The 54,366-nt window shown below is 73.3% G+C and carries 56 protein-coding genes, 1 pseudogene and 1 riboswitch (1 of these 58 only partly in view); of the genes and pseudogenes, 31 read left to right on the top strand and 26 right to left on the bottom strand.

Annotated elements, in window-relative coordinates; translation table 11 throughout:
* Positions 1 to 141, top strand: the 3' portion of a protein-coding gene (locus tag AB0M29_RS30385) for a toxin-antitoxin system HicB family antitoxin (protein ID WP_365388402.1). The gene continues 87 nt to the left of window position 1, outside the view; 141 of the gene's 228 nt are visible here — the last part of the coding sequence; its start codon lies off the left edge, out of view; its stop codon occupies positions 139 to 141.
* Positions 138 to 527: a fic family toxin-antitoxin system, toxin component gene (locus AB0M29_RS30380; protein ID WP_365388399.1), complete on the top strand. Its 390-nt coding sequence runs from the start codon at positions 138 to 140 to the stop codon at positions 525 to 527. Before AB0M29_RS30385 ends, AB0M29_RS30380 begins: the two co-directional genes overlap by 4 nt.
* 51 nt (positions 528 to 578) lie before the next feature.
* Here AB0M29_RS30380 and bioD read toward each other — a convergent pair whose 3' ends face one another.
* From bioD to bioB, 3 genes are read right to left on the bottom strand one after another with little or no spacing between them, the layout of a single operon-like run.
* Positions 579 to 1,439, bottom strand: coding sequence for a dethiobiotin synthase (gene bioD, locus AB0M29_RS30375; protein WP_365388488.1), 861 nt, complete (start codon positions 1,437 to 1,439; stop codon positions 579 to 581).
* Positions 1,440 to 1,481: 42 nt separating this feature from the next.
* Positions 1,482 to 2,798, bottom strand: coding sequence for an adenosylmethionine--8-amino-7-oxononanoate transaminase (locus AB0M29_RS30370; protein ID WP_365388397.1), 1,317 nt, complete (start codon positions 2,796 to 2,798; stop codon positions 1,482 to 1,484).
* Positions 2,791 to 4,029: a biotin synthase BioB gene (gene bioB / locus AB0M29_RS30365; protein ID WP_365388395.1), complete on the bottom strand. Its 1,239-nt coding sequence runs from the start codon at positions 4,027 to 4,029 to the stop codon at positions 2,791 to 2,793. The genes AB0M29_RS30370 and bioB overlap by 8 nt, the downstream gene beginning before the upstream one ends.
* A 236-nt stretch (positions 4,030 to 4,265) precedes the next feature.
* Between bioB and AB0M29_RS30360 the strand changes: the two genes are divergently transcribed.
* Positions 4,266 to 5,393 carry an 8-amino-7-oxononanoate synthase gene (locus AB0M29_RS30360; protein ID WP_365388487.1) on the top strand — a complete coding sequence of 376 codons (1,128 nt, stop codon included), beginning with the start codon at positions 4,266 to 4,268 and terminating at the stop codon, positions 5,391 to 5,393.
* A 46-nt stretch (positions 5,394 to 5,439) separates the two neighbouring features.
* On the opposite strand, the gene AB0M29_RS30355 is transcribed toward AB0M29_RS30360, so the two are convergent.
* Together AB0M29_RS30355 and AB0M29_RS30350 are read right to left on the bottom strand one after the other, a co-directional pair.
* On the bottom strand, positions 5,440 to 5,676 hold the full coding sequence (locus AB0M29_RS30355; RefSeq protein ID WP_365388393.1) for a DUF397 domain-containing protein: 237 nt from the start codon (positions 5,674 to 5,676) through the stop codon (positions 5,440 to 5,442).
* Positions 5,677 to 5,704: 28 nt separating this feature from the next.
* Positions 5,705 to 6,571 carry a helix-turn-helix transcriptional regulator gene (locus tag AB0M29_RS30350; protein ID WP_365388391.1) on the bottom strand — a complete coding sequence of 289 codons (867 nt, stop codon included), beginning with the start codon at positions 6,569 to 6,571 and terminating at the stop codon, positions 5,705 to 5,707.
* Positions 6,572 to 6,812: 241 nt separating this feature from the next.
* Here AB0M29_RS30350 and AB0M29_RS30345 point away from each other — a divergent pair, with 241 nt between their 5' ends.
* Positions 6,813 to 7,241 carry an ATP-binding protein gene (locus AB0M29_RS30345; RefSeq protein ID WP_365388389.1) on the top strand — a complete coding sequence of 143 codons (429 nt, stop codon included), beginning with the start codon at positions 6,813 to 6,815 and terminating at the stop codon, positions 7,239 to 7,241.
* Here AB0M29_RS30345 and AB0M29_RS30340 read toward each other — a convergent pair.
* A complete protein-coding gene (locus AB0M29_RS30340) occupies positions 7,210 to 8,157 on the bottom strand; it encodes a LysR family transcriptional regulator (protein ID WP_365388387.1) in 948 nt (315 codons plus the stop codon). The genes AB0M29_RS30345 and AB0M29_RS30340 overlap by 32 nt on opposite strands.
* A gap of 128 nt (positions 8,158 to 8,285) precedes the next feature.
* Here AB0M29_RS30340 and AB0M29_RS30335 point away from each other — a divergent pair, with 128 nt between their 5' ends.
* Complete coding sequence (locus AB0M29_RS30335; protein WP_365388385.1) at positions 8,286 to 8,933, top strand: LysE family translocator; 648 nt, start codon at positions 8,286 to 8,288, stop codon at positions 8,931 to 8,933.
* A gap of 69 nt (positions 8,934 to 9,002) precedes the next feature.
* On the opposite strand, the gene AB0M29_RS30330 is transcribed toward AB0M29_RS30335, so the two are convergent.
* From AB0M29_RS30330 to AB0M29_RS30315, 4 genes and pseudogenes are all read right to left on the bottom strand, one after another.
* A complete protein-coding gene (locus AB0M29_RS30330; protein WP_365388485.1) occupies positions 9,003 to 9,800 on the bottom strand; it encodes an NAD(P)-dependent oxidoreductase in 798 nt (265 codons plus the stop codon).
* Positions 9,801 to 10,017: 217 nt separating this feature from the next.
* The gene (locus AB0M29_RS30325; protein ID WP_365388383.1) at positions 10,018 to 10,491 is read right to left on the bottom strand and encodes a C40 family peptidase; all 474 of its coding nucleotides are present in this window, start codon (positions 10,489 to 10,491) and stop codon (positions 10,018 to 10,020) included.
* A gap of 3 nt (positions 10,492 to 10,494) precedes the next feature.
* Positions 10,495 to 10,657, bottom strand: a riboswitch (cyclic di-AMP (ydaO/yuaA leader).
* Between the two features lie 418 nt (positions 10,658 to 11,075).
* A pseudogene (locus AB0M29_RS30320) lies at positions 11,076 to 11,391 on the bottom strand (hypothetical protein).
* Positions 11,392 to 11,397: 6 nt separating this feature from the next.
* The gene (locus AB0M29_RS30315; protein ID WP_365388381.1) at positions 11,398 to 12,033 is read right to left on the bottom strand and encodes an ATP-dependent Clp protease proteolytic subunit; all 636 of its coding nucleotides are present in this window, start codon (positions 12,031 to 12,033) and stop codon (positions 11,398 to 11,400) included.
* Between the two features lie 60 nt (positions 12,034 to 12,093).
* On the opposite strand from AB0M29_RS30315, the gene AB0M29_RS30310 reads away from it, so the two are divergent.
* The 7 genes from AB0M29_RS30310 to AB0M29_RS30280 all read left to right on the top strand — a co-directional run bounded on the left by AB0M29_RS30310 (position 12,094) and on the right by AB0M29_RS30280 (position 17,473).
* A complete protein-coding gene (locus AB0M29_RS30310) occupies positions 12,094 to 12,384 on the top strand; it encodes a type II toxin-antitoxin system Phd/YefM family antitoxin (RefSeq protein ID WP_365388379.1) in 291 nt (96 codons plus the stop codon).
* Between the two features lie 99 nt (positions 12,385 to 12,483).
* Positions 12,484 to 12,786, top strand: coding sequence for an urease subunit gamma (locus tag AB0M29_RS30305; protein ID WP_365388377.1), 303 nt, complete (start codon positions 12,484 to 12,486; stop codon positions 12,784 to 12,786).
* 16 nt (positions 12,787 to 12,802) lie between these two features.
* Positions 12,803 to 13,153: an urease subunit beta gene (locus AB0M29_RS30300; protein ID WP_365388376.1), complete on the top strand. Its 351-nt coding sequence runs from the start codon at positions 12,803 to 12,805 to the stop codon at positions 13,151 to 13,153.
* The gene (locus AB0M29_RS30295) at positions 13,146 to 14,867 is read left to right on the top strand and encodes an urease subunit alpha (RefSeq protein ID WP_365388374.1); all 1,722 of its coding nucleotides are present in this window, start codon (positions 13,146 to 13,148) and stop codon (positions 14,865 to 14,867) included. Before AB0M29_RS30300 ends, AB0M29_RS30295 begins: the two co-directional genes overlap by 8 nt.
* Before the next feature lie 7 nt (positions 14,868 to 14,874).
* The gene (locus tag AB0M29_RS30290) at positions 14,875 to 15,537 is read left to right on the top strand and encodes an urease accessory UreF family protein (RefSeq protein ID WP_365388372.1); all 663 of its coding nucleotides are present in this window, start codon (positions 14,875 to 14,877) and stop codon (positions 15,535 to 15,537) included.
* A 404-nt stretch (positions 15,538 to 15,941) separates the two neighbouring features.
* Positions 15,942 to 16,634 carry an urease accessory protein UreG gene (gene ureG / locus AB0M29_RS30285; protein ID WP_365388370.1) on the top strand — a complete coding sequence of 231 codons (693 nt, stop codon included), beginning with the start codon at positions 15,942 to 15,944 and terminating at the stop codon, positions 16,632 to 16,634.
* Complete coding sequence (locus AB0M29_RS30280) at positions 16,631 to 17,473, top strand: urease accessory protein UreD (protein ID WP_365388368.1); 843 nt, start codon at positions 16,631 to 16,633, stop codon at positions 17,471 to 17,473. The genes ureG and AB0M29_RS30280 overlap by 4 nt, the downstream gene beginning before the upstream one ends.
* Positions 17,474 to 17,592: 119 nt before the next feature.
* On the opposite strand, the gene AB0M29_RS30275 is transcribed toward AB0M29_RS30280, so the two are convergent.
* On the bottom strand, positions 17,593 to 18,459 hold the full coding sequence (locus tag AB0M29_RS30275; protein ID WP_365388366.1) for a LysR family transcriptional regulator: 867 nt from the start codon (positions 18,457 to 18,459) through the stop codon (positions 17,593 to 17,595).
* Positions 18,460 to 18,535: 76 nt separating this feature from the next.
* On the opposite strand from AB0M29_RS30275, the gene AB0M29_RS30270 reads away from it, so the two are divergent.
* Positions 18,536 to 19,336: a hypothetical protein gene (locus tag AB0M29_RS30270; RefSeq protein ID WP_365388364.1), complete on the top strand. Its 801-nt coding sequence runs from the start codon at positions 18,536 to 18,538 to the stop codon at positions 19,334 to 19,336.
* Positions 19,337 to 19,415: 79 nt separating this feature from the next.
* Positions 19,416 to 21,026: an alpha/beta hydrolase gene (locus AB0M29_RS30265; RefSeq protein WP_365388362.1), complete on the top strand. Its 1,611-nt coding sequence runs from the start codon at positions 19,416 to 19,418 to the stop codon at positions 21,024 to 21,026.
* Positions 21,027 to 21,123: 97 nt separating this feature from the next.
* Here the strand turns inward: AB0M29_RS30265 and AB0M29_RS30260 are convergent, their stop codons facing one another.
* Entirely contained in the window at positions 21,124 to 21,621 is a 498-nt protein-coding gene (locus AB0M29_RS30260; RefSeq protein WP_365388360.1) for a YbaK/EbsC family protein, read from the bottom strand.
* A 142-nt stretch (positions 21,622 to 21,763) separates the two neighbouring features.
* On the opposite strand from AB0M29_RS30260, the gene AB0M29_RS30255 reads away from it, so the two are divergent.
* The gene (locus AB0M29_RS30255; RefSeq protein WP_365388358.1) at positions 21,764 to 22,372 is read left to right on the top strand and encodes a DUF1707 domain-containing protein; all 609 of its coding nucleotides are present in this window, start codon (positions 21,764 to 21,766) and stop codon (positions 22,370 to 22,372) included.
* 21 nt (positions 22,373 to 22,393) lie between these two features.
* Here AB0M29_RS30255 and AB0M29_RS30250 read toward each other — a convergent pair whose 3' ends face one another.
* Positions 22,394 to 23,443 (bottom strand): NAD-dependent epimerase/dehydratase family protein, encoded by a 1,050-nt coding sequence (locus AB0M29_RS30250; protein WP_365388356.1) that lies wholly within the window; start codon positions 23,441 to 23,443, stop codon positions 22,394 to 22,396.
* Positions 23,444 to 23,618: 175 nt separating this feature from the next.
* On the bottom strand, positions 23,619 to 24,356 hold the full coding sequence (locus tag AB0M29_RS30245; RefSeq protein WP_365388354.1) for a lysophospholipid acyltransferase family protein: 738 nt from the start codon (positions 24,354 to 24,356) through the stop codon (positions 23,619 to 23,621).
* 670 nt (positions 24,357 to 25,026) lie between these two features.
* Here AB0M29_RS30245 and AB0M29_RS30240 point away from each other — a divergent pair.
* Positions 25,027 to 26,619 carry a TROVE domain-containing protein gene (locus AB0M29_RS30240; RefSeq protein ID WP_365388352.1) on the top strand — a complete coding sequence of 531 codons (1,593 nt, stop codon included), beginning with the start codon at positions 25,027 to 25,029 and terminating at the stop codon, positions 26,617 to 26,619.
* A 70-nt stretch (positions 26,620 to 26,689) separates the two neighbouring features.
* On the opposite strand, the gene AB0M29_RS30235 is transcribed toward AB0M29_RS30240, so the two are convergent.
* Positions 26,690 to 28,138 (bottom strand): MFS transporter, encoded by a 1,449-nt coding sequence (locus AB0M29_RS30235; protein WP_365388349.1) that lies wholly within the window; start codon positions 28,136 to 28,138, stop codon positions 26,690 to 26,692.
* Between the two features lie 169 nt (positions 28,139 to 28,307).
* Here AB0M29_RS30235 and AB0M29_RS30230 point away from each other — a divergent pair, with 169 nt between their 5' ends.
* Positions 28,308 to 29,021, top strand: coding sequence for a TetR/AcrR family transcriptional regulator (locus AB0M29_RS30230; RefSeq protein WP_365388483.1), 714 nt, complete (start codon positions 28,308 to 28,310; stop codon positions 29,019 to 29,021).
* Positions 29,022 to 29,032: 11 nt separating this feature from the next.
* Here AB0M29_RS30230 and AB0M29_RS30225 read toward each other — a convergent pair whose 3' ends face one another.
* The 6 genes from AB0M29_RS30225 to AB0M29_RS30200 form a co-directional block, all read right to left on the bottom strand.
* A complete protein-coding gene (locus tag AB0M29_RS30225) occupies positions 29,033 to 29,194 on the bottom strand; it encodes a hypothetical protein (RefSeq protein WP_365388347.1) in 162 nt (53 codons plus the stop codon).
* Positions 29,195 to 29,300: 106 nt separating this feature from the next.
* Positions 29,301 to 30,335 (bottom strand): hypothetical protein, encoded by a 1,035-nt coding sequence (locus tag AB0M29_RS30220; protein ID WP_365388346.1) that lies wholly within the window; start codon positions 30,333 to 30,335, stop codon positions 29,301 to 29,303.
* Between the two features lie 17 nt (positions 30,336 to 30,352).
* Positions 30,353 to 31,309: a cytochrome c oxidase assembly protein gene (locus tag AB0M29_RS30215; protein ID WP_365388344.1), complete on the bottom strand. Its 957-nt coding sequence runs from the start codon at positions 31,307 to 31,309 to the stop codon at positions 30,353 to 30,355.
* A gap of 137 nt (positions 31,310 to 31,446) precedes the next feature.
* Positions 31,447 to 32,472: a 6-phosphofructokinase gene (locus AB0M29_RS30210; protein WP_365388342.1), complete on the bottom strand. Its 1,026-nt coding sequence runs from the start codon at positions 32,470 to 32,472 to the stop codon at positions 31,447 to 31,449.
* Positions 32,473 to 32,672: 200 nt separating this feature from the next.
* Complete coding sequence (locus AB0M29_RS30205) at positions 32,673 to 33,401, bottom strand: glutamine amidotransferase (protein WP_365388340.1); 729 nt, start codon at positions 33,399 to 33,401, stop codon at positions 32,673 to 32,675.
* Positions 33,402 to 33,443: 42 nt separating this feature from the next.
* Positions 33,444 to 34,682, bottom strand: a complete 1,239-nt coding sequence (locus tag AB0M29_RS30200; protein ID WP_365388338.1) for a MurT ligase domain-containing protein — start codon at positions 34,680 to 34,682, stop codon at positions 33,444 to 33,446.
* Between the two features lie 171 nt (positions 34,683 to 34,853).
* Here AB0M29_RS30200 and def point away from each other — a divergent pair, with 171 nt between their 5' ends.
* Positions 34,854 to 35,393, top strand: a complete 540-nt coding sequence (gene def, locus AB0M29_RS30195) for a peptide deformylase (RefSeq protein ID WP_365388335.1) — start codon at positions 34,854 to 34,856, stop codon at positions 35,391 to 35,393.
* Between the two features lie 71 nt (positions 35,394 to 35,464).
* On the opposite strand, the gene AB0M29_RS30190 is transcribed toward def, so the two are convergent.
* Entirely contained in the window at positions 35,465 to 36,109 is a 645-nt protein-coding gene (locus AB0M29_RS30190; protein WP_365388333.1) for a TetR family transcriptional regulator, read from the bottom strand.
* Between the two features lie 148 nt (positions 36,110 to 36,257).
* Between AB0M29_RS30190 and AB0M29_RS30185 the strand changes: the two genes are divergently transcribed.
* Together AB0M29_RS30185 and AB0M29_RS30180 are read left to right on the top strand one after the other, a co-directional pair.
* Positions 36,258 to 37,487 (top strand): acyl-CoA dehydrogenase family protein, encoded by a 1,230-nt coding sequence (locus AB0M29_RS30185; protein WP_365388331.1) that lies wholly within the window; start codon positions 36,258 to 36,260, stop codon positions 37,485 to 37,487.
* A 147-nt stretch (positions 37,488 to 37,634) separates the two neighbouring features.
* The gene (locus AB0M29_RS30180) at positions 37,635 to 38,459 is read left to right on the top strand and encodes a hypothetical protein (RefSeq protein ID WP_365388329.1); all 825 of its coding nucleotides are present in this window, start codon (positions 37,635 to 37,637) and stop codon (positions 38,457 to 38,459) included.
* A 38-nt stretch (positions 38,460 to 38,497) separates the two neighbouring features.
* Here the strand turns inward: AB0M29_RS30180 and AB0M29_RS30175 are convergent, their stop codons facing one another.
* Complete coding sequence (locus AB0M29_RS30175) at positions 38,498 to 38,650, bottom strand: hypothetical protein (protein WP_365388327.1); 153 nt, start codon at positions 38,648 to 38,650, stop codon at positions 38,498 to 38,500.
* A gap of 77 nt (positions 38,651 to 38,727) precedes the next feature.
* Positions 38,728 to 40,827: an FUSC family protein gene (locus tag AB0M29_RS30170; RefSeq protein ID WP_365388325.1), complete on the bottom strand. Its 2,100-nt coding sequence runs from the start codon at positions 40,825 to 40,827 to the stop codon at positions 38,728 to 38,730.
* Between the two features lie 337 nt (positions 40,828 to 41,164).
* Between AB0M29_RS30170 and AB0M29_RS30165 the strand changes: the two genes are divergently transcribed.
* Complete coding sequence (locus tag AB0M29_RS30165) at positions 41,165 to 41,815, top strand: winged helix-turn-helix domain-containing protein (protein WP_365388323.1); 651 nt, start codon at positions 41,165 to 41,167, stop codon at positions 41,813 to 41,815.
* Here the strand turns inward: AB0M29_RS30165 and AB0M29_RS30160 are convergent.
* Positions 41,799 to 42,263, bottom strand: a complete 465-nt coding sequence (locus AB0M29_RS30160) for a universal stress protein (RefSeq protein WP_365388320.1) — start codon at positions 42,261 to 42,263, stop codon at positions 41,799 to 41,801. The two genes, AB0M29_RS30165 and AB0M29_RS30160, sit on opposite strands and share 17 nt — an antisense overlap.
* Positions 42,264 to 42,494: 231 nt before the next feature.
* Between AB0M29_RS30160 and AB0M29_RS30155 the strand changes: the two genes are divergently transcribed.
* The 5 genes from AB0M29_RS30155 to AB0M29_RS30135 all read left to right on the top strand — a co-directional run bounded on the left by AB0M29_RS30155 (position 42,495) and on the right by AB0M29_RS30135 (position 46,187).
* Positions 42,495 to 43,076 (top strand): SRPBCC family protein, encoded by a 582-nt coding sequence (locus tag AB0M29_RS30155; protein ID WP_365388318.1) that lies wholly within the window; start codon positions 42,495 to 42,497, stop codon positions 43,074 to 43,076.
* Positions 43,077 to 43,241: 165 nt separating this feature from the next.
* A complete protein-coding gene (locus tag AB0M29_RS30150; protein ID WP_365388316.1) occupies positions 43,242 to 43,766 on the top strand; it encodes a GNAT family protein in 525 nt (174 codons plus the stop codon).
* A 90-nt stretch (positions 43,767 to 43,856) separates the two neighbouring features.
* Positions 43,857 to 44,588 (top strand): L,D-transpeptidase family protein, encoded by a 732-nt coding sequence (locus tag AB0M29_RS30145; protein WP_365388315.1) that lies wholly within the window; start codon positions 43,857 to 43,859, stop codon positions 44,586 to 44,588.
* A 370-nt stretch (positions 44,589 to 44,958) separates the two neighbouring features.
* The gene (locus tag AB0M29_RS30140; protein ID WP_365388312.1) at positions 44,959 to 45,594 is read left to right on the top strand and encodes a flavin reductase family protein; all 636 of its coding nucleotides are present in this window, start codon (positions 44,959 to 44,961) and stop codon (positions 45,592 to 45,594) included.
* Positions 45,595 to 45,692: 98 nt separating this feature from the next.
* The gene (locus AB0M29_RS30135) at positions 45,693 to 46,187 is read left to right on the top strand and encodes a cupin domain-containing protein (RefSeq protein WP_365388310.1); all 495 of its coding nucleotides are present in this window, start codon (positions 45,693 to 45,695) and stop codon (positions 46,185 to 46,187) included.
* Between the two features lie 121 nt (positions 46,188 to 46,308).
* On the opposite strand, the gene sigJ is transcribed toward AB0M29_RS30135, so the two are convergent.
* Positions 46,309 to 47,286, bottom strand: a complete 978-nt coding sequence (gene sigJ, locus AB0M29_RS30130) for an RNA polymerase sigma factor SigJ (protein WP_365388307.1) — start codon at positions 47,284 to 47,286, stop codon at positions 46,309 to 46,311.
* Positions 47,287 to 47,620: 334 nt separating this feature from the next.
* Between sigJ and AB0M29_RS30125 the strand changes: the two genes are divergently transcribed.
* The 5 genes from AB0M29_RS30125 (at position 47,621) to AB0M29_RS30105 (ending at position 54,288) form a co-directional block, all read left to right on the top strand.
* Complete coding sequence (locus AB0M29_RS30125) at positions 47,621 to 48,244, top strand: hemerythrin domain-containing protein (protein WP_365388306.1); 624 nt, start codon at positions 47,621 to 47,623, stop codon at positions 48,242 to 48,244.
* Between the two features lie 186 nt (positions 48,245 to 48,430).
* The gene (locus AB0M29_RS30120) at positions 48,431 to 49,591 is read left to right on the top strand and encodes a beta-ketoacyl synthase N-terminal-like domain-containing protein (RefSeq protein WP_365388304.1); all 1,161 of its coding nucleotides are present in this window, start codon (positions 48,431 to 48,433) and stop codon (positions 49,589 to 49,591) included.
* Between the two features lie 135 nt (positions 49,592 to 49,726).
* Positions 49,727 to 51,352 (top strand): tryptophan 7-halogenase, encoded by a 1,626-nt coding sequence (locus AB0M29_RS30115; RefSeq protein WP_365388301.1) that lies wholly within the window; start codon positions 49,727 to 49,729, stop codon positions 51,350 to 51,352.
* Positions 51,353 to 51,457: 105 nt separating this feature from the next.
* Positions 51,458 to 52,978, top strand: a complete 1,521-nt coding sequence (locus AB0M29_RS30110) for an FAD-dependent monooxygenase (RefSeq protein WP_365388480.1) — start codon at positions 51,458 to 51,460, stop codon at positions 52,976 to 52,978.
* On the top strand, positions 52,975 to 54,288 hold the full coding sequence (locus AB0M29_RS30105) for an MFS transporter (RefSeq protein ID WP_365388299.1): 1,314 nt from the start codon (positions 52,975 to 52,977) through the stop codon (positions 54,286 to 54,288). Before AB0M29_RS30110 ends, AB0M29_RS30105 begins: the two co-directional genes overlap by 4 nt.
* The last annotated feature ends 78 nt before the right edge of the window (positions 54,289 to 54,366 follow it).

The following is a 54,366-nucleotide window of genomic DNA, read 5'->3' as shown; positions in this document are numbered from 1 at the left end:
AACCGGTACATCGAGGAACTCGTCAAGCAGGACGAGGGCGAGAACGGCCGCGCTTTCGTGGAGGCCGCGGCCGACTTCATGAAGCGGTACGAGGAAGTCTTCACGCAGGAGTTCGGCGCCCGAGGTGAAGGCTCCCGTTGACCCTCCGTATCGACCTGCCCTGGCTGCTGATGGTCGCCGAGCACTACACGCCCGGCGATCCACCGGTCACCGACTGGGGCGCGCTGGTCGCCGCGGTCGCCAGGCACGACGCCGAGATCTTCGGCAGGCCCATCTACCTCGACGAGCACACCCGTGCCGCCGCCATGCTCCAGTTGCTGGTCCACGTCCCCGCGCTGGAGCGCTCCAACGCGCTCTTCGCCACCGCCGTCGCCTACGCCTACCTGGTGGCGGGCGGCCTGAAGGTCACCACCACCGCCGAGCAGGTCCGCGACCTGGCCCGGCTGGTGAAGGACGGCACCGCCAGCGTCGACCGGATCGCCGACGAGCTGCGCACCTGGACGCCGACGGGCACCGGCGAGCTGTAGGACGAGCGGGAGGAGCCGCCCGGCAACCGGACGGCTCCCACCGCACGCTCACTAGGGTGAGTCCTCCGCTGCCGCCGACGCCCGCGGTCCGGCGGCCTCGTACGTGGGCGGCGCGTAGACGCGGGCGAACGCCTCGCCGTCCCACACGCCGCCGAGCTGCGGCGCCAGCCACTCGGGCGCGGCGGTACGGAACGCGGCGGGGGACAGCGCTGCCGCCGCCTGCGGGAGCGCGCCGAGCAGCGGGGCCTGCGCGGCCTCCGGCAGCTCCGCGATGTTGCAGCGCTCCGCGAGGTCCGGATCCGCGGGCCAGCTCCCGATGATCACACCCAGGCAGTGCAGCTTCCTGGCCTGCAGCGCCTCGGCGGTCAGCGAGGTCATGTTGAGGGTGCCGAGCCCCGGGGGAGAGACCAGCAGCACGCCGGCGTGCAGCAGCCGCGCCGCGTCGGCCAGCGTCGAGCCCTGCTCGTCGTAGCGCACCAGCAGCCCGCCCGCGCCCTCGACCAGCACCACGTCGTGGACGGCGGCCAGTTTGGCGGCGGCCTCGGCGATCTCCTCGGGGCCCACCGGCGGCCGTCCCGAGCGGCGGGCGGCCGTCGCGGGCGCCAACGGCTCGGGGTAGCGGGCCAGTTCGACCGCGGTCACCGGACCGGCCAGCCGCGCCACCTCGGCGGCGTCGCCCGGCTCGCCCTCCGCCACACCGGTCTGCCCCGGCTTGAGCACCGCCACGCTCAGCCCCTGGGCGAGCGACGCGGCGGCGACGGCGGCGGTGGTGACCGTCTTGCCGACCTCGGTACCGGTTCCGGTGATGACCACGATGGCCATGGTGCAGCTCCGTTTCTCGTCGTAGTGGCGGCCCGCCCGTGTGCCTGTCCGGCGCGCGCGCTCGGGCCGCTCGTACCCCCGTCCCGGCAGGTCATCCCCCCGGCCCGGCGGATCACGCCGGGCCGCGCCCGGTCAGCCCGCGGCCGCCGCGTCCCGTACCGCGGCGCAGATCCGCGCCACGTCGTCGTCGCCGGTCACATAGGGCGGCATGGTGTAGACGAGGTCGCGGAACGGGCGCAGCCACACGCCCGCGCGCACGGCCGCGCGGGTCGCCGCCGTCATGTCCACCGGGTGGTCGAGCTGCACGACGCCGATCGCGCCGAGCACCCGCACATCCCGGACCCCGGGGAGGTCGGCCACCTCGGCGAGACCGCCGCGCAGCCCGGACTCGATCCGCTTGACCTCCAGCGCCCAGTCCTGGTCGAGCAGCAGGTCGAGGGAGGCGCAGGCGACGGCGGCGGCCAGCGGGTTGCCCATGAAGGTCGGGCCGTGCGCCAGCACCGGCACCTCGCCGCGGGAGATGCCGTCGGCCACCTCGCCGGTGCACAGCGCGGCGGCCATCGTCAGATAGCCGCCGGTCATCGCCTTGCCCAGGCACATCACATCGGGCGAGACACCCGCGTGCCCCGCGGCGAAGAGCGAGCCGGTACGGCCGAAGCCGGTGGCGATCTCGTCGAAGACCAGCAGCACGCCGTGCTCGTCGCACGCCTCCCGCAGCACCCGCAGATACTCCGGCGAGTGGAAGGCCATCCCGCCCGCGCCCTGCACCACCGGCTCGACGATCACCGCCGCCAGCTCGTCGGCGTGACGCCCGATCAGCTCCCGCAGATGAGCGGCGTAGTCGGGGTCCACGGCGGCGTCGAAGCCGCGCGGCGGCGCGTCGGCGAAGATCTGCCGGGGCAGGACGCCCGACCACAACTCGTGCATCCCGCCGTCCGGGTCGCACACGGCCATCGGCTGCCAGGTGTCGCCGTGGTAGCCGCCGCGCCAGGTCAGCAGCCGCTGCTTGCCCGGTCTGCCCAGCGAACGCCAGTACTGCAGGCACATCTTGATCGCGACCTCGACCGACACCGACCCCGAGTCGCACAGGAAAACATGCCGCAGCGGCTCGGGGGTGATCTCCACCAGCCGGGCCGCCAGCCGCACGGCGGGCTCGTGGGTGAGCCCGCCGAACATCACATGGCTCATCCGGCCGAGCTGGCCGCGCACGGCCTCGTCCAGCACCGGGTGCCGGTAGCCGTGGATCGCCGACCACCACGACGACATGCCGTCGACCAGCTCGTCGCGGCCCTCGGCGGGCGTGGCGAGCCGCAGCCGTACGCCCGACGCGGACTCGACGACCAGGGGTTCCTGGCGGCCGGGCATCGGGCCGTACGGGTGCCACACGTGCTGCCGGTCGAGGTCGAGCAGCGCGTCCGGGGACAGCGCCGCCGGGAGGGGCTCAGGCATTGGGCGGCAGGTCCGTCCCCGCGCCGCGCCGCCGTACCGCGACCAGACCGGCGCGGGCCGCGGGGACCGCGTCGGCGGTCACCGCCGGGGCGCTGTCCGTGTGCGAGCCGCACACGCCGCCCTCGTGCCCGCCGCAGCCCGACTCGCCCGAGCCGCAGCCCGCGTCGCCGGAACCGCAGGCCGACGCGTGGGAGCCGCAGCCGCCCGCGGCCCGCTCGGCCACGTCCGCGCGGTGGGCGGGCAGCGTGGTCGTACCGGCGCCCTCCACCTCGAAGCCCGCGTCGGCGATCATGTCGAGGTCGGCCTGACCCGCCTGGCCCTCACTGGTCAGGTAGTCGCCCAGGAAGATCGAGTTGACCAGGTTCAGGGCGAGCGGCTGCATGGTGCGCAGGTGCACCTCGCGGCCGCCCGCGAGCCGGACCTCCACGTCGGGGCAGACGAAGCGGACCATGGCCAGGATGCGCAGGCAGCGCTGCGGGGTGAGGTTCCACTCCTTGGCCAGCGGGGTGCCCTCGAACGGGATCAGGAAGTTGACCGGCACCGAGTCCGGGTCCAGCACGCGCAGCCCGAACACCACGTCGACCAGGTCGGCGTCGGTCTCGCCCATGCCCGCGATCAGCCCGGAGCACGCCGACAGCCCGGCGGCCTGCGCCTGCTGCACGGTGTCCACCCGGTCGGCGTACGTGTGGGTGGTGGTGATGTCCCCGTAGGTGCTCTCGGAGGTGTTGAGGTTGTGGTTGTACGCGTCGGCGCCCGCGGTGCGCAGCCGCTCCGCCTGGCCGCCGGAGAGCAGCCCGAGGCAGGCGCACACCTCGACGTCGGCGTTGTCCTCTTTGATGGCGGCGATGGTCGCCGACACCCGGTCCACGTCACGGTCGGTCGGCCCGCGCCCGCTCGCCACCAGGCAGACGCGCTTGGCGCCGCCCGCGACCCCGGCCCGCGCCGCCGCGGCGGCCTCGTCCGGCTTCAGCCAGGTGTACTTGAGGATCTCGGCCTTCGAGCCGAGCCGCTGCGAGCAGTAGGAGCAGTCCTCAGGACACAGCCCCGACTTGAGGTTCACCAGGTAGTTCAGCTTGACCCGGCGCCCGAACCACTGGCGGCGCACCCGCCCCGCGGCGGCCACCACATCGAGCAGTTCGTCGTCGGACGTCGCCAGTACGGCGAGCGCCTCGTCCCGGGTGGGCAGCTCGCGCCGCAGCCCCTTGTCCACCAGTGTCGTCAGCAGATCCATAGGGGCGATCCTCGCCTACGAGGGCGGCCGTGGCCAATGGCGGACCGCACAACTCCGGTGGCGGCAGGTGTGTGCATCACCACACCCTGTGCAGGTGTGCGGCCCAGTACGTTGCTCATTACCTGCCGACGACCCCGGGGACCGCCGTGACGAGCACGCACCAGCCAGCCGCTTCCGCCGACGGCGACCAGCCGCGGCGGCCGGGGCCCTTCGCCGGGCTCGCCGAGCAGGACCGCCTGCGCCGCGCCGCCGGGCTGCGCCGGGAGCTGCGGCCGCGCCCGGCCGACTCGCCGCTGGTCGATCTGGCGGGCAACGACTACCTCGGGCTGACCCGGCACCCCGAGGTGACCCGGGCCGGCGCCGACGCCTGTCTGCGCTGGGGCGCCGGTGCGACCGGCTCCCGGCTGGTCACCGGCTCCACCGAGCTGCACGCCGAACTGGAGGCGGAGCTGGCCGACTTCACCGGTTTCGAGGCCGCGCTGGTGCTCGCCTCCGGCTACGCCGCCAACCTCGCCGCGGTCACGGCCCTCACCGGCCCCGGCACCCTGCTGGTCTCCGACGCCGCCAACCACGCCTCCCTCATCGACGGCTGCCGGCTGTCGCGCGCGACGACCGAGGTGGTGCCGCACGCGGACCCCGACGCCGTCGCCAAGGCGCTGGCCGGGCACGACGGCCAGGCCGTGGTGGTCAGCGACTCGGTCTTCTCGGTCGACGGGGACGCGGCGCCGCTGCCCGCGCTCGCCGCGGTCTGCCGGACGTACGGCGCCGGGCTGCTGGTCGACGACGCGCACGGCCTCGGCGTGCTGGGCGAGGGCGGCCGGGGCGCGGTCGCCGCGGCGGGACTGGCCGGGGCGCCGGACGTGGTGTGCACCGCCACGCTCTCGAAGTCGCTGGGTACGCAGGGCGGTGTGGTGCTCGGGCCCGCCGTGGTGATCGAGCACCTGGTCAACGCCGCCCGTACCTTCATCTTCGACACCGGTCTCGCTCCCGCCGCCGCCGGGTCCGCGCTGGCCGCGCTGCGGCTGCTGCGCCGGGAGCCCGAGCGGGCCGCGCGGGCGCACCAGGTCGCCCTCGCGTTCCACCGGGGGCTGACCGCCGCCGGTCTGGACGCGACCGCGCCCGACGCGTGTGTGGTGTCGGTCCGCGCGCCGTCGCCGGAGGCGGCCTACGACTGGGCCGCGCGGTGCAGGTCCGAGGGGCTGGCGGTGGGCTGCTTCCGCCCGCCGTCCGTGCCCGACGGCGTCTCCCGGCTGCGGCTGACCGCGCGCTGCGACCTGACGGACGACCAGATCGCAGCGGCGGTGGACGTGATCGACCGCACCGCCCCGCCCGGTGCGGTCACCGGCCCCCGAAACCGGGCCTAGGGCCTAGGGCCTGCCCTGGGCGGCCCGGGTCCGGACGCCGCCGGTTCTAGTCCGGCGGCGGCAGTACGTCATCCCGCACCGCTCGCACGAAGTGCGACCACGCCGCCGGGGTGAACAGCAGCGCGGGGCCCTCCTGGTCCTTGGAGTCGCGGACGGCGAGAAGACCTGAGGCGAGCCGGGCGGTCTCCACGCAGTTGTTCGCGGCGGTGCTGTGGCTGCTGCGCTGCCATCTCACACCGGAAAGCGCCGTACTTGAGGAAACGTACCGGGACAGAGCTGTCATGGTGTCTCCTTTTTCAGACCTTTTCATGTCATTCACGGGTACGCGCCATGCTTTCGGCGATCTCGCCGATGAGATCCGCCGACTCCTCGCGGGGAAGAGCACATGCGCACAATCGGTCGTAGGCCGCGCCGTACGCCTCGATGTCCTCTTTCCGATCGACATAGAGACTACTCGTCAAGTGGTCAATAACAACCACATCCAGATCAGCAATGCGCGGAAAGGAGAAGATGACGAACGAACCCGTAACTCCTATGTGCCCGCCCGCGCCGAACGGCAACACCTGCAGCCGGATATGGGGGAGCGCGGCGGCCTCCCGCAGGGCGCGCAACTGCTCGGCCATCACCTCGGCGCCGCCGACCGTGCGCCGCAGCACTGCCTCGTCCAGCACCGCCCACAGCTCCAGCGGCGGGTCCTGCCGGAGCACCGCCTGCCGCGCGATGCGCACGTCGACCAGCGACGCGACCTCGCGCGGGCCCAGCCGCGGCATCACGTCGGTGGTGAGCGCGTGGGCGTACGCCGGGGTCTGGAGCAGTCCCGGCACCACGCTGTTCTCCATCGAGCGGGCCCGGCTGGCGCCCGTCTCCAGGCTGATGAAATCGCGGTACTCCACCGGCAGCACCTCGCGGAAGTCCTGCCACCAGCCGCGCTGATGGCCCTTTCCGGCGAGTGTGCCGAGCAGGTCGCGCAGATCGCGGTCGCGCACCCCGTAGGCGTCGAGGAGCAGGGTCACGTCCTCGGCGGTCACACTGCTGCGGCCGGTCTCTATCCGGCTGACTTTCGACTGGTGCCAGCCGACCAGCGCGGCCGCGCCGCCACTGGTCAGTCCGGCCAGATCCCGCAACCGGCGCAACTCCGCGCCCAGTTTGCGCCGGCGCACGGCGGGGACTCGTTCCATGACCTGACGAACCTCCTGTGGTCGGCAACGCGGTTCCTGTGACCGTTACGACAGTCTGCCGACCAAATGCGTATCCACGTAGCAGAGTTCACCGTTTCGAGCGACAGATATATGCAGAGCGCTGTGGATCGTCCGTATTGGCGGCACGATGAGTGGCACTCTGGCGCGATCCAGCCGCTACCGGGCCTGGCCCGGTCAGCGCGCGCCGGTGCCCGGCACAGCGGAAAAGGACCACGCCGCCATGGCAGATCTTCAGGAAGTATCCGTCACCCTGCCGAGCGACCCCGCCTCGGTCCCGACTGCCCGGCGGTACGTATGCGCACAGCTCGCGGAGTGGGGGCTGCCCGCGGACGCCCCGGCGGTGGACGCCGTCCGGCTGATCGTCTCCGAACTCGCCACCAACGCCGTCCTGCACACCTCGGGGCAGTCACCGACCTTCACCGTCGACGTCCAGCTCGAACGCGCCGAGGAGCTGCGGATCGGCGTCACCGACAGCCATCCGCGCTGGCCGCAGCGGCTGCCCGCGGCCGTCCAGCAGGACAACGGCCGGGGCATGGTGATCATCCGTCATCTGGCCGCGGAGTCCGGCGGCAAGCTGCACGTCACCCCGACCGACGACGGCGGCAAGACCGTGTGGATCATGATCCCGTGGGCGGTGCCGGTGCGCTGACCCGGCGCCCCGGCGCCCGGCGGTATCCGGCCAGCAGCAGGGTCCGCAGCGCCCCCACCGCGGGCCCGCGCTCCTGCGCCCGCCAGCCCAGCGCGATCGTCCGGTGCGGTCCCGGCGGTGCGAGCCGCCGTACCCCCAGCGGCACCGCCGCCGACTCCGCCACCATCCGCGGCACCAGACCGACCCCGAGCCCGGCACTGACCAGCGCGCACACCGTCACATAGGCCGGGGTCTCGCAGACCACCGGCATCGTCACCCCCGCCGCGGCCAGCGCCGCCTCGATCGCCCGCCGGTTCGGGTACGACGCGGGCGCGCTGACCAGCGGCAGACCGTCCAGCTCCGGCAGCGACAGCGGCGCGGGGGAGTCCGCGAGGAGATGGCCGGGCGCGGTGATCAGCAGCAGCTCCTCGACCAGCAGCGGCTCCACGGTCAGCCCGCCGGGCACCGCGGCGTCCGGCGCGCCCTCGTAGGTGTGGGTGATCGCCAGATCGGCCGCGCCCTCGGCGACCGCCTCCAGACCGGCGGGCGGTTCGTACTCCGCCACGCTCAGCGCCACCGCCGGGTGCGAGCGGCGGAAGGCGGTCAGCACCGGCGGCAGCAGATGCATCCCGGCCGTCGAGAAGGTGCCGACCCTGACCCGGCCACCGGACACCCCGGCCAGCTCCGCCAGCTCCAGCCGGGCCCGCTCCATCTGGCCGAGCACCAGCCGGGCGTGCCGCACCAGCACCTCGCCCGCCGTGCTCAGCACCGTCCCGCGGTACGTGCGCACCAGCAGCTCCGCGCCCGTCTCCCGCTCCAGCTTGGCCAGTTGCTGGGACAGCGCGGGCACCGTGTAGCCGAGCCGGGCGGCCGCGCGGGTGATGGAACCCGCCTCGGCGACCGCCACCAGCGCGGCCAGCCTTGTCGGATCGTACATAAAGCACTCCTTGATACTGCCCCCGGAAATCACACATACCTGATGAAGGCCCAGCTGCGCCAGGGTGGACGGGGAGCCGGTCCGCCGCGCGGTGCGGGGGCGGCGGGGCCGAGGTGAGGAGCGCGGGGATGGACAGCGGGCTGATGGCGTTCTCGGTGGTGGCGGCCGGGATGATCGTGATGCCGGGCGCGGACTTCGCCGTCGTGGTGCGCGGCGCGCTGCGGTCGCGCACCGACGGGGTCGCCACCGGTCTCGGCATCGCCGCCGGGCTACTGGTCCACACCACGCTCGCGGTCGCGGGCCTGGCCGCCGTCCTGGTCGCGCAGCCGTGGCTGTTCCGCGCGCTCCAGGTGTGCGGCGGCTGCTACCTGGTGCTGCTCGGGGCCCGGTCGCTGCGGGCCGCCGCCGGTCCGGCCGCGCTCCCGGCCCCGGCCGCCCCCGGCGCGGCGGAGGACGCCACGGGCGGGCGGCCGGGCCTGCGCGCCCTGCGGCAGGGCTTCCTCACCAACGCCCTCAACCCCAAGGCGCCGGTCCTCTTCCTGAGCCTGCTGCCGCAGTTCGTCCCGCCCGGCCACGCCGCCCTGCCCCGCACGCTGCTGCTCGGCGCGATCGTGGTCGGCATGGGCCTGTTCTGGTTCCCCGCCGTCGCCGTCGGCGCCGACCTCCTCGGGCCCCTGCTGCGCCGCCCCGCCGCCCTGCGGGGGATCGAGGGCGTCTGCGGCGCGATGCTGCTCTGCCTCGGCGGCGTGCTGCTCGCCGAACCGCTGCTGCGCTGACGCCGCCGGTCCCTCACTCGCGCCGACGGGGCCGTCGGAGTGAACCGGGCCGCCCGCGTCCGGGTGAGGTCAGGGCCACAGGTGCGGAAGGGTGAATTCCGGCAGGGCGTAGAGCCCGGCCTGGGGCGCCGACGGGTCGCCCGGGAGCTCGGCACCGGGGATGTCGGCGGCGTGCGCCTCGGCGTTGTCGGCCGGTGCGTAGTCCAGCACGGCCGGATCCGGTGTCTCCCAGAAGCGGCGGGCGTTGGCGGAGGCCGCGTAGACGGCGGCGAAGCGGACCGAGGGCGGGGCGGTGAGCGCGGCCCGTATGTAGCCCACCGCGTCGCGCGGGCTCAGCCAGGTCGCCAGATGGCGGGGCTCGGTGGGCACCGGCTCGAAGCTGCCGATGCGCAGGCAGATGACGGACAGGCCGAACTTGTCGGCGTAGAGCCGGCCCAGTGCCTCCACGGCCGCCTTGCTCACCCCGTACAGCCCGTCGGGCCGTACCGGCTCGCGCGGGCTGGTGACGTGCTCCACGGGGTAGAAGCCGGTCACGCGGTTGCTGCTGGCCAGCACCACCCGCTCGATGCCCGCCCGGCGCGCCGCCTCCAGGACGTGGTGGGTGCCCTGGACGTTGACCTCCAGCAGGTCGGCCAGCGGCGCCTCGTCGGGTACACCGCCCAGGTGCAGCACCCGGTCGGCGCCTTCGAGCGCCGAGGCGACGGCGGCCGCGTCGCGCAGGTCGGCGGTGCGCACGTCCTCGTTGTCGGCCTCGGCGCGCAGCGGCGCCCGGTCGATCAGGATCAGCCGGGCCGCCTCGCCCTGCAGCGCCTCCCGCACGACCGAACCGATGTTCCCCGCCGCGCCGGTCACCGCGACCGTCCCCATGCCCACTGCGCCCTCCAGGAGATCTCGACCCAGCAATCCTTCTCGTCGAACTCCTGCCCGATCAGGCGGGGGCCGAACAAGGGCGCGGGGACGGCGTCCCGGGGCGGGGACGCGCTCGCCGCGCCCCCGCACGCTCAGGCCCGTACGCCGGCGGGCGGCGGGCCGCGTCCGGCGCGGTCGCCGGGTGAGGCGTCACCCGGCCGGTCCGGGGGCCGGGTCATGAGACCCGGCCGTACCAGACGGCGCTGGTCCAGATGCGTTCCAGGCGGACGCGGGCACCGGTCTTGGGGGCGTGCCAGATCTCGCCGCCGCCCGCGTAGATGCCGACGTGGTAGATGGAGCCTCCCGAGTGGAAGAAGACCAGGTCACCGCGGCGCCGCGTGGAGGCGGAGATGTGGCGCGTGCTGTTGTACTGCGCGGCGGCCGTGCGGGGCAGCCTCTTGCCCGCGCGCTTGAAGGAGTAGAGCGTCAGGCCGGAGCAGTCGAAGCGGTAGGGGCCCGTCGCCCCCCACTGGTAGGGGGAGCCCTGCTTGGACGCGGCCACGTTCAGCGCGTTGACGGCCAGCGTCGCCGCCTGCGCCTGCTGGGCGGCGCCCGGGAGCAGGGACGGCAGGGTGACTGCCGCGGCGGTGAGCAGTGACGCCGTCCCGAACCGGGACAGCCGGGCGGAGAAGCGGTGGAGCGCGGTCATGCGCAACCCTTCGTCATCAGCCTGCGAAGGATGACCTGTCGGGTTCGGGCAGGCGAAGATGCCCGGCCGCGTGTGCGGCTTCACCCCAAGGGGCGGCCCTGATGGTTCGGGGCCGGCCCCGCAATGCCTGGGTCCTCCGCTCCCGCCGGTGCAGTCGTGTCGACCTGGCATCCGCGCGGCGGCGGGATTGGGCATCCGCGCGGACCGCCCCGCCACGGCGGCGGGGGCTTGTCGTCACCACGGATCGTTACGCATGAACCGGGCCGCGGCCGGGTGGGAAACGCGCGGTGTGAATCTGATCACGACTCACCTATCCGGGTGGACATTCGGCCGTATGCGTCGGACCGTCAACACGGTCGCACCCTGTGACCTGCGCAAATGCCCATGCCGACCGGTGGGTTCTGGTCACTGCGCGCAATTCCTGGACGGAGCACCGCTCAACGTGTGCTACGCCGAAGGAATGAGCCCCTTTGGTGCCGCGCCGAGCGTTTGCCGGGGGATTCGGTGTCACACAGTGACCACCGGCCGGGTGTTCGCCGCCCGCGCCGCCGACTGACCGCACCCGCCCGCCCGCTGGCGGGCCGTCAGGGCGACGGCTGCTCCGGGGGCCGGATCGGGGCCAGCGCCACCAGTCCCGCCCGGCGTTCGCCGTCCAGCACGCGCAACGCTCGGCCCAGCGTGGCGTGGTGGACGTCGGTCTCGCCGCGCAGGTGCATCTGCGTCAGCGCGTCCCGCAGCGCGACCGCCCGTCCCACCAGCGCCTGGGCGCAGCGCCGCGTAGGTGTCCGTCGTACGGGACGGGTTGATCCGGCCGAGCAGGTCGACGACCTCCAGATAGCAGTCGACCAGCTCACCCTCGGACCGCGTCAGCGCCGGGAGCGGCGGCAGTTCCGGTACCACCGCCGGTCACCGCAGGCCGTACGCGGGGCCGTTGGTCTTGCGGCTGGTGGTCAGCCGGTCCACCAGCCCGTACGCGACGGCCGACTCGGCGTCGAAGACCTTGTCCCGCTCGATGTCGGTGGCGATCCGCTCCTGGTCCTGGCCGGTGTGACGGGCCAGCAGCGTCTCCAACTGCGCCCGGACCCGCAGCAGTTCGTTGGCCTGGATCTCCAGGTCCGACACGTCGCCCTGCGCCACGTCGCCCAGCGACGGCTGGTGGATGAGGATCCGCGCGCCCGGCGTGATCATGCGCTTGCCCGCTGTGCCCGCGGCCAGCAGCACGGCGGCGGCCGACGCCGCCTGGCCGATGCAGACGGTGGCCACGTCGCAGGTGACGAACTGCATCGTGTCGTAGATCGCGGTCATCGCCGAGAAGGAGCCGCCGGGCGAGTTGACGTAGAGGTGGATGTCCTGCTCGGGCGCCGCGCTCTCCAGGTGGATGAGCTGGGCCATCACGTCGTTGGCCGAGGTGTCGTCGATCTGGGTGCCGAGGAAGACGATGCGCTCCTGGAGCAGCTTGGAGTACGGGTCCATGGTGCGGACGCCGTTGCTGCTGCGCTCGGTGAACTCGGGCAGCACGTAGCGGGCGGTCGGATGGAACATGGGCACGCACCTCCATCTGTTCAAAATGTACAGGACGTACATCTCGTTATGATGGGGAGCATGACCCATGACGTCCCGGTGACACAAGCGCGTGCGGAGCTCGCAGAACTCATCAACCGCGTGGTCTACGGCGGCGAGCAGGTGGTCCTGACCCGCCACGGCAAGCCGCTCGTCGCCCTGGTCTCCGCCGCTGACCTGCAACGACTGCGCGATCTTGACGCGCAGACGGAGGAGCAGGTGATCAGCACGGTCTCCTCGATCGGCTCCGGCACGTCCGCCACGGGCGAACGCCGCAGGTTCGGCATCGCGGCCGAGCACCGCGGCCCGCAGCCGGGCGACCGCCGCGGGTAACAGCCGCGTGTACCCGTAACAGCCGCCCGTAACAGCCGTTAACGCAGTCGAAACTCCACCGAACTACTCTGCGGCGACCGACGACTGTGAGGTGTGGCTGTGCAGTTGACCCCGCATGAGCAGGAACGCCTGCTCATCCACGTGGCCGCCGACGTGGCGGAGCGGCGCCGGGCCCGCGGGCTGCGGCTCAACCACCCCGAGGCGATCGCGCTGATCACCGCGCACGTCCTGGAGGGCGCCCGCGACGGCCGCGGCGTCGCGGAGCTGATGGCTTCCGGGCGCACCGTGCTGACCCGCGAGGAGGTCATGGACGGCATCCCCGAGATGATCCACGACGTGCAGGTGGAGGCCACCTTCCCGGACGGCACCAAGCTCGTCACCGTCCACGAGCCCATCGTCTGACCGGGCGGGAGCCACCGTGATTCCCGGAGAGATCCTTTACGCCGACGAGCCCGTGCCGCTGAACGCGGGGCGCCCGGTCACCCGGCTGGCCGTGGTCAACGCCGCCGACCGCCCCGTGCAGGTCGGCTCGCACTACCACTTCGCCGAGGCCAACCCCGGCCTGGAGTTCGACCGGGCCGCCGCCCGCGGCCTGCGGCTGAACATCCCCGCGGGCACCGCCGTACGGTTCGAGCCCGGCATCCCCGCCGAGGTCGAACTGGTGCCGATCGCCGGACTGCGGATCGTCGCCGGACTGCGCGGCGAGACGGCGGGACCGCTCGGCCCCGCGGACGGCGCCGCGACCGGGGGAGGAGACGGCCGTGGCTGAGCTGAGCCGGGCGGTCCACGCCGACCTGTACGGGCCCACGACCGGCGACCGCGTCCGGCTCGCCGACACCGACCTGCTGGTGGAGATCGAGCGGGACCTGTGCGGCGGACCGGGACGGGCGGGCGACGAGGCGGTCTTCGGCGGCGGCAAGGTCATCCGCGAGTCGATGGGCCAGGGCCGCGCCACCCGCGCCGAGGGCGCGCCCGACACGGTGATCACCGGGGCCGTCGTCCTCGACCACTGGGGGATCGTCAAAGCCGACATCGGCCTTCGCGACGGCCGGATCAGCGCGCTGGGCAAGGCGGGCAACCCCGAGACGATGGACGGCGTCCACCCGGACCTCGTCATCGGCCCGGAGACCGAGATCATCGCGGGCAACGGCCAGATCCTCACCGCCGGCACCGTCGACGCGCACGTCCACTTCATCACGCCGACCCTCATGACGCAGGCGCTGGCGACCGGCGTCACGACCGTCATCGGCGGCGGCACCGGTCCCGCCGACGGCACCCGGGCCACCACCGTCACCCCCGGTGCCTGGCACCTGGCGCGGATGTTCGCCGGGTTGGAGGCGTACCCCGTCAACGTCGGGCTGCTCGGCAAGGGCAACACCGTCAACCAGCGCTCCCTGCGCGACCAACTGCGGGCCGGGGCCGTCGGGTTCAAGATCCACGAGGACTGGGGCGCCACGCCCGCCGCCATCGACGCCTGCCTGACCGTCTGCGACGCCACCGGCGCCCAACTGGCCATCCACACTGACACATTGAACGAGGCCGGATTCGTCGAGGACACCCTCGCGGCCATCGCGGGCCGTGGCATCCACGCCTACCACACGGAGGGCGCCGGAGGCGGGCACGCGCCCGACATCATCACGGTCGTCTCACGGCCGCACGTGCTGCCGTCCTCGACCAACCCGACCCGCCCGCACACCGTCAACACCGTCGAGGAGCACCTCGACATGCTGATGGTCTGTCACCACCTCAACCCGTCGGTCCCCGAGGACCTGGCCTTCGCCGAGTCCCGGATCCGCCCCTCCACGATCGCCGCCGAGGACGTGCTGCACGACCTCGGGGCGATCAGCATCATCAGCTCCGACTCGCAGGCCATGGGGCGGATAGGCGAGGTGGCGCTGCGGACCTGGCAGACCGCGCACGTCATGAAGCGGCGGTTCGGATCGCTGCCGGGCGACGGCGCCGCGGACAACCGCCGCGCGCGGCGGTACGTCGCCAAGTACACGATCAACCCCGCGGTCGCGCAGGGCCTCGACCACGAGATCGGCTCGGTCGAGCCCGGCAAGCTCGCCGATCTCGTGCTGTGGGAACCGGCGTTCTTCGGGGTCAAGCCGCGGCTCGTCATCAAGGGCGGGCAGATCGCGTACGCGCAGATGGGTGACGCCAACGCGTCGATCCCCACCCCGCAACCGGTGCTGCCGCGGCCGATGTTCGGCGGTGTCGGCGCCGCGCCCGCCAGGAACTCCGTCAACTTCGTCACCGGCGCGGCCCTCGACGACGGGCTGCCCGAACGGCTGGGGCTCGGCAAGGAGTTCGTGCCGATCCGCGACACCCGGGGGGTCACCAAGGCGGACATGCGGGAGAACGACGCGCTGCCGCGGGTGGAGGTCGATCCGGACACGTTTACGGTACGGATCGACGGTGAGGTCGTCGAACCGGCGCCCGCCGCCGAACTGCCCATGGCACAGCGGTACTTTCTCTTCTGAGGCCGTGATGACGAACGCAGCACGCGCCGCCCTGCTGGTGCTCGCCGACGGCCGCTTCCCGGCCGGCGGGCACGCCCACTCGGGCGGCGCGGAGGCCGCCGTCGCGGACGGCCGCGTGCACGACGCCGCGTCGCTGGCGGCGTTCTGCCGCGGCAGGCTGCACACCTCGGGACTGGTCGCCGCCGCACTGGCCGCGGCGGCGACCTCCGGGGCCGACCCGCTCGCCCTCGACGCGGCGGCCGACGCGCGCACGCCGTCGCCCGCCCTGCGGGCCACCTCCCGGCGGCTCGGCCGCCAACTGCTGCGGGCCGCCCGTGCCGCGTGGCCCGACCCCGCCCTCGACGAGCTCGCCGCGGCCCGCCCGCGCGGCGCCCACCACCCCGTCGTGCTCGGCCTCACGGCCCGCGCGGCGGGCCTGCTCCCGCTGGACGCCGCCCAAGCCGCCGCCTACGAGTCCGCCAGCGGCCCCACCGCCGCCGCCGTCCGCCTCCTCAGCCTCGACCCCTTCCACGGCGCCGCCCTCCTGGCCCGCCTCGCCCCCGAGATCGACGCCATCGCCTCCCTCGCCGCTACGACGGACCCCACCACCCTCCCCGCGGCCTCCGCCCCCCTCCTCGACCTCGCCGCCGAGGAGCACGGGGGGTGGGAGAAGCGGCTGTTCGCCTCATGAAGCGGCGCCTGCGGCTGGGCTTCGGGGGTACGTCGGGCCTGCGGCCCGGGCCCTCTGCGGGGTTGCGACGGGTTCGGCACCGCCGGGTGCCTTGTGTGTGGCTCGGCGCCGTTGCGGCGGGAGCTTCTTCGGGCCTGCGGCCCGGGGCTGGGGCGGGGTGCCGTCGGTTGGCACCGCCGGGATCCGGTCATGTGGCCGGGCGCTGTCGCGGCGGGAACCTCTTCGGGCCTTCGGCCCGGGCCCTCTGCGGGGTGCGGCGGGTTCGGCACCGCCGGGTGCCTTGTCTGTGGCTTGGCGGCTTCGCGGCGGGAACTTCTTCGGGCCTTCGGCCCGGGCCCTCTGCGGGGTGCGGCGGAAGACGGGGCCGGCGGGGGCGATGTTGGTTGCTACGAATGGAGTGGGGCATGCACAGAGATCAGCCTGAGGTGTTTCCGGAGAGGTATGCGCACTCCGGGACGGTGGTTCGGGGGGACGGGCGGCGGAGGGGGCTGAGGGTGGGGCTTGGGGGGCCGGTGGGGTCGGGGAAGACGGCGACCGTGGCGGCGTTGTGCGGGGCGTTGCGGGACGAGGTGTCGATCGGGGTGGTGACGAACGACATCTACACGCGGGAGGACGCGGAGTTCCTGCTGCGGGCCGCGGTGCTTCCGGCGGAGCGGATCACGGCGGTGGAGACGGGGGCGTGCCCGCACACCGCGATCAGGGACGACATCTCGGCGAACCTGGAGGCGGTCGAGGACCTGGAGGACAGCGTCGGGCCGCTGGACCTGATCCTGGTGGAGTCCGGCGGGGACAACCTCACGGCGACGTTCTCGAAGGGGCTGGTCGACGCCCAGATCTTCGTGATCGACGTGGCGGGCGGGGACGACATCCCGCGCAAGGGCGGCCCGGGCGTCACCACGGCCGACCTGCTGGTGGTCAACAAGACGGACCTCGCGCCGTACGTGGGGGCGGACCTGGACCGGATGGCACGGGACGCGGCGGCGCAGCGCGGGGACCTGCCGGTGGTGTTCACCTCGGTCAAACGGGAGGGCGGCATCGAGCCGGTCGCCGCCTGGGTGGCCGAGCGGCTGGCGGCCTGGTCGGCGCTGCCCGCGTGAGGGCCGACGGGGGCGTGCGGGCGGTCGCCCGGCTCAGGGCGGTCGCCGACGGCCGCGGCGGTACGGCGCTGCCGCTGCTGTCCGGCGACGGCCCGCTGGCGTTGCGCAGGACGCGGCCCGGGCCGGAGGGCGCCGCCGCCGTGACCGTCGTGGGCGCGATGAGCGCGCCGCTCGGCGGCGACCGGCTGCGCATCGAGGCGGAGGTCGGACGGCGGGCGCGGCTCACGGTCGGGTCGGCCGCAGCCACCCTGTCCCTGCCGGGGCGCGACGCCGCACCGGCCGCGTACGAGGTGCGGCTGACCGTCGCCGACGAGGGCACCCTGCACTGGCTGCCCGAGCCGCTGATCGCCGCACGGGGCAGTGATCTGCGGATGACCACGCTGGTCGAACTGGCCGCCACCGCACGGCTGTTGCTGCGCGAGGAGCAGATCCTGGGGCGGCACGGCGAGCAGCCGGGCCGCCTCACCTCCCGGCTGACCGTGACGCGCGAGGGCACCCCGCTGCTCGACCAGGAGCTGTCCTTCGGCCCCGGCGTGCCCGGCTGGGACGGCCCCGCGGTGCTGGCCGGCTACCGTGCCGTCGGCCAACTCCTGCTGGTGGACCAGGACTTCGCCACGTCCCCCGCGACACCGCACGTGCTGGCGTCCGCCCGCGACAGCGCCGGCGGCCGGGCCGCCCTGGTCCCGCTGGCCGGGCCCGCCGTACTGGTCACCGCCGTCGCCCCCGACGGCCTGCGGCTGCGGCGGCTGCTCGACCACGCCCTGGCAGAGGCGAAGGCCCAGGCAAAGCCTCACGCCGCCCGGCCGATCACCCTCCCGGCCCCCCAGGCCGTCGGCTGACCGCGCCTCGCGCCGTCAGCCGCCCGGCGAGGAGCGCGCCCCCCGCCCCCGTCGGGCTGATCGCGCCTCACACAGTCACCGGCTCGGCGAGGAGCGCCCCCCGTCGGCTGACCCGCGCCTCACGCCGCCAGCCGTTCCGCGAAGAGCGCCGCCGCCGGGTCCAGGCCCTTGCGGTGGACGAGTTCGGTGCGATGGACCAGGCGCGGGGCGGTGAGTGGGATCGCGCCGCGCCCGGCGGTGGAGCGGGGGAGCAGGGCCAGGCCGTGGCCCGCGCGGACCAGTTCGCGCAGGGTGTGCAGGTCGGCCCCGTCGTAGCGCAAGGGCGCGGGGAAGCCGCCGCCGACCGCCGCGCGCAGATCGGGGAGCGGGACCGCCGTGCCGGGGGCGTCGAGCCAGAGCGCGTCCGCCAGATCGGCCAGCCGCAGCCCCGTACGCCCGGCCAGCGGGTGGCCCGGTGGGAGCAGCACCGCGAGCGGCTCCTCGCCCGCGGCGGTCACCCGCAGCCCCGCGGCCTCCGGCAGATGCAGCGGGTCGGTGGGCGCGACGGCCCCGTCGACCAGGCCGACGTCGAGTACGCCCTCCGCCACGCCCGCGACCAGGGCCGTCCGTCCCACCTGACGGATGGTCACCTCGGCGCGCGGCAGCGCGGATCTGACCTCCGCCAGCGCCCGCGCCGCCCGCCGGCCGAACGCGGCGCCGCACACCCCGACGACCAGCCGTACGACGGGCGTGCGGGCCACTCGTACGACATCGGCGCGGGCCGCCGCGAGCCGGGTGAGCAGCGGCCCCGCGTGGTCCAGCAGCCGGGCGCCCGCTTCGGTCGGGGCGACGGGCCGCCGCCCCAGCAACTCCACCCCGAGGTCGGTCTCCAGGGCCGCGATGTGCTGGGAGACCGCCGACTGGGTGTAGCCGAGTTCCCTGGCAGCGGCGGAGAACGACCCCAGGCGCGCGACCGCGCTGAACGTACGCAGCAGATGCGGATCCATGCTCATCAGTATTACTGATCGCACCACCACTGATCATCGTTGGACGTGATGCCTGTGCGGGCCGGAACATGGCGGCATGACGACAGCCCACACACCGACCGCCCGGATCGCCCTGGTCGGCGACCGGTCCCCGTCCGTCCGCTCCCACCAGCGGCTGCCAGGACTGCTGGCCGCGCTGCGGGAGCGCCACGGCCTGCCCGTCGACGCCTACTGGGTGCCCACCGAGGACGCCCTCGACCCCGGCGCCGTCAGCGGGTTCGACGCCGTCTGGCTGCTGCCCGGCAGCCCGTACCGCAGCGAGGCGGGCGCGCTGGCCGCCGTGCGGACCGCCCGCGAGGACGGTCTGCCCTTCCTCGGGACCTGCGGCGGCTTCCAGCACGCGCTGCTCGAGTTCGCCCGCAACGCCTGCGGGCTCACCGGCGCCCGCCACACCGAGAACGAGCCCGACGACCCCTCAGCGGAGCGCGCGGCGGACGACATCCTGATCGCACCGCTGTCCTGCTCCCTCGTCGGCCACGAGGGCCGGCTGCGGACCGTCCCCGGCAGCCTCGCCGAACGCCTGCTGGGGAGCAGGGAGAGCGTCGAGCGGTTCCACTGCGCCTACGGTCCCGTGCCCGGTCTGCTGCCGCGGCTGGAGGCGGGCGGGCTGCGGTTCACCGCGCACGACCCGGAGGGCGCACCGCGGGTGGCAGAGCTGCCCGGCCACCCGTTCTTCCTGGCCACCCTCTTCCAGCCCGAACTGGCCGGGGACGGCACGGTGCCGCATCCCTACATCCGCGCCCTGGCCGCCGCGGCGGTCACTCGTGCGGCGGACCCGAAGTCCTATGTGGAATCACGCTTTGATGAAGAATCACCCGGCTGGCCTGTTCACAGCTGACACACAGGGGAAATGATTCGCTTCTGATCACTGTGGTCACCGTGGCCACAAGCCACGGTCCAGGAGGGGAGTTTCCACCTTGAGACGCACGACCGTGCTCGTCTCCACCGGCGCCCTGATCGCGGGTGTGCTCGCCGTCGCACCCGCGGCCTCCGCGGGCGCCCCGCACTCCGCCGACCCGACCGCCGGAGCCGCGCGCTCCGTCGGCGTGCCGGAGTCCGTCGGTGTCATGATCGCCGCGGCGAACGCCGCCCACCACGGCATCGACTGGGCCGCCTGCCCGGACACCTGGAAGATCCCGGCACCGATCCAGTGCGGCTACGTCACCGTGCCGATCGACTACGCCAAGCCCTTCGGCGACACCATCAAGCTGGCCGTCGACCGGATCGGCAACACGGGCACGCCCGAGCAGCGGCAGGGCGCCCTCGTGTACAACCCGGGCGGCCCCGGCGGCTCCGGGATGCGCTTCCCGATCCGTGTCACGAGCCACTCGGCGGTGTGGGTCAACACCGCCAAGGCGTACGACTTCGTGGGCTTCGACCCGCGCGGCGTCGGCCACTCCGCGCCGATCTCCTGCGAGGACCCGCAGAGTTACGTCCAGGCGCCGAAGGCCGACCCCGTACCGGACAGCGACGCGGACAAGCAGGCGCAGCGCAAGCTGGCCGCCGAGTACGCGCAGGGCTGCCTGGAGCGCACCGGCGCCCGCATGCTGTCGCAGATGACCACGCCCAACACCGCCCGCGACATGGACGTCATCCGGGCCGCGCTGGGCGAGAAGAAGCTCAACTACCTGGGCGTCTCCTACGGCACCTACCTCGGCGCCGTCTACGCCACGCTCTTCCCGACGCATGTGCGCCGGATGATCGTGGACAGCGTCGTCGACCCCTCGCGGGACCAGATCTGGTACCAGAACAACCTGGACCAGGACGTCGCCTTCCAGGGCCGCTGGGTGGACTGGGAGACGTGGGTGGCGAAGTACGACTCCGTCTACCACCTCGGTGACACCGTCGCGAAGGTGCAGGCGAAGTGGGAGGCGCTGCGCGCCGTCGCCAAGAGCCACCCGATCAGCGGCGTCGTCGGCCCCAACGAGCTGCTCGGCTTCTTCCAGAACGCCCCCTACTACGACTCGATGTGGGCCACGGTCGCGGGCACCTGGAGCAAGTACGAGGCCGGCGACACCCAGGCGATGGTCGACGCGGCCGGTCCCGACATGTCCGACACCGCGGGCAACATCACCGCGGAGAACGGCACCGCCGTCTACACCGCGGTGGAGTGCACCGACGCCAAGTGGCCCACCAGCTGGCGCAAGTGGGACCGGGACAACACGGCGCTCAACGCCCAGTACCCGTTCCTCACCTGGTCGAACGCCTGGATGAACCTGCCGTGCGCCACCTGGCCGGTCCGGCAGCGGCACCCCGTCGACGTCCGCTCGTACCGCGGGCTGCCGGGCGTGCTGATCGTGCAGAGCACCCGTGACGCGGCGACCCCGTACCCGGGCGCGGTGGAACTGCACGGCCGGTTCGACGGTTCGGTGATGATCACCGAGAAGGACGCGGGCTCGCACGGTGTCACCGGACTGGTGAACCCGTGCATCAACTCCCGGGTCGACGCCTATCTGCTGCAGGGCACCCTGGACGCGCAGGACGTGGTGTGCGGTCCGCACGCGACGCCGGTCCCGGCGGCCAGCTGACCCTCAGTCACCAGCGCGTGAGCGGTGGGCCGTTCGTCACCTCGCGGTGGCGGGCGGCCCACCCCCATGCGCCGGGTCGGCGGGAGCAGGGCGTGTGCTATTCGGCCGGGCCGCCCGCGATCGGCTCGGTCCGCGGCGCGGCGATCCGCACGTAGTCCTTGGTGGCGAGCGCCAGTGAGCGGTCGAGGCGGGCGGCGTTGAAGAAGATCTCGTCGTGCTCCAACAGCCCCGGGTCCACGACCAGTTCGAGCCGCTCGGCGAAGGAGAACGGCAGCACCGTACCGCTGACGCTCCCGGCGAGCTGCTCGGCGATGTCGCGGGAGGCGAAGGAGACATAGGTCCCCTCCAGCAGCGCCTTCACCGCGTTGAGGTCCACCCGCCGGTCGCCGGGCACCACGGCCAGCACATAGCGGGTGACCTTCTTGCCCACCTTCACCATCACCACGATGCACTTCGCCGCCTGCGCGAGCGTGTTGCCGCGCAGCGCGCTCACCAGCTCCGTGGCGCCCTCCGGCGCGTGCTCGATGACCCGGTACTGCGCGCCCTGCTCGTCCAGCAGCGCGATCAGCCGGTCGTACGTCTCGTGCTCGCTCATCTGCCCGGCTCCACTTCGGTCGTTCGGGGTCCGTCGGCATCGTACGTGGCGGGTCGAGGTGGGGCCGCCATGACCGCTTGCGAAGCGCCACAGACGCGATATATCGTGAGTCGCGTTCCGTTCCCCATCAGGAGGTCCTCCGGTGTCCGACCTTTCGCCGCGGGAGCACTCCGCCGCCGCTCCGCAGATGCGGGCCTCCGACGAGGAGCGCGACCACACCGCCGCGGTGCTCGCCGACGCCTATGCCGCCGGGCGGCTCAGCGCGGAGGAGCACACCGAGCGGCTGGAGGCGGCCTATTCCGCCAGGACCCGCGGCGAGCTGGCGCCGCTCACCGCGGACCTGCCGGTGCCCACGCCCGGGGCCAACCTGGTCTCGCCCGCCGACAACGCGCCCGTGCGGGCGCTGTTCAGCAAGGTCCGGCGGTCGGGGCAGTGGCCGGTGCCGCCGCGTACCACCGTGCGCTCCCAGTTCGGGGCGATCGTCATCGACCTGCGCCAGGCGGTCTTCACCCGCCGCGAGGTCGTGATCGAGGCCGACTCCTTCTGCGGGAAGGTCGAGATCCTGGTCCCCGGCAACGCGCAGGTCTACGACACCGGCACCGCGCTGTTCGGCAAGCGCTCGCAGCACGGCCGCCGTGACGAGGGCAAGGGCGCCGAGGACGGCCCCGTGGTCCGCATCACCGGACGCTCGGTCTTCGGCCACGTCCGGGTGATGCGCTCCTACAAGTACCCCTGGCGGGACGGCCGCTGACGCCGGCTCGGCCTGGCGCGGTCAGCTGCGGTGCGCTGCCAGCCAGCGGTCCTCCGCCGCGTAGTCGAACCAGTCGCCGTACTCCGCCGACAGCCGGGCGGGCAACGGAAACAGCTCGCGCCAGTCCTGTCCTCCGGCGAGCGCCGAGGTCAGCCACTCGACCGTCTCCGGCAGCGACTCCTCGTAGCCGGTGACGGCGGTGTAGCCCAGCTCCCGCTCCGCCGCCGTCATGTCCAGCACCATCGGGTACGGCGTGTTCCACGGTGTGTCGCCGACCGTCGGCTCCGGCGGCGGGCCGTCGACCAGCACCAGTTCACTGGTACGGCCCAGGACCGCGTCGATCGCCGCGGAGATCTCCGCGACCGTCGGCACCCGCGGGTCGCCGGCGTTCAGCACCCGGGAACCCGGCGTCGCGGCCGCCAGCCGGACCAGCTCCGCGATGTTCGAGGCGTGTACCGGATGGAACCTGCTGGCGCCGCCGTAGGCCAGCACCCGCACCGGGCGGCCGTCCAACGCCCTTTTGACGAAGTGCAGTTCGCGCGGCAGCGGGCTGTGGGCGCCATGGATCGCCCCGGCCCGCAGCAGCGTCGTGGGCAGCCGCGACCCCGCCTCCAGCAGCGTCCGCTCCAGCTCCACCTTGCGTGTCCCGTACGTGGCCGGGCCCGGTGCGACCACCGTATTCGTCTCCGGCACCGGCACCGGATAGCGCGGATTTCCGTCCGGTTCGAGCTGCGTGTCGAAGTTGCGGCCCTTGTCGTCCTCGTAGACCGCCGCGCTGGAGATCACCACCGCCGAGCCGATCCGGTCGGAGAGCGAGAGCAACTGACGTGCGTCGGCCTCGCCGTAGGCCACGCAGTCCAGCAGGACGTCGCAGCCGTCGCCGAGGGCCGCGGCCAGCGCGGCGGTCTCGCTCCGGTCCACCCGGACCGTGCGGACGTCTTCCGGCCACCGCGGGTCGGTGCCGCCGCCCCGTGAGGCGGCGGTCACCCGCCAGCCGTCCTCCGCCAGCGCGCGGACGGCCTGGCGGCCGATCTGTCCTGATGCCCCGAGGATGAACGCGGTTCCCGTCATGGCGGTGACGTTATGCGGCTACCGCCGCGCCGGGTAGGGAGTTCGCTCGGCGCGAATTCGCGCTGAGCGCAACCGGGGAGGACCAGCCGCTTGCGGTGGTCGGCCGGTCCGGCGGCCGGTGGGGGCTGGTCGCGCGGTTCCCCGCGCCCCTTCGGGGCTCGGATTCCCTTGTGGCTCAGGAGGAGGACTTGCGGCGGAGGCGGGCGGTCATGCTGTGGGGGTTTGCCTGGGCCTGGGCCTGTTGCTCGGCCTTGACGTCGCCTGCGTAGCGGTCGACGTATTCCTGGCCCGACATGGCCAGGACCGCGTACATGATCTCGTCGGTCACCGCGCGTACGGCGAAGCGTTCGCCCTCCATGCCGTCGTAGCGGCTGAAGTCCAGGGGCTCGCCGAAGCGGATGGTGACGCGGCCGATGCGGGGGAGTTTGCGGCCGGGGGGCTGGAGTTCGAAGGTGCCGAGCATCGCGCAGGGGATGACCGGCGCGTGGGCGCGCAGCGCCATCACCGCCACACCCGTGCGGCCCTTGTACAGCCGCCCGTCGTGCGAGCGGGTGCCCTCGGGGTAGATGCCCAGCAGTTCGCCGCGCCCGAGAACCTTCAGTGCCGCGTCGACCGCCGACTGCGACGCCTTTCCGCCCGACCGGTCCACCGGGATCTGCCCCACGCTGCGGAAGAAGGCCGCGGTGAGCCTGCCCTTGAGACCCGGCCCGGTGAAGTACTCGGCCTTCGCCAGGAAGGTGATCCGCCGCGGCAGGATCGCGGGCATCAGGAAGTGGTCGGAGAACGACAGGTGATTGCCCGCGACAATGGCCGCGCCCTCTTCCGGGATGTTCTCCATGCCCTCGATCCGCGGCCGGAACAGCAGCCGCAGCAGCGGCCCGAGGATCACGTACTTGAGGACCCGGTAGAACACGGCGGCTGCCTCCCCTGACGAGTCCCGGCACGCCCGGGTCGCGCTGCCCCGGTCGCCGGGTGCCCCGGAAGAGTAGTGCCCAGGCCCGCGCCGCGCGAGTCCGCGCGCCAGCGACCGGCGGAAGGGAATTAATTGGGATGTGGCCGCGGGCACCCCGCCGCTACATTCGGTCGTGCCGCGAAGCGCCGCACGGGGTTACTTCCTCTCCAGAAAACACACCCCGCGCTCTGTGTACTCGCAGCACCTTTCGGGGGGACAACTGGACACGGGTGGCGGGCGAAGCGCAGTGCGGGCTTACTTCGTTTTGGGAACGAGCGGTTGCGGGTTCGAGTCCCGCCCGGCTCTTCGGAGCCGGTAGCTCAAACGGGTAGAGCGCTATGTGGCCCGTACGCCTCGCACTCGCCCGCTTCCCGTGTCCAGCAAGCCCACCGACCGGTCGCCTCGCGGCCGGACCGACAACTGAACAGGCGTCGCGAAGCGCAGTACGGGTCTACTTCCGCTCATAACGGGGAGGTCGCGGGTTCGAATCCCGTCCGGTCCACCACACGGGCCGGTAGCTCAGTGGCCCAGAGCACCAACGCAGCTCGTACGACAGGTACTCGCGACGCCTTTTCACCTCTCTCCGCCGGTCCGGGAATTCCTCTTCCAGTAACCGTCAGGAGATTTTGGCATGGGCAAGTTTACTTTTGCGCGCCGCGCGCCGACCGCACCCGTCAGCACCACCGGCGCCGCGACCGCCACCTTCGAGGGCGGCGCCGCCTTCCGCCGCGACGCGAAGTCCGACCTCTTCCTCTGCGCCGTGACCAACATGGTCGGCGAGGACACCTTCTATGAGCGCGCGGGCGACCGCGACCAGCGGTTCCGCGACCTGGTGCACGCCGCGACCGCCGCGGACCCGGACTGGGTGGCGGCCTTCGTGCCGTATCTGCGCGGCGAGATGAACATGCGCTCGGCCGCGATCGTGGTGGCCGCGGAGTCCGCGCTGGCCCGGCGGGCGGGCACCGGGGTGCCCGCGACCGTGCCGGTGCGCCGGATGGTCGCGGACGCCATGCTGCGGGCGGACGAGCCCGCCGAGTTCATCGCGTACTGGAAGTCCCGCACCGGCAAGGTGACGCTGCCCGGCGGTGTGCAGCGCGGTGTCGCCGACGCGGTCGCGCGGCTGTTCACCGAGCGCGCGGCGCTGAAGTACGACGGTGTCGCCTCCGCGTGGCGGATGGCGGACGTGGTGGCGCTGGCCAAGCCGGTGCCGTCCGGGCCGTGGCAGGCGGACCTGTTCGACTACCTGGCCGACCGCCGCTGGAAGCGCGACACCGTACGGGTCACCGACCGGCTGCCGGTGCTGTCCGCGTACCGGGCGGCGATGGAGATGCCGGAGGCGGAGCGCAGGGAGTGGTTCCTCGCGGACCCGCGGCGGCTGCGGGCGGCGGGCATGACGTGGGAGCAGCTGTCCTCGCTCGGCCCGATGGACGCGGCCGCCTGGGCGGCGATCGCGCCCTCGATGGGCCTGATGGCGCTGACCCGGAACCTGCGCAACCTCGACGAGGCGGGGGTGTCCGAGGAGGTGGCCGCGGCCGTCGGCGCGCGCTTCGCCGACCCGGACGAGGTACGGCGCTCGCGGCAGTTCCCGTACCGCTTCCTGTCGGCGTACCGCACCGCGCCCTCGCTGCGCTGGGGGCACGCGCTGGAGCGGGCGCTGCTCGCGTCGACCGCGAACATCCCGGCGCTGCCGGGCCGCACCCTGGTGCTGGTCGACACCTCGGCGTCGATGACCGGGGCGGTCTCGGCGCGGTCGAGGATCCGGCATGTCGACGTCGGCGCGCTGTTCGCGGTGGCGCTGGCGGCCCGCGGCTGCGAGGTGGACCTGGCCGGGTACGCCGACGGTGTGTTCGCGCACCGGCTGCGGCGCGGCGGCAGCGTGCTGCGGCAGACCGACGAGTTCTGCGCGCGGGTCGGCGAGGTGGGTCACGGCACCGAGACGGTCGCCGCGCTGCGGCGGTCGTACCGGGGGCATGACCGGGTGCTGGTCTTCTCGGACATGCAGGCGTTCGCGCATCCCGGCCACGGGCGCCAGGGCCTGTCGGTCTCCGAGGCGGTCCCCGCCCGGGTGCCGCTGTTCGGCGTCAACACCACTGGTTACGCGCCGTCGGCGATCGACACCCGGCAGGAGCACCGTTACGAGATCGGCGGCTTCTCCGACAAGCTCTTCACCATGGTGGAGCTGCTCGGCCGGGGCCGGGACGCGGTGTGGCCGTGGCAGGAGTGAGGCCGGACGGGGACGTCCGGCCGGGGCGCCCGCCCTCCCTCAGGGGAGAGCGGGCGCCCCGCCTTTGGCGTCATCCCTCCGGGTGGGCCGCCCGGCGCGGCATCAGGAGGGCGACCAGGGACGCCACCACCATCGCCCCCGCGGAGGCCAGCAGCGTCGTCTCCGCGGCGCCGGCGAACCCGTGGCCGGCGCGGTCGAAGAAGACCGTGCCCAGCACCGCCACACCGACGGCGCCGCTGAGCTGCTGCACGGCGTTGAGGACACCGGAGGCGGAGCCCGCCTCGCGGTCGGAGACCCCGGCCAGCGCGATGTCGAAGAAGGGCGCCATCACCAGGCCGAGACCGATCCCGCTGACCAGCAGCGAGGGCGCCAACTGCCAGGCGCCGGGGGTGTGCGCGGTGTGCACCGTGACCGCGGCGGCTGCCAGCCCGGCCGCGCTGATCAGCAGGCCCACCTGGATGACGCCCCTGCCGTAGCGCTTGCTGAGCCAGGCGCCGGAGAGCGTGGCGCCGATCACCGAGCCGAACGCCCAGGGGATCATCGCCAGTCCGGCGCGCAGCGGGCTGAAGCCGAGGCCGTACTGCAGGTAGAGCGGGATGACCAGCAGCAGGCCGCTGAGCCCGGCGAAGAAGACCAGGCCCACGGCGAGCGAGCCGCTGTAGCCGTGGCGCCGGAACAGCCCCGGCTCCACCAGCGGCGATCCGCCGCGCCGCTGGACCGCCCGCTGGTAGAGGACGAAGAGGCCGAGTACGGGCAGGGCGGCGGCCATCATCAGATACGTCCACAGCGGCCAGCCCAGGTCACGGCCCTGGACCAGCGGGTAGAGCACCAGCAGCACCGCCGCACCGGCCAGCGGCACCGCGGGCAGGTCCAGCCGCGGCGCGTGCGGGGCCCGGCTCTCGGGCAGCACCCGCAGCGCGGTCAGGAAGGCCGCCAGCCCGAGCGGAACATTGATCAGGAACACCGCGCGCCAGCCGGTGCCGAGGACGTCGGCGTCGGTCAGGAAGCCGCCGAGCACCGGGCCGCCGACGGCCGCCAGGCCCATCACCGGGCCGAACACCGCGAAGGCGCCGCTCAGTTCCGCCGGCGGGAACAGCTCCCTGATCAGCCCGAGGCCCTGCGGCACCATCAGCGCGGCGAAGGCGCCCTGCGCCACCCGCGTGCCGATCAGCATCCCGACCGAGACCGAGCAGGCGCACAGCAGCGAGCAGGCGGCGAAGCCCACGACACCTATGAGGAACATCCGGCGGCGGCCGAGGATGTCGCCGAGCCGGGCCCCGGTGATCATCAGCATCGCGAACGGGAGGGTGTATCCGGCGGCGATCCACTGGATCTGCGTGGAGCTGCCGCCGAAGTCCGCCTGGATCGACGGGGAGACGACTCCCACGATCGTGGCGTCGAGCAGGTCCATCACCTCGACGGCGAGGACCACCGCGAGGCCGAGCCAGCGCAGCCGGTTGTCGCGGCTGACGGGGGGCGGGGGCGCGGTCGTCGTCTGGTCGGGCGCTGATGTGGTCATGCGATTCCTTCGAGGAGAGCGCCGGAGCGCGGGCGCGAACAGCGTTCGTGCGATACGAACACTGTTCTAGGAGCGAACGATGTTCGTGTCAAGTACAGTGTTCGTCACGGGGACGGCAGCCGCCCTGCCGCCCGCCTCGCGCCCGCTCTCCGGAGGAACCGTGACCGACATGCCCGCGACGCCGTGGGGACGCCCGCGCAAGACCGCTGTGCGCCGGGTGCTCAGCCAGGACGCGGTCGTCACCGCCGCGCTGCACGTGGTCGACACCGAGGGCGTGGACGCGCTGAGCATGCGCCGTGTCGCCCAGGAGCTGGGCACCGGCGCCGCCTCGCTCTACGCCCATGTGGCGGGCCGCGAGGAGCTGATCGCCCTGCTGCTCGACCGGGTGCTCGGCGCGGTCGACTGCCCGGAGCCGGACCCGGCGCGCTGGCAGGAGCAGGTGAAGGACGTGATGCGGCAGGCGAGGGCGGTGCTCGTCAGGCACGGCGACCTGGCCTGCCTGATGCCCGAGGTCAACGGCATCCCCACGGGCGAGAACGTCACGCGCGCCGCGGAGGGCATGCTCGCGATCCTCGCGGCGGCCGGGCTCCCGCCGAGGGTCTGCGCCTACGCGGTGGACGCCCTGCCGCTCTACGTCACCGCGGTCGCCGCCGAGGAGGCGGCCAGGGCGCGGCGCGGCGCCGCCGACCCGGAGCAGACGCACGACGCGCTCCTGGCGTGGCTCACCACGTACTACTCCAGCCTGCCCAAGGACCGCTTCCCGCTGATCACCGGCATGGTGGACGACCTGGTACGGGCCGAGGGCGACGAACGCTTCGAGTTCGGGCTCGACCTGCTGGTCTCAGGGCTGGCGAAGCACGCGCCCGCCGCGCCCGTGACCTGAGCCGCCGCGGCTCAGCGCGGTTCCCTGATGGCCGCCGCCCCCGCGGTGCACAGCCCGAGCACCACCCAGCCGAACCACAGCCAGCCGCTCGAACCCAGAGCCACGGTGTACGCGACCACCGCCACCAGGCACGCCACCGTGCACAGTGCCATCGCCCTCACCGGTCCCGGCATCGCACGCCCTCCTTCCGGAGCCGCGAGGCGGCGCGGTGGTGACGTGGCGGCCGTCGCGCCGTACCGAGGCCCGGTCTTCATGGTGGCCCCGGCGCGGCGTCCGTGGCTACCACTCTCCGTCGGTCACCTGGCCGGGATCGTTCCCCAGCGGCTGCACCTGGTGCGGCGGCACCCACGGCTGCTCGTCGTCGCCCAGCCAGTCGCCGACCGGTGTGACGCCGGCCAGCGGCTGCGCGGCGGCCAGGTCGTCGCCGTCCGCGTCGAAGTAGGTGAACCAGGGGAGTCCCGCCGCGTTGTACGCGGCCCGGTCCACCGGTGAGGCGGGCGCCGGCTCGCCGGTGATCGCCCGCCACTGCGGGGCCGTCGCCAGATGCACGAAGACCCGGCCGGAGGGCTCCTCGCGCCAGTCGTCCGCGGGCCGCTCGTCCCGGTACACCTCCTGGCGCATCCTGCCCCCGGCGCCCAGCCCCATCGCGGGCGCCGGACGCGCGGCCATCGGCACCGCCGGGCGGGGAGCCGCGCCGCCCGGAGCCATCGGCGGGAACGCGGCCTGCACCTCCTCGGAGGCGACCCCCCACGGCCCGCGGGTGGTCACCGTGCGCCGCGACTGCTCGGCACGCCACTCCTCCAGCGGCCCGTCACGCAGTTCGAAGACCTGGAGCTGCACCCCGCCCCAGACCTCCTCGCCGGAGACCTGCCCCTCGACGGTCGCGCCCAGGCCCAGCGGTACGGCCACGAACTGGCGTATCGTCCCCGGCCCGGAGTTGATGCCGTCGAGCCAGGGCTGCCGCGGCAGCACCACGTAGTTCTGCGGGTCACGCGCCAGCCGGTCGCTCCACGGCCGCCCCGAGACCGCGCAGACCTTGCCCACCCCCACCTGGAGCGCGGCCGGAACCGGCGACGAGAAGCTCAGCCACATCGCCTCACGCTGGTAGACCGGCAGCAGCACCCCGCCGTGCGCCCGCCACTGCTCGGGCGCCCGCTCGGGGAAGTCGGCCACCCGCCGCAGCGGGAAGGTGCCGAGCCCCGGCGGCAGCGGGTGCGTGCCCTGCTCGGGCAGCCGCAGGGTCCGCATGAACCGCACCGTCACCCCGCCGGGCAGTTCCAGCGCCGCACCCGATATCCGTACCTGCTCGCCCATCGAGGGCCCCCCTTTCGTCAACCGCGACCGCGCGCCTCCAACGACGCCAAATACGCGTTGTAGGCGACCAGTTCCGCGTCGCCGTCCCGGTCCGCGGCCCGGTCGCTGCGCCGCGCCTGTCGCTGCTCGGAGGTGTACCACTGGAACAGCAGCGCCACCAGCACGACGACTGACGGGATCTCGCTGAACGCCCAGGCGATGCCGCCCGCGGCGGTCTGGTCGGTCAGCGGATCCACCCCGAGCGAGACCGCGGGATGTTTGAACGTGGTGAGCATCGGCTCGCTGGCCATCATCACCGCGATACCGAAGAACGCGTGGAACGGCATGCCCGCGAACAGCTCCAGCATCCGCATGACATAGCCCGGCCGGTGCGGGCCCGGGTCGACCCCCATGATCGGCCAGAAGAAGATCAGCCCGACGAGCAGGAAGTGCACCATCATCGCGATGTGCCCGGTCCTGCTGTGCATCAGCGTGTCGAACAGCGGCGAGAAGTACAGCGCGTACAAGCTCGCGATGAACAGCGGCAGGGTGAACGCCGGATGGGTGATGATCCGCAGATACCGGCTGTGCAGCAGCTTCACCAGCAGCTCCCGCGGCCCGATCCTGCCGCGTCCCGCGGTGGGCAGGGTGCGCAGCGCCAGCGTCACCGGCGCGCCGAGCAGCAGCAGGATGGGGGAGAGCATGCTGAGCACCATGTGCTGCACCATGTGCACGCTGAACATGACCATGCCGTAGTCGTTGAGCCCGGTGCACATCACCAGGGCCACGGTCAGCACACCGGCCGCGAAGGACACCGTGCGGCTCACCGGCCACCCGTCACCGCGCCGCCGCAGCCGGAAGACCCCCCAGCCGTACAGCGCGAGCAGCAGCAGGCATCCCACCAGGAAGAACGGATCGCCGCCATTGAGCGCCAGCCCCCGGCCGAGGGTGAACGGCGGCAAGTCCATGTGCATGCCGTGTCCGCCGTGGTCCATCCGTCACTCTCCTGTCGGGCCGAGCGGCGCGACGCGTCCCGTGCGTGCGGCGCCGGATTCGACCGTTGTGCCCGCTCCAGAGTAGAACCGCCCCCGGCCGCGATCTCGGCCGGGGGCGGTTCCGCGTCCTCACACGGTCACAGCACGCACTCGGCCTCGACATACCGCTCGGCGGGCACGGTCTTGAGGTGCTCCACGGCCTCGGCGAGCGGCACCAGGGTGATGTCGGTACCGCGCAGGGCCGTCATCATCCCGAAGCGCCCGTTGTGCACGGCCTCGACGGCGTGCCAGCCGAAGCGGGTGGCGAGCACCCGGTCGTACGCGGTCGGGGTGCCGCCGCGCTGCACGTGGCCGAGGATCACCGGGCGGGCCTCCTTGCCCAGCCGCTCCTCCAGCTCCACCGAGAGCTGGTTGGCGACGCCGGTGAACCGCTCGTGCCCGTACGCGTCGGTGACGCCCGCGGCGAACTCCATCGAGCCCTCGCGCGGCTTGGCGCCCTCGGAGACCACCACGATCGCGAACTTCTTGCCCGCCGCGAACCGCTTGCCGACCAGCTCGGTCAGCTCCTCGATGTCGAAGGGCCGCTCGGGGACCACGATGGCGTGCGCGCCGGCCGCCATGCCGGAGTGCAGCGCGATCCACCCGGTGTGCCGCCCCATGACCTCCACGATCAGCACCCGCTGGTGCGACTCGGCGGTGGTCTTGAGCCGGTCGAGGGCCTCGGTCGCCACCATCACCGCGGTGTCGAAACCGAAGGTGACATCGGTGGACGCGATGTCGTTGTCGATGGTCTTGGGCACCCCGACGATGGGCAGGCCCGCGTCGGAGAGCAGCCGGGCCGCCTTGAGCGTGCCCTCACCGCCGATCGGGATGATCGCGTCGAGGCCCAGGTCGGCCACATGGCCCTTGGCCCGTTCGACACCGCCGCGCAGATGGGCGGGCTGCACACGCGACGACCCGAGAATCGTGCCGCCGCGGGCGAGAATGCCGCTCACGGCGTCGAGATCCAGCTTGCGGTAGTCGCACTCGAGCAGGCCCTTCCACCCGTCGTGGAACCCGATGACCTCGTCACCATGGTCCACCACGGCGCGGTGTACGACGGACCGGATGACGGCGTTCAGCCCCGGGCAGTCGCCGCCGCTGGTCAGCACACCAATACGCATCGCTCTCGCTACTTCCTGCAAATCGACCGGACGGCCGGACCCCGTCGTCCGGATGGATCGCCCCCAGCTTACCGAGCCCCGGTGTCACGCCTCCACGACGACCGAAGTGCGGACACCTGACTGTTTCTCAAACTTCCGGGGACGCTCCGATGACCCCCCTGGTGGGCCGCGGGCGGCCCCGGGAGGTCCTGGGGCGTGCCCTACGCGGGCTGGGTCGCCGCCGCGATGCGCTCGGCCCGCAGGGCCTCGAACCACTGGTCGTCGACCGGCGGCAGCGCGTTCACGTCGAGCGCCAGCTTGATCAGCAGATCGGCGATCTGCGGATTGCGGGCCATCACGGGGCCGTGCATGTACGTGCCGAAGACCGTGTCGTTGAAGGCGCCCTCGGTGCCGTCGCCGGTGCCGTTGCCCTTGCCCATCCGCAGCCTGGCCAGCGGTCTGGCCTGCGGTCCCACATGGGTGACGCCCTGGTGGTTCTCGAAGCCGGTGAGCGGCGGCAGGCCGAGTTGCGGGTCGATGTCGGCCAGGACGTCGCCCACGCAGCGCTCGCCCTCGCCGCGCACGCTGACCACGTCCAGCAGGCCGAGGCCGGGCTCGGGGCGGCCGAGGTCGTTGACGAACTCGTGGCCGAGGATCTGGTAGCCCGCGCAGACCGAGAAGACGATGGCGCCGTTGGCCACCGCGCGGTTCAGCCCGCCGTCACGGCGCAGCCGCTCGGCGGCCAGCCGCTGGGGGCGGTCCTCGCCGCCGCCGATGAGATAGATGTCACCCGAGGTCGGTACGGGCTGGTCGGAGCGGACGTCGACCCGGGTGACCGGCACCCGGCGCTGCAGGGCGCGGCGCTCGACGACCAGCGCGTTGCCCTGGTCGCCGTAGGTGCTCAGCAGGTCGGGGTAGACCCACACCAGGCGCAGGCTGGACTCACTCATGCGTGCTTCTCCTCGTGGGTGGCGTCGGGGCCGGTGCGGGGATCAGTTGCCGACCCGGCGGCGCAGGTCCTGGAAGGCCGTGTAGTTGGCGATGGCCTCGATCCGGCCCGGCGGCGCGGAGCGCACCGCCTCGTCGAGGTCGGCGCAGACCAGGAACTGCAGCCCGGCGACCTCCAGCCGTACCGCCAGGTCCAGCTTGCGGTCGCCGATGACGAGGATCGGGTGCCCGGCGAGCCGGGTGTAGTCGACGTCCCACAGCCAGGAGGTGTCGGTGCCGTCGGCGCCGCGCGCGTTGACCGAGAGGATCACCGGCGTCGGCGGGCCGTCGATCAGCGAGAACGTCTCCAGCCAGCCCGCCGGGTTCTTCGCCAGCAGCAGCCGGATCTCGCGCTGCTGGAAGGTCACCACGTCGTAGCGCCCGGCGACCGCCTGGACGGCGTACATCCGCTCCAGCGCGACCTTGGGGTCGATGCCGAAGGCGGCGGCCGCGGCGGCGGAGACCGCGGCGTTGGACTTGTTGGCCCGGCCCGGGAGCTGGAGGTGGATCGGCCAGGCGGCGCCGTGCGGGTCGATGACGCTGTCGCCGGAGAGCGCCCAGGTCGGGGTGGGGCGGCGGAAGCCGCACTCGGCGCAGAACCAGTCGTCCGACGGGCGCTGCAGCACACCGCCGCAGGACGGGCAGGACCAGGCGTCGTCCTTCCACTCCTGGCCCGCGGCCACCCACACCACGGTGGGGCTGGAGGAGGCGGCCCAGGTGATCAGCGGGTCGTCGGCGTTGGCGATGATGATCGCCTCGACGCCCGCCAGGCCCTCGCGCCACTTCTCGGCGAGCATCCGGGTCTCGGCGGCGCGGTCGAGCTGGTCGCGGGAGAGGTTGAGCAGCGCGATGGCCTTGGGAGCGACGTCCCTGGCGACCCCGGCGAGGTACTTCTCGTCGACCTCGATCACACCGAAGCGGGCGTCGGAGCCGCCCGCCAGCGCGGAGGTGATGCCCGCGGGCATGTTCGCGCCGAGGGCGTTGGAGACCACGGGGCCGCCCGCGCGCAGCGCCTCGGCGAGCAACCGGGTCGTGGTGGTCTTGCCGTTGGTCGCCGACACCAGAACCACGTCCAGGTGCCGGGCGAGCCGGGCCAGCAGGTCGGGATCGAACCTGAGCGCCACCCGGCCGCCGATCACCGATCCGCTGCCGCGGCCCGCCGCGCGCGACACCGCGGCCGCGGCCTTGCCCGCCGTCACGGCCAGTTTCGCCCGCGGCGACAGCGGATCCGAGTTGCCTGCCATCGTGTCTCTTCCTCCTCGACGCCGGTCGCCCCGCCGGCCTGCGGCGGCCGGTTTCCGCCGCCGCCACGCGCCACCTGGGGCGGCCGGTGAGTTCCGGTCGCGGCTCAGCCTATCGACTCCCCGCCTCGGCCCCGCACCGCGCCGCCCCGATCCCCGCATACTCTGACCTCCATGCGACGCGGCACCATCCCCGGCAGCACCGGCACCATCCGTGAGATGCGACTGCTCGGCGACCCCGCTCTGCACGCCCCGTGCACCGAGGTCACCGCCTTCGACGCCGAACTCGCCCGGCTCGTCGAGGACATGTTCGCCACCATGTACGCGGCCGGCGGCGTGGGTCTGGCGGCCAACCAGATCGGCGTCGGCCTGCGGGTGCTGGTCTACGACTGCCCGGACGACGAGGACCGCCGCCATCTGGGACATCTGGTCAACCCGCGGCCCGTGCACATCGGCGGCGTCACCGTCACCGGGCAGGAGGGCTGCCTGTCGCTGCCCGGCGTCGACGCGGGCACCAGGCGGTACGACGAGACGGTGGTCGAGGGCTTCGACGTCCGCGGCGAGCCGGTGACGGTGACCGGCACCGGCTTCTTCGCGCGCTGCCTCCAGCACGAGTGCGACCACCTGGAGGGGCGGGTCTTCACCGAGCGGCTGCGCGGCCTGCGGCGGGTGCGGGCGCTGCGGGCGGTCCGCCGCGCCCCCTGGGCCCGCTGACCAGGGCTTCCCGGTCGGAGCCCCGGGCCCGGCTCGCCCGGAGTCTGGATCGCAGCCCGGTCAGAGCCCGGTCAGAGCCCGGGGCTGCCCGCGCGGTCGCCCGCCGCGGCCAGCCGGCCCCACAGCAGGTCGGCGAGGTGGCGTACCAGCAGGTCGCGGGAGAACGGCCGCTCGCCGAGCCACCAGTCACCGGCGGCGTACATCATCCCGACGATGCCGTGGCCCCAGGCGCGGGCCAGTTCGCGGCTGTCGGGGCCGAGGTCGAGGCGCTCGGCGATCACCTCGGCGAGGTCCTCGCCCATCCGCCGCAGCAGCGGTACGGAGTGGCGGCCCGCGTCGAGGCCCTTCTCGCCGTCGGCGGGCACCTCCGCCGGGTGCATCAGGAAGCGGTACACCTGCGGGTGCGTCTCGATGGCCGACAGATACGCGTGCAGCGTCGCCTCGACCCGGTCCCGGCGGTCGCCGGGGGAGTCGAGCGCGGTGCGCAGGGTCGCCAGCAGGGCGTCGGTGTGACGCTTGGCGAGCGCCCGGTACAGGCCGCTCTTGTCGCCGAAGTGCCGGTACAGGATCGGCTTGGTGATGCCCGCCTCGGCGGCGATGGCGTTCATGGAGGCCTCGGGCCCGTCCCGCAGCACCACGCGGTCGGCGGCCTCGAGCAACTCGGCACGGCGCCGCTCCGTGGCCTTCTGCTGGTCCTGCCGCTGGCCGGTGTCCACCCGCGCCTCCCCGGTGTTCGCTTGCTGGTGGTCAGCGAAACGTAACACCCCGCGCGCCGCCGCCCGACGCGTGATCCGGGAGTTGACATTCCTTACTCATGGGTAACAGACTGCTGTTACCGCAAGTAACCGTCACGTGGAGGGGACCATGGGCGACTTCACGCTCGAGCTCAACGACGATCAGCAGTCCGTGCGCGAGTGGATCCACGGTTTCGCCGCGGACGTGATGCGCCCGGCCGCCGCCGAGTGGGACGAGCGCGAGGAAACGCCGTGGCCCATCATCCAGGAAGCGGCCAAGATCGGACTGTACTCGCTGGACTTCTACGCCCAGCAGTTCTTCGACCCCACCGGGCTCGGCATCCCGATGACGATGGAGGAGCTGTTCTGGGGCGACGCGGGCATCGCGCTGTCCATCGTGGGCACCGGCCTCGCCGCCGTGGGCGTCCTCGCCAACGGCACCGAGGAGCAGATCGGCACCTGGGTGCCGCAGATGTACGGCGACGTCAACGACGTCAAGGTGGCGGCGTTCTGCTCCTCCGAGCCGGACGCGGGCTCCGACGTGGCCGCCATGCGCACCCGCGCCGTCTACGACGAGGCCACCGGCGAGTGGGTGCTCAACGGCACCAAGACCTGGGCCACCAACGGCGGCATCGCCAACGTCCATGTGGTGGTGGCCGTGGTCGACCCCGAACTCGGCTCCAAGGGGCACGCCTCCTTCATCGTGCCCCCGGGCACCCCCGGCCTGTCCCAGGGCCAGAAGTTCAAGAAGCACGGCATCCGCGCCTCGCACACCGCCGAGGTCGTGCTGGAGGACTGCCGGATCCCCGGCGACTGCCTGCTCGGCGGCAAGGACAAGCTCGACGAGCGGCTCGCCCGCGCCCGCGAGCGCGCCAAGGCCGGTGAAGGCGAGCGCGTGAAGAACGCCGCCATGGCCACCTTCGAGGCGTCCCGCCCGGCGGTCGGCGCCATGGCCGTGGGCACCGCCCGCGCCGCCTACGAGTACGCGCTCGAATACGCCACCAGCCGCGAGCAGTTCGGCCGCCCGATCATCGACAACCAGGGTGTCGCCTTCCAGCTCGCCGACATGCGCACCCAGATCGACGCCGCCCGGCTGCTGGTCTGGCGCGCCTCCTGGATGGCGACCGCCGGCCGGCCGTTCACCTCCGCCGAGGGTTCGATGTCCAAGCTGTTCGCCAGCGAGACCGCCAAGAAGGTCACCGCCCAGGCGATCCAGATCCTCGGCGGCAACGGCTACACCCGTGAGTACCCGGTCGAGCGGATGCACCGCGACAGCGCGATCTACACGATTTTCGAGGGCACCAGTGAGATCCAGCGCCTGGTGATCGCCCGCACCCTGTCGGGCCTGCCCATCCGCTGACCGGCCGCCTGGCCCGTCGCGCCGGGACCGCCGCGGATTCCCGCCCGCGGCCCCGGCGCGACCCGTTTCCCCCGTAACGTGTGTTCGTTGGACAAAGCGGCACCATGCGCACAGTGGCGTCCGACGGCGCCGTCCGGGGGAGGGATGATGACCGATTCGCAGTGGAAACGACTCATCGATCATGTGATGGCGGTTCCGGAACGGGCCTACGAGCACTGGAACGGCTCGGACGGCTGGGACAACGACACCGAGTTCGGCAAGGAGTACGGCGAGAACCGCGTCTCCTGGTGCGTGATCTTCGAGTGGGACATGTACCACGACGTCGGCCTGGACTCGGCCGTGCCCAAGACCGACAACGTGACGGCGTTCAGCACCTGGGCCCGGGGCAAGGGCGCCTGGTCGGAGTACCCGAGCGTCGGCGCCTGGGTGAACATCGGCGACGGGCGGCACACCGAGATCGTCACCGGCTTCGACGCCGAGCACGTCTACACCAAGGGCGGCAACAGCGTGAAGGCGGGCGCGGCCGACAACGGGCAGGGCAACGGGGTGTGGTCCCACAAGGAGCCGCGCCGCGCCGAGCGCGTCACCGGCTACTTCGCACCGCGGTTCCCCGACGGGATCTGCCCGCCGACCGCCGATCCGGACGACCCGCGCGGTGGCCGGGCCGTGGTCTCCTACCGGGCGCACCAGGCACCGGGCGCTGCGGCGGCGCCGCCGTTCCCCGGCCGCCAGTTCTTCGTGCTGGGCGCGGTCAGCGACCACGCCCTGCTGCTCCAGACGTGGCTGCAGCGCGGCAACTGGGGCCCGCCGTACAAGGTCGGCCCGTCCCGCACGATGACCGCCCTGGACCTGCTGAAGGTCATGGCCCTGCAGCGGCACTACGGCAGTGCGCTCAGCCCGGCCGACGGTCTGACGGGGCCGATGACCTGGCGCTACGCCTACGAGGTCGCCAACGGTCGACGGGCCCGCTAGCCGGTCGGTCAGGGACCGGCCGCGGCCGTTCCGGGCTGTCAGTCGTCGTTGCCGTAACCGCGCAGCACGAACCACGCGATCAGCACCACGCCGACCACCGAGAGGACGATGACGCTGCGCATGATCGGCCCCGGACCTGCCGAGTCGGACAAGGCGAGGGTCGTGGCGTCGTGGATCGCGCCGATCTGCATGGGGGAACTCCTTCGGGTCCTGTCCAGCGTAGACCCGGCGCCGCCGTGCCCCGTGCCGAGGGTGGCCCGGCGGCGGGTCAGGAGGCGGGCGCCGGGCCGCCGTCGGCCGGGCGGCGCCGGGCCTCGGCACGCGGCCGCAGCGCCTCCTCCAGCTCGTCCAGGGTCTCCACCAGCAGTTCGGCGCCCCGCCGCACCATCCGGTCCTCGGCCGCCGGCCGCTGCCAGTCCGCGAGCGCTGCCCGTACCGGCGCGAAGTCCGGCGTGCGGCGCTCGCGTACGTCCTCGGCCGCCGTGGCGGCCGTCGCGCGCAGGGCCGCCACGAAGCGCGCCACGTCCGGCAGCGGCGCCGCGTCCGCGGGCGGCAGATGGGCCTCCATCAGCATGCCCGCCCGGCCCAGCGCGGTGAGCGCGGCGTCCGCGTTGCGCACGGCGGTACGGGACATGCCGCGCTGGCGCACCGGCTCCGCGTCGGCGCGGAAGACCGCCTCGTCCCAGGCGGCGCCCGCCGCCCGGGTGTCGAGCAGCGCCTGCCGTACCGCACGGGTCCGCGGCCGCCCGGGGTCCGCGTACCCCTCGAAGACCGCGGCCCCGTACCCGGCCGTCGCCTCCAGCCACTGCGCCAGCCGGTCCCGCAGCCGGGGCGTCTCCCACGCGGGGAACAGCGCGTAGGCGGCCATCGCCAGCACACCGCCGAGCAGCGTCAGCAGCACGCGGTCGCGTACCGTCTGCGCGCCCGAGGTGCCGGTCATCGCCAGCAGGAAGACGACATAGCCCGACGCGCAGAGCTGGGCCACCATGTAGCCGACGGGCAGCAGCAGATACATCAGGGCCACACAGCACACGGCCAGCGCGGCGGAGGTGTACGGGCCCGGGTGGGCGAACTGCGTCACGCCCGTGGCCGCGGAGACGCCGACCAGGCTGCCCGCGAAGCGCGCCGTCCCGCGCTCGTAGGTCTGGGTGAAGTCGGGACGCATCACCATCACCGAGGTGAGCGGCGCCCAGTAGCCGTGGCCCAGCGGCAGCGCGCCGCCCAGCAGATAGCCCGCCGAGGCGACCGCGGACAGCCGGGTGGCGTGCCGCAGGACGGGGGAGCCGGCGGTCATCTGGCGGCGGACCGCACGGGCCACGAGCGGCAGCCCCTCGCGCAGTGAGGGCCGCAGCAGATGGGCCGTGGCGGTCGACTCCGCCGGGCCCGAGCCCTCGGCCCGCTCGATGGCGGCGGCGAGCAGCGCGACCAGCCGGGTGGCCGACCTGCGGGCCCCGCCGGTGAGTTCCGCGTCCGGGTCGGGCGCCCGCAGCACATCGGCGACGTCGTCGGGGACCCGTACCGCGGCGCCGTGCCGGATCGCGCGCGCCACCGCGTCGAGCACGGTCGCGGCCATCGCCAGCACCTGGCGGGCCCGGTCCCGCTCGGGGCCCTCGGCGGCGGCGCCCACCACCGGGTCGGCGAGCGAGGCGAGCACCGGGCGGATCCGCTCGGCCAGCGCCCGGTTGCCGTGCAGTTCGCCGGGGCGGCGCCGGGCCTGCCGGGGGGAGACCTTGGCCGCCCGGCGCGCGGTCATCAGCGCCTCGGGGTCGAACGGCGCCGTCGGGTCGTGCCGCAGCCTGCGCGCGAAGTCGGCCTCCGCGGCGAAGGCGTCCGCGAGCGCGTCGCGCTGCCGCCCCCACCGCCGGATGGGGAACAGCACGATCACCGCCGCCTGGACGACCCCGCCCACCGCGATCAGCACACCGTGCTGCAGCGCGCTGAGCACCGAGGTGGGCAGGGTGACGACCACCAGCATCACGGCGATGGTGAAGGCCGCGACCATGCCCGAGGTCGGCCCCATCGCCCACGCCATGCCCGCCAGGAACGCCCACACCGCGAGCAGTACGACGAACAGCACCGGGTGCGCGGCGGCCAGATAGCCGAGGAAGGTGCTGACCGCGAGCCCGGCTCCCGCCACGAGCGCCAGCACCGGCCGCGGCCGCCAGCTGCGCTGCAGGGTCGCCATGCCCGCCGCGAACGCGCCGAAGGCCGACGAGGCGGCGACCGAGGGCGACGCCAGCCACAGCGCCACGCCGATCACGATCGCCACGCCGCTCGCCGTACGCAGCGCCACCAGCGGCTCCAGCGGGGCGCGTTCGACCCGCACCCCGGAGCGCGCCGTCTTCCGCAGCGCACGCAACCACGTCATGGTGCCGACAATAAGCCCGGGCATCACGCGTAATTCACAGCAAAACGACCGACGATGCCCGTACCGGCGCACCGCACCCTCCCGCCGTGTCCTGCGGGTCTGCTTCAATGGGGGGCATGGCCAGCACTACTGACTCCGGGACAGGTCGCGACGACCTCGAGCCCTTCTGGCCGTCCCGGCAGGAGCAGCACTTCGATCTCTGGTGTCGCCGCGCGATCCCCGCGCGGACCCGCCTTCCCCGCTGACCTTCCGCGTCCGGCCGACGAGCCGGAGCGAGCGGCATCCGGTCCCGCGCAATACGGCGTCCTTTGACCCTTCGCGCGAAAGAGCCGAACCCATGTCCCACGTCTCGCACATCACGTCCGTGCCCTCCCACGCCTCCGCGTCGCCGAAGCTGCCGGCGCCCGCCGCCGCGCCGTCCGCGGCCACCGCCCACCGGCAGCGGCTGCGCGCCGTACGCCCCGACGAGGTGCCGCCCGCCCCCGACTTCCTGCCGCCCGGCGCGACCTGGCTGCCCGCGCCCGGCCATGTGCTCCCGGCCGCCGCGGGCGGCGCCCCGATGGTCGGCTACCTGGTGCTGGTCCCCGCGGGGCCCGGCGGGCAGCCGGTGGCGGCCGCCGCCGCACCCACCAGGACCGAGTCCGCCGCGGCAACGGAGAACGCGCTGATCCAGATCGACGGGGAGCGCCGTACGGCCGCCGTCAGGGGGCGCGAACTCGACCTCACCTACCTGGAGTTCGAGCTGCTCGCGCATCTGGTGGCGCACCCGCACCGGGTGCACTCCCGCGACCAGCTCGTCAGCACGGTCTGGGGGTACGGCCATGTCGGCGACGGCCGCACCGTGGACGTCCATGTGGCGCGGCTGCGGCGCAAGCTGGGCGCCGAGCACCGGGCGAGCATCGTGACGGTCCGCCGGGTCGGCTACAAGTACGCCCCGCCGGCGGGCTCGTCCGTGCCGGACTCCGCGCTCGCTACGGCACGACGGTGACCGGCCATTTGCCGGCCTTCACCAGGCGGACGGCGACCGAGCCCACCAGCCGGTGCCCGGCCCGCTCCGAGGCGCCGACGACCACCGCGTCGGCCTTGAGGTCGTCGGCGGCGGTCGCCAGGCCGTTGTAGGGATCGCCGCGGAAGGTGTGGAACTCCCACCGCACCTCGAAGATCCCCCGCAGGCGTTCGACGGACTCCCTGATCTCCGCGATGAGCTGCTCGGCGACCCCGTCGTCGGCCCCCACGACGGGGACGCCGAGCGCCGCGCCCGTCGGGGTGTACGGCTGCACGTAGACGATGGCCAGCAGGGCGTTCTGCCGCCGGGCGAGCCCGGCGGCGTACGCGGCCGCCCGCCAGGACGTGTCGGACCCGTCCACTCCGGTGACGATCACCTTCGGGCCGTCGGTCCCGCGTTCGAATCCCGCCGGAAGTCTCTTCTCGTCCACCCCGCCAGGCTATCGGCGGCGGGCCCGGCGCCCCATCCCCCGGGTGGCCGCCGCTACGGCGCGTACTCACCCTAATGGGCGCATTGCCACGACATGTGACCTTTTGCGATGCAGGCTGTCCGGGAGGAGTGAAACAGGCGGCGCCCGTCCCGCCCGGCGCACGCACCCCAGGGTGCGCACCGCGTCATGCGCGACGGCACGCCGCCCACGCCGCTACCGGGGAGGTTCGTCATGCCGAGGGTGTCCACGAACGTGTTCGTGTCGAGGCCGGCCGCGGAGGTCTTCGACTTCCTGGCAGACGCACGCAATCTGGCGCTGTGGAGTTCCGGCGTGGCGTTCGTCGACTCGGCGGCGGTCCCTCCCGGCGCGGACGCGGAGTACCGCTACCGCTACCCCGGGCGGCACCGGCCGCACCGGCTGGTCTGCGCGGACTTCGAGCCGTGCCGGCGCATAGTCTTCCGCGGCGAGCGGATGTGGAGCCCGCTGGGCACCCAGGTGCCCGAGTACGGTTTCGAGCTCGCTCCGCACGGTGACGGCACGCTGGTGCGGCTGTCGGTCATCAGCTCGCTGCGGGCCGGTCTGCTGCTGTTCGCGCCGGTCGTGGCCATGGCCTGGCGGCGCGACCTGCCGGTCGACGCGACCAAGTTCCGCGACCTGCTCGGCGCCCCGCAGGCCCCCGCCGTGCCCGCGGCCCCGACCGCGGTCCCCGCGGCTCCCTCGGGCCCGTCGGCGCCGTCCGGACCGGCTGTCCCGGCCGCCCCGGTCATCGGTCCCGTCGCCGCTCCGACGAGTGGCTTCGACTACGCTCATTGAGTGTTAAACTAATGGTGTGAAGAGGTGCGGTGCGCCCTTCGCCCCCCAGCTGCCCCGGCCAGGTCCCCCCGTCCCGGCCGGGGCGCCTTCATGTCCGGACGCCTCCGGGGCCGCGCGTCCTCCCGCCAGGGAGGCGTTGTCGTACCCCCGTCGTAGATTGCGGTCATGGACGACGTACGAGGAGAAGCGCGCGACCTGCGGCTCGAGCCCTGGTCGGAAGGCGACCTGTGGCTGCTGCGCAGGACGAACACCCCGGAGATGACCGAGCACCTCGGCGGCCCCGAGACCGAGGAGCAGATCCTCGCCCGCCACAAGCGCTACACGGCGATAGGTGACAGCGCCGGAAGCATGTACAGGATCGTGCTGTCCGGGGAGGTCGTGGGCTCCATAGGCTTCTGGGAGCACGCGTGGCGGAACGGCACGGTGTACGAGACCGGCTGGGGCGTGCTGCCGGAGTTCCAGGGGCGCGGTGTGGCGGTGGCGGCGGCCCGCGCCGTCATCGGGGAGGCACGTGCCCGCGGCGGCCACCGCGAGCTGCACGCCTACCCCTCCGTCGCGCACGCCGCGTCCAACGCGGTCTGCCGCAAGGCCGGGTTCACCCTGCTCGGCGAGTGCGCGTTCGAGTACCCGCCGGGCAATCCGATCACCTCCCACGACTGGATGGTCGACCTGGCCGCGCCCGCCTCCTGACACCCCCTCACCGGCGGCTATGCTCTGCCTCCGGCCGGTCAACGGAGCAGGGATTCCGACAGGGTTGGCGGCCGCCACCGAGGAGGACCCGTGCCACCGTCCAGTCCCGCGACCCTGAGCGCCGTCGTCGCGATCGCCGCGGCCGTCGTCACCGGCACCGGGCACAGCCCCGCACCCCCGGCCTGGGCGCTCCATGACGCGATGCCGCAGGTCCTGCGCAACGACGGCGGCGGCACCCAGCTCATCACCGCCACCGCGTCCGGGCTGTCCGCCACCAGCGGCACCCTGACGTGGTGGCAGAAGAGCGCCGGTGTCTGGCACCGGGTGGGCACCGCGCCCGCCCGCTTCGGGGCGCACGGCCTCGCCGACGGCGCCACCCGGGTGCAGAACACCAGCACCACGCCCACCGGGCTGTACGGGCTGCCGCTCGCCTTCGGCAACTCCGCCGCGCCCGCGGGCACCGCCCTGCCGTACCGCAAGGTCACCCCGAGCGCCTGGTGGTGCGAGGACACCGCCTCCACCTCGTACAACCGCTGGGTCGACCCGCTGCCGGGGGACTGCAGGACCACGGAGTCGGAGCACCTCGCCGACTACCCCACGCAGTACGCGCACGCCGTCCTGATCGACTTCAACTACGCCAAGCCGGTCAAGGGCCGCGGCGCCGGGATCTTCCTTCACGTCAACGGCTCGGGCGCCACCGCGGGCTGCGTGTCGGTACCGGCCGACGCGATGACGTCGATCCTCGCCTGGCTGCGGCCCGCCGCCACCCCGCACATCGTGATCGGCACCGTCGACGGCGCCACCTCGATCACCAACTACTGACACCCCGGCCCGTCCCACCCGCCGTCCCACCGCCCGGCCGGGCCCGACCTCGGCGTTTGACACTCCTGTGACACCCGCCTGCCGCGGATCTGAAGGTCGGGCGGTGGTTCTGTCGTTCCTGACGGAGTTCTGAAACCGGGGATCTTGTGGGAATCCGCCGGACCGAAGAACCTTGTAGTCAGGATCCGGTGCGGTGTGGGCGTCAGGCCCCGCCGACTGCCCGGCGGGAATCCCCGGGCCGGTGGCCCCGTGATCCGTCTCCGCAAGAGTGCAGCGACCGGCCGCAGCCATGGGCTGCGGCCGGCGCACAGCGGTGCGCGGAATCCGTGGACACAGGGGCCGGACACAGCCGATGTGGGAGGTGTGGACGATGGCAGGTGGGACGTCGTCGAACGCGGTGGTGGCCCAGGCCGCCGCCGGGGCCGGGGGAGTGGTGGCGCCACCTGGCGCGCGGCCGGGCGCCGAGGGCGCCGCCATGTCGCTGCACCAGGCCCACCCGGTCGACGGGCGGACGCTGCGCACGGTGTGCGGGATGTTCGTCACCGGCGTCACGGTGATCACCAGCGGTGAGGAGGGCAAGGCCGAGGGCACCACCGTCAACTCCTTCACCTCGGTCTCCCTCGACCCGCCGCTGGTGCTGTTCTGCCTGCACAAGGAGTCCCGGCTGCGCGCGGTGGTGCAGGAGTCGGGGAAGTTCGTCGTCAACTTCCTCCAGGGGCAGCAGGAGAGCCTGGCGCGGGCCTTCGCGGGCAAGAACACCGCCGAGATCCGCGACGTGGCCAACCACCCCTCGGTGACCGGGGTTCCGGTGCTCAGCGACGCGCTGGCGTTCCTGTCCTGCCGCACCGTCGAGGAGTTCGACGGCGGCGACCACACGATCTTCCTCGGCCAGGTGGTGGAGCTGGGCGTGCCCCGGCAGCACCAGGAGCCGCTGGTGTTCTTCCGCGGCTGGCTCGGCGCGCTGGAGGAGGAGCTGCGCGGCGTCCACCCGATCATCGACGGCTGAACGGACCACGGGCGCGGGGGAGTTCGCCCGGCCGGTTCCCGAGAGCAGACGCAACTGTTGGGCAGTGATCGACGTTCCCGGTGAGGGGTGTGGTGGCGATGGAGTCCGCAAGGGTCGTCCGGCTGGGCGAGGTGGTACCGATCACGTACGGCGGAGGCGAGGAGACCCGCTTCCTGCTGCGCGCCGAGGACACCGGCGGGAGTCTCTCCTGCTACGAGGTCAAGATGCCCGCCGGTGAGGGTTCGGTGTGGCACGTGCACCACGGGACCGACGAGTCCTTCTACGTCCTCGACGGCGAGTTCGAGGTGAAGGTCGGCGACGAGATCCACAAGGCGCCGGCCGGCACGATGGTCTTCGGACCGCGCGGGGTCCCGCACTCCTTCTACAACGTGTCCGACCGCGTGAGCACCATGGTGTGCACCATGACACCCGGCGGTATCGAGCTGTTCTTCGAGGAGCTCAGCGAGGTGCTGACCCGCCCGGAGCGGCCCGGGTGGGAGGAGATCAAGGCGGTCGGCGAGCGGCACCACATCTCGGCGGACCGTCCGCAGGGCGGCCCGCACGGCGGTCCGCCGGTCACCGCCGCGTCCTGACGTCCCCTCGGGACGCGGCGGTGGGGCGGGTCGGGAGCCACCGGGCGACCGGCACCCGTCCCGCCTTCGGGGACGGGGACGGCGGGCCGGTACGGGGGTTCGCCCGGCGGCTCCCGGGTCTCTACGGCCGGTCCGCGGGCTGGTCGTCCTCCTCCAGCCGCACCCGGGACAGCTTGTCCGGGTTGGTGACCAGGTAGATGTCGGTGACCTGGTCGTTCTGCGGGTTGAGGTCCATGACCATGACCGCGTACGGCGAGTCGCCGGAGAACACCACGGCCGACGGGTCGCCGTTCACCTGCCGGTAGCGGATGTCCAGCGCGTCCGGGAGGCGGCTGCTCGCGTAGCCGTTGAGCATCCGGGCGACGTTCTCGCGGCCACTGACCGGGCGCAGCGCGGAGCGGACCTTGCCGCCGCCGTCGGTCCACATGGTCACATCGGGCGCGAGCAGGCTCATCAGCGCGTTCAGGTCGCCGCCCAGCGCGGCGGCCACGAAGCGCTCGGTGACCTGCTGCTGCAGCCGCGGGTCGGCCTGGTAGCGGGGCCGCCGGGCCTGGACGTGCTCCCGGGCCCGGTGCGCGAGCTGCCGGATCGCCGACGGGCTGCGGCCCAGGATCTCGGCGATCTCCGTATGGGCGTAGCCGAAGACCTCGTGGAGGACGAAGACCGCGCGCTCCAGCGGGGTGAGCGTCTCCAGCACCACCAGCAGTGCCATCGACACCGACTCGTTGCGCATCGCGGACTCGGCCGCGTCGGCCGACTCCGCGCCCTCCAGGACCTCGGGCGTCTGGGTGATCAGCGGTTCCGGCAGCCAGGGGCCGATATACGTCTCACGGCGGCGGCTGATGCTCGCCTGCCGGGCCAGCGCCTGGTTGACCGCGATCCGCACCAGGTAGGCGCGGGGGTTGTCGATCTCCTCCGCCATCGGCTGACGGACCCTGCGGGCCCACGCCAGCCATGTCTCCTGCAGGACGTCCTCGGTGTCGGAGACGCTTCCCAGCAGGTTGTAGACCACCGAGAACAGCAGCTCGCGATGGCCCACGAAGACCTCGGTCGCGCGGTCGCCAGCAGCCGAGGGGAGCTGAGCCGGTGTGTCGGACACGATTGAGCCTCCTGTGATGCGTTTCCCCTATGAGGTACCGCACCCCCGAAAGCGTGACACCTCCATCGTAAAATGTGACGCGGGTCTCTTTCATCTGCGAGGTTTCGCCTGGCCGCGCCCTTCGGGTGACGCCCGTGACGATCACTCGCGGTGGTGATGTCACAGTTGTCGGTGGCCGAAAGCTCTCTGGACCACAGGGCCTGTTCGTTCGCGGCCCGGTGGTCGCCCGGACGCCGGGACCGAGGGGAGCCGCCGGACCGTCAGGGCTCCGAACGGCCGTCCCGAACCCGGGACCGCCGGAATCGACATCACGCGCTGAAGGAAGTGGGCCGAAGTGGCCGACACGAAGCAGGACATCGATTTCTCCGTCATGTACGCGACGCACCAGGCGTTCCGCCGCGACCTGCGACGGCTCGCGGCAGCGGTGCAGGCCGGGCGCGCCGACGCGCCGCAGGTCCGTGCGGGCTGGGACAACTTCTACCACCAGCTCCACAACCACCACACGGTCGAGGACCGGGCGCTGTGGCCGCAGGTGGCCGCGAAGGTCACCGACCGGCCCGCGGACCAGAAGCTGCTGGAGGACATGGAGGCCGAGCACGCCGAACTGGGCCCCCGTATCGAGGCGGTCGACGCCGCGGTCAAGGGCTCGCTGCCCGATCTCGGCGCCCGTATCGAGGAGTTGTCCGAGGTGATGGAGAGTCACTTCTCGCACGAGGAGAGCAGCGCGCTGCCGCTGATCCAGGACGTGCTGACGCCCGCGGAGTGGCGGACGTTCGGTCTCGCCAACGCGCGCAACCTCGGGTTCAAGGGTGTCGGGGTCTACATCCCCTGGGTCATGGACGACATCTCCGACGAGGAGCGCCGCCGCTTCCTCGGCGCCTTCCCGCCGCCGCTGAAGGTGGTCAACAAGGTGCTGTGGCAGCGCGGTTACGACAAGAAGGAGCTGTTCAAGGTCTGACGGCACCCGGGCCAGGACGACCGGAGGGGCACCGCGTCACCGGACGCGGTGCCCTGTGTGCTTTCCGCTTCGTGGAGGGGGCGTGGCCATGGACAGCAGGGGAATCGTGGGACGGGCCGGACCAGCCCTTCCCCCGCGCCGTACCGGACGGCCGCCCGGCGCTGCCGCGGCGCCGCGGAGGACCACGTGAACGGCGTGGTGGTGGTGACGGGCCTGGGTATCGTCTCGCCCGCGGGCCTGGGCCTGCGGGACTACTGGGCGCAGGCGTGCGGCGCCGGTACCGAGCACCGGCCCGGCGGCACCGCCGCCGCCACCCGCGACCCGCTGTGGCCCGCGGGGGCGCTCAGCGGCCCCGCCGTCCACGAGCACCTGTGGGGCAGGCCCGCGCCGCAGGCCGACCGGATGGCCCGGCTGGCGCTGGCCGCGGCCGACTGGGCGCTGGCCGACGCCGGAATCCGGCCGCAGGACCTGCCCGACTTCGGCCCGGACGCGGTCACGGCCGTCGCCGCCGCGGCGGCCGCCGCCGCACCCGTCGGCGGCAGGGGCGCCGGCTCCTGGTCCGGCGGCGGATTCGGGCCGCGCACCACGTACCGCCCCGGGGGCCTCGGCCGTCCTGGCGGGCCCGCCGGGCGGCAGAGCGGCGCGTACCGCTCCTTCGCCTGGTTCTACGCGGTCAGCAGCGGCCAGATCTCCGTCCGCGACGCGATGATCGGCCTGGACGCGGTGGCGTACGCCCGCCGCCAGATCCGGCAGGGCGGCAGGCTCATGGTCTCCGGCGGTGTGGACGCGCCCGTCTGCCCCTCGGCGGGGACACAACAGACCGCCGCGGTACGGCCCGGCGGCGGCGCGCTGCTGGTGCTGGAGACCGCGGGCACCGCGCTGGCCCGCGGCGCCAAGATGTACGGCGAGGTCGCCGGATACGGCGCCACCTTCGACCCCGACCGCACCGCGGGCCGCGAACCGGGCCTGCGACGGGCCCTGGAGCTGGCGCTGGCCGACGCGTCGGCGGTGCCCGGCGAGGTGGACGCGGTGTTCGTGCCCGGCGTCGACGCGGCCGAGGCCGCCGCCGTCACCGCCGTCTTCGGCGTGCACGGTGTGCCCGTGACCGCGCCGCGGACCGTGCCCGGCCGCCGCCACCCCGGCGCCGCCGCCCCGCTGGACCTGGCCGCCGCGCTGCTGGCGATGGAGGAGGGCCTGATCCCGCCCACCGCCGAGCCGCCGCCCTCGCCCGGCTACGACCTGAACCTGGTCCTCACACCCCGGACCGCGGAGCTGCGCACCACCGTGGTGCTGGCCCGCGGCCACGGCGGCTTCAACTCCGCCGTGGTGCTGCGCACCGTCGAGTGACCACCGCCTGAGCACCCGTACCCCTACGTCCCCGCCTCCGCCTCCCGGAGCCGGGGACGTCGGCGTCGTGCCCGTGCTTCCCGCGCTACCCCGCGATTTTGCCGAAGATCACCTACCCCGGAGGGACGAAGCAGTATGAACGCAACCGCCCAAGAGGCGCAGTCCGGCGAGAAGTTCGATGTGGCGATCCTCGGCGCGGGTATGGCCGGCGGGATGCTGGGCTCGGTGCTGGCCCGCAACGGGGTGAAGGTGCTGCTCATCGACGCGGGCACCCACCCGCGGTTCGCGGTCGGCGAGTCCACGATCCCCTACACCTCGTCGATGACCCGGATCATCGCCGAGCGCTACCAGGTGCCGGAGATCGAGCCGCTGTCCAGTTTCAAGGGCATCCAGGAGAAGGTCGCCCCCTCGTGCGGCCGGAAGCAGAACTTCGGCTTCGTCTACCACAAGGAGGGTCAGGCGCAGGACCCCGAGCAGATCAACCAGCTCGTGGTGCCCGAGTGGCAGCGCACCGAGACCCACCTGTTCCGGCAGGACGTGGACTCCTACCTCTTCAACGTCGCGGTCAAGTACGGCGCGACGCCGATGACCGCCACCCGGATCAGCGACATCGAGGTCTACCCCGAGCACGGGGTGCTGCTCCGCTCCGACAAGGGCGAGGAGTTCCACGCCAGTTACCTGGTCGACGGCAGCGGCTTCCGCTCTCCGGTCGCCGACGCCTTCGGGCTGCGGGAGACCCCGACCCGGGCGCGCGCCCACTCGCGGACGATGTTCACGCACATGGTGGGCGTCACGCCGTTCGACGACGCCGAGGCGGCCCGGCTGCACAAGAACCCCAGCCCCTGGCACAACGGCACGCTGCACCACGTCTTCGACGGCGGCTGGCTGTGGGTGATCCCGTTCGACAACCACGACGGCGCCCTCAACCCGCTGTGCAGCGTGGGCCTGACCTTCGACGAGCGGGTCTTCCCCAAGCGGGACGGCGTGTCCGCGCAGGACGAGTTCGACGACTTCATGGAGCGCTTCCCGGAGATCGCCGAGCAGTTCAAGGGCGCCACCGCGGTGCGGCCGTGGGTCAGCACCGGCCGCCTGCAGTACTCGGCCACCCAGACCGTCGGCGACCGCTACTGCCTGACCGCGCACGCCGCCGGGTTCATCGACGCGCTCTACTCGCGCGGCCTGACCAACACCCTGGAGGTCGTCAACGCGCTGGCCTGGCGGCTGATCGAGGCGTCCAAGGACGGCGACTGGTCCAAGGAGCGCTTCGCCTACGTCAACGACCTCCAGCAGGGCCTGTTCGACATCCACGACGACCTGGTCTACTGCTCGTTCGTCGGTTTCCGCGACTACGACCTGTGGAACGCGGTCGTGCGGGTGTGGGAGTCCACCAGCATCATGCCGACGGTCACCATCGACCGGGCGTACCGCACCTTCATGGCCAACCGCGACGAGCAGGTCTTCCGCGACCTGGAGAAGCGGGACGTGCCCGGCCTGCCCGCCCCGGTCGGCCAGGACATCTCGGCGCTGCTGGCGTTCACCCGCGGCATCTGCCAGCAGGTCGAGGCCGGGACGCTGGACGCCAAGGACGGCTCGAAGCAGCTGTTCGCACGGCTGCAGCAGTCGGACTTCCTGCCGGCGCCGTTCGAACTCGGCTCGCCCGACAACAAGTGCTTCGAGGCCACCCCGGCGCTGATCCAGAGCGCCGTGGCGTGGGCCGCCGAGGACGCCCCCGAGCACATCGCCCAGCTCTTCGCGCGCTGACCGCGCCCGACCCCCGCGACTGAGGAAGACTTCGGGAGAGATCACGTGGACGCTGACAACGTGGAAAACGTGGACAACACGGACCAGAGAGCCGGCACGGACGGCATGACGGCGGGTCAGGGGACGGAGCTGGACGCCGATGTGATCATCGTCGGCGCCGGCCCCGCCGGTCTGATGCTCGCCGGTGAACTGCGCCTCGGCGGCGCCCGGGTGATCGTCCTGGAGCGGCTCACCGAGCCGACCGGGCAGTCCCGCGGCCTGGGCTTCACCGCCCGCGCCATGGAGGTGTTCGACCAGCGCGGCCTGCTGCCCGCCTTCGGCGGTCCCGGCGGCACCCTGGAGATCAGCCCGATGGGCCACTTCGGCGGCATCCAGTTCGACTTCACCGTGCTGGAGGGCTCCCACTTCGGCGCCCGCGGCATCCTGCAGTCGCTCACCGAGTCCGTCCTGGAGCAGTGGGCGGCGGGCGCGGGCGCCGACATCCGGCGCGGCTGGGAGTTCCTGGAGTACGCCGAGGACGAGCGGGAGGTGACGGTCACCGCGGGCACCGCCGACGGCGTACGCCACCTGCGCGCCGCGTACCTGGTCGGCTGCGACGGCGGGCACAGCGCGGTCCGCAAGGCCGCCGGGTTCGCGTTCCCCGGCACCAGCGCCACCCGCGGCATGTACCTGGCCGACGTGGTCGGCTGCGGCCTGCGCCCGCGCTTCCTCGGCGAGCGGATGGAGAACGGCATGGTGATGGCCGCGCCGCTGCGCGAGGGCGTGGACCGCGTCATCGTCGTGGAGAACGGCACACCCGCGCCCGACCGCAGCGAGTCGCCGAGCTTCGCGGAGATCGCCGGGGCCTGGCAGCGGATCACCGGCGAGGACATCAGCGGCGGCACCGCCGACTGGGTCAGCTGGTTCTCCGACGCCACCCGCCAGGTCACCGAGTACCGGCGCGGCCGGGTGCTGCTGGCCGGAGACGCCGCCCATGTGCACCTGCCCGCGGGCGGCCAGGGCCTGAGCACCGGTGTGCAGGACGCCGCCAACCTCGGGTGGAAGCTCGCGGCGGTCGTCCAGGGCTGGGCCCCCGAGGGGCTGCTCGACACCTACCACGGTGAGCGCCACCCGGTCGGGACCCGGCTGCTGGCCAACACAGCGGCCCAGGGCCTGATCTTCGTCGGCGGGCCCGAGATGGACCCGATCCGGGCGATGTTCACCGAGCTGATCGAGCACGAGGAGGTCAGGCGGCATCTGTCGGGCGTCGTCAGCCATGTCGACATCCGCTACCCTTTCGGGCCCGAGGACGGCCACCCGCTGGTCGGCCGCCGGATGCCGCACCTGGCGCTGACGGTCGCGGGTGGTGCCACCAGCACCACCCAACTGCTGCACGGCGCCCAGGGCGTGCTCGTCGACCTCGCCGACGACGAGGCGCTGCGGGCGGTGGCGGCGCCGTGGAAGAGCCGTGTGGTGACCGTCACCGGCACCCTCGCGGAGCCGGACGGCCACGCCGCGGGCGACCTGGCCGGGGCCACCGCGGTCCTGCTGCGGCCCGACGGGCACGTGGTGTGGACCTCGGCGGACGGCGACGGCCTCGCCGCCGTGCTCCAGCGCTGGTTCGGCGCGCCCGAGACGGGCGAGTGAAGGCCGGACTCCACCAGGAAGGCGCCCCCCGTACCCCGGCGGGCGCCTTCCGGTCGCTGTCCGTCCGCAACTTCCGGCTGTTCGCCCTCGGCCAGGTGGTCTCGGCGGCGGGCACCTGGATGATGGTGGTCGCGCAGGACTGGTCGGTGCTGTCGCTCACCGGCGACTCCGCCACCGCGCTCGGCCTGGTGACGGCCCTTCAGTTCACCCCCGTGCTGCTGCTCGCGCTGTACGGGGGCAGGCTCGCGGACCGCTACGACAAGCGGGCCCTGCTCACCGCCGCCAACCTGGTGTGCGCCGCGCTGGCCGCGCTGCTCGCCCCGCTGATGCTCACCGGCGGCTTGCGGCTGTGGCACCTGTACGTCTTCGCGCTGGGCCTGGGCACCGCCAGCGCCGTCGAGATCCCGGCCCGGATGTCGTTCGTCCGCGAGATGGTCGGGCCCGAACTGCTGCCGAACGCCTCGGCGTTGAGCGCGGCGTACTTCAACACCGCCCGGGTGGTGGGTCCCGCGCTCGGCGGGCTGCTCGTCGGCTGGCTCGGCACCGGGCCGGTCGTCCTGCTCAACGCGGTCAGTTATCTGGCGACGGTGGCGGCCCTGCGGATGATGCGCCCCGGCGAACTGCACCGCGCGCCGCCGGGCACCGCGCGCACGGGGGTCATCGACGGCCTGCGGTACACCGCGAGCCGCCCTGACCTGCTGCTGCCGCTGGCCCTGGTCGCCGTGATCGGCCTGGCCGGGTTCAACTTCCAGCTCACCCTGCCGCTGCTGGCCAAGACCGTCTTCCACACCTCCGCGGCGTCCTTCGGGCTGCTCACCACCGCGCTGGCCGCCGGATCGCTGCTCGCCGCCCTGGTCACCACCCGCCGTACCAGCAGGCCGAGCAGCCGACTGGTGACCGGCTCCGCGCTGGCGTTCGGCGCGGCCGAGACCGCCGCCGGCTGGGCGCCGGGCTACGCCACCGAGCTGCCGCTGCTCGCCGTCACCGGCTTCACCACGCTCTACTTCGCCCAGGCTGCCAACCACCGCATCCAGCTCGGCGCGGACCCCGCGTACAGCGGCCGGGTGCTCGCCCTCTACGCCCTCATCCTGCAGGGCAGCACCCCGCTGGGCGCGCTGGGCGTCGGCTGGCTCACCCAGCATCTCGGCGCCCGGTCCGGACTCTACGCGGGTGGCGTCGTCTCGCTGGCCGCCGCCGCGGCGGCGATGCTCGTCGAGCGCGGGGTGGCGCCGCGGACCGTGCAACGGCCGCGGACCGTCGTCCCGGACCCGGCGCGGGAGCCCGTACGACCGGTGCCGCCCGGCCCGTGACCACCGCCGCGGCCGCGGCGGTCCCTCTCACCCGCCGGCGTCGTGCCGCGCCCCGGTGCCGCGCACCGGGGCGCGGGG

It is taken from the genome of Streptomyces sp. NPDC051976, assembly GCF_040680795.1.
Taxonomy (GTDB): Bacteria; Actinomycetota; Actinomycetes; order Streptomycetales; family Streptomycetaceae; genus Actinacidiphila.
Note: the sequence above shows the minus strand (reverse complement) of the source record. Positions and strands in the feature narration are given on the sequence as shown.

Excerpts from the sequence above, each read along its gene's own strand:
- def (WP_365388335.1), top strand. The coding sequence starts at position 34,854 with ATGCGACGCGGCACCATCCCCGGCAGCACCGGCACCATCCGTGAGATG.
- AB0M29_RS30115 (WP_365388301.1), top strand. The coding sequence starts at position 49,727 with ATGAACGCAACCGCCCAAGAGGCGCAGTCCGGCGAGAAGTTCGATGTG.
- AB0M29_RS30155 (WP_365388318.1), top strand. The coding sequence starts at position 42,495 with ATGCCGAGGGTGTCCACGAACGTGTTCGTGTCGAGGCCGGCCGCGGAG.
- AB0M29_RS30200 (WP_365388338.1), bottom strand. The coding sequence starts at position 34,682 with ATGGCAGGCAACTCGGATCCGCTGTCGCCGCGGGCGAAACTGGCCGTG.
- bioB (WP_365388395.1), bottom strand. The coding sequence starts at position 4,029 with ATGGATCTGCTGACGACACTGGTGGACAAGGGGCTGCGGCGCGAGCTG.
- AB0M29_RS30150 (WP_365388316.1), top strand. The coding sequence starts at position 43,242 with ATGGACGACGTACGAGGAGAAGCGCGCGACCTGCGGCTCGAGCCCTGG.
- AB0M29_RS30230 (WP_365388483.1), top strand. The coding sequence starts at position 28,308 with ATGCCCGCGACGCCGTGGGGACGCCCGCGCAAGACCGCTGTGCGCCGG.
- AB0M29_RS30225 (WP_365388347.1), bottom strand. The coding sequence starts at position 29,194 with ATGCCGGGACCGGTGAGGGCGATGGCACTGTGCACGGTGGCGTGCCTG.
- AB0M29_RS30250 (WP_365388356.1), bottom strand. The coding sequence starts at position 23,443 with ATGACGGGAACCGCGTTCATCCTCGGGGCATCAGGACAGATCGGCCGC.
- AB0M29_RS30215 (WP_365388344.1), bottom strand. The coding sequence starts at position 31,309 with ATGGACCACGGCGGACACGGCATGCACATGGACTTGCCGCCGTTCACC.
- AB0M29_RS30210 (WP_365388342.1), bottom strand. The coding sequence starts at position 32,472 with ATGCGTATTGGTGTGCTGACCAGCGGCGGCGACTGCCCGGGGCTGAAC.
- AB0M29_RS30330 (WP_365388485.1), bottom strand. The coding sequence starts at position 9,800 with ATGGGGACGGTCGCGGTGACCGGCGCGGCGGGGAACATCGGTTCGGTC.
- AB0M29_RS30270 (WP_365388364.1), top strand. The coding sequence starts at position 18,536 with ATGACGACAGCCCACACACCGACCGCCCGGATCGCCCTGGTCGGCGAC.
- AB0M29_RS30180 (WP_365388329.1), top strand. The coding sequence starts at position 37,635 with ATGACCGATTCGCAGTGGAAACGACTCATCGATCATGTGATGGCGGTT.
- AB0M29_RS30140 (WP_365388312.1), top strand. The coding sequence starts at position 44,959 with ATGGCAGGTGGGACGTCGTCGAACGCGGTGGTGGCCCAGGCCGCCGCC.
- AB0M29_RS30370 (WP_365388397.1), bottom strand. The coding sequence starts at position 2,798 with ATGCCTGAGCCCCTCCCGGCGGCGCTGTCCCCGGACGCGCTGCTCGAC.
- AB0M29_RS30220 (WP_365388346.1), bottom strand. The coding sequence starts at position 30,335 with ATGGGCGAGCAGGTACGGATATCGGGTGCGGCGCTGGAACTGCCCGGC.
- AB0M29_RS30185 (WP_365388331.1), top strand. The coding sequence starts at position 36,258 with ATGGGCGACTTCACGCTCGAGCTCAACGACGATCAGCAGTCCGTGCGC.
- AB0M29_RS30345 (WP_365388389.1), top strand. The coding sequence starts at position 6,813 with ATGGCAGATCTTCAGGAAGTATCCGTCACCCTGCCGAGCGACCCCGCC.
- AB0M29_RS30315 (WP_365388381.1), bottom strand. The coding sequence starts at position 12,033 with ATGTTCCATCCGACCGCCCGCTACGTGCTGCCCGAGTTCACCGAGCGC.
- AB0M29_RS30175 (WP_365388327.1), bottom strand. The coding sequence starts at position 38,650 with ATGCAGATCGGCGCGATCCACGACGCCACGACCCTCGCCTTGTCCGAC.
- ureG (WP_365388370.1), top strand. The coding sequence starts at position 15,942 with ATGCACAGAGATCAGCCTGAGGTGTTTCCGGAGAGGTATGCGCACTCC.
- AB0M29_RS30110 (WP_365388480.1), top strand. The coding sequence starts at position 51,458 with ATGACGGCGGGTCAGGGGACGGAGCTGGACGCCGATGTGATCATCGTC.
- AB0M29_RS30260 (WP_365388360.1), bottom strand. The coding sequence starts at position 21,621 with ATGAGCGAGCACGAGACGTACGACCGGCTGATCGCGCTGCTGGACGAG.
- AB0M29_RS30275 (WP_365388366.1), bottom strand. The coding sequence starts at position 18,459 with ATGGATCCGCATCTGCTGCGTACGTTCAGCGCGGTCGCGCGCCTGGGG.
- AB0M29_RS30165 (WP_365388323.1), top strand. The coding sequence starts at position 41,165 with ATGTCCCACGTCTCGCACATCACGTCCGTGCCCTCCCACGCCTCCGCG.
- AB0M29_RS30355 (WP_365388393.1), bottom strand. The coding sequence starts at position 5,676 with ATGACAGCTCTGTCCCGGTACGTTTCCTCAAGTACGGCGCTTTCCGGT.
- AB0M29_RS30135 (WP_365388310.1), top strand. The coding sequence starts at position 45,693 with ATGGAGTCCGCAAGGGTCGTCCGGCTGGGCGAGGTGGTACCGATCACG.
- AB0M29_RS30350 (WP_365388391.1), bottom strand. The coding sequence starts at position 6,571 with ATGGAACGAGTCCCCGCCGTGCGCCGGCGCAAACTGGGCGCGGAGTTG.
- AB0M29_RS30240 (WP_365388352.1), top strand. The coding sequence starts at position 25,027 with ATGGGCAAGTTTACTTTTGCGCGCCGCGCGCCGACCGCACCCGTCAGC.
- AB0M29_RS30340 (WP_365388387.1), bottom strand. The coding sequence starts at position 8,157 with ATGTACGATCCGACAAGGCTGGCCGCGCTGGTGGCGGTCGCCGAGGCG.
- AB0M29_RS30325 (WP_365388383.1), bottom strand. The coding sequence starts at position 10,491 with ATGACCGCGCTCCACCGCTTCTCCGCCCGGCTGTCCCGGTTCGGGACG.
- AB0M29_RS30235 (WP_365388349.1), bottom strand. The coding sequence starts at position 28,138 with ATGACCACATCAGCGCCCGACCAGACGACGACCGCGCCCCCGCCCCCC.
- AB0M29_RS30290 (WP_365388372.1), top strand. The coding sequence starts at position 14,875 with ATGACGAACGCAGCACGCGCCGCCCTGCTGGTGCTCGCCGACGGCCGC.
- AB0M29_RS30310 (WP_365388379.1), top strand. The coding sequence starts at position 12,094 with ATGACCCATGACGTCCCGGTGACACAAGCGCGTGCGGAGCTCGCAGAA.
- AB0M29_RS30205 (WP_365388340.1), bottom strand. The coding sequence starts at position 33,401 with ATGAGTGAGTCCAGCCTGCGCCTGGTGTGGGTCTACCCCGACCTGCTG.
- AB0M29_RS30335 (WP_365388385.1), top strand. The coding sequence starts at position 8,286 with ATGGACAGCGGGCTGATGGCGTTCTCGGTGGTGGCGGCCGGGATGATC.
- AB0M29_RS30170 (WP_365388325.1), bottom strand. The coding sequence starts at position 40,827 with ATGACGTGGTTGCGTGCGCTGCGGAAGACGGCGCGCTCCGGGGTGCGG.